Here is a 57,445-nt window from a genome sequence, read left to right on the forward strand (position 1 = left end):
CTCGCCCTGCACGGCGCGATCTGCAATCTCGCGCTCAACGGCTACGGCGCGCTCACCGTGGTCTTCCTGGTCCGCGACGTCGGCGTCGGGTCCGGCACGGTGGGGCTCCTCCTCTCCGCCGCGGGGGTGGGCGGCCTGGCTGCCGCCGCTTCCGCTCCTTTTCTGGTACGCCGTTGCGGCGCCGCCCGCACCATGGTCTGGTGCAAGATCGCCGCGGGGATCTCGGCCCTGCTGCTTCCTCTCACGACCCGTGGCCCCGGCCTGATCCTCTTCGTCACCGGTTACCTCCTGGTCAGCTTCTTCGTGGTGATCGGCAACGTGATCGCCGGCAGTTTCCGGCAGTCCTACGTCCCCGCCGAGCTGCTCGGCCGGGTGCTCACCGCGATGCAGTTCGTCAACTTCGGGGCGATCCCGGTCGGCGCGTTGCTCGGCGGAGTGCTCGCCGGGGCGTACGGGAACAGAACCGCGATAGCGGCAATGACCGTGACCTATGCGCTCGCCGGCCTGATCATGGTTTTCGGGCCGTTTCGCGCTTGCCGTGACCTACCGGCACTTTCCACCGTTCGGTAATAGTCTGGGCGCCATGCGCATGGTGGCCGTTCTCGCCGTCGCCGCGTTGCTGACCGTTTCGGCCTGCGGGTCGGGCGACGAGCGACGTCCGGCCGCCCCCGACACCGTCGAGGTCTTCACCTGGTGGGCCGAGGGCGGTGAGAAGGCGGGCCTGGACGCCCTGATCGACCGGTTCGGGCAGGACTGCGCCGGTCAGCGCTTCGAGAACGGCGCGGTGGCCGGCGGCGCGGGCGTCAACGCCAAGCAGGAGCTCACCGGCCGGATGACCCGCAAGGACCCGCCGGACACGTTCCAGGCACACGCCGGCGCCGAACTGCTCGACTACATCGACGCCGGTCAGGTCCAGGATCTGACGTCCGCATACGATTCCTGGGGCCTGCGGCAGGCGTTCCCCACCGGCCTGATCGACGATCTCACGGTCAACGGCAAGATCTATTCGGTGCCGGCGAACGTGCACCGGGCCAACGTGGTCTGGGCCAACCCGGCGGTGCTGAAACGGGCCGGGGTGAGCGGCGTGCCCCGCGACCTCCCGGCCTTCCTGGCCGACCTGGCGACGCTGAAGGCCGCCGGGGTCGAGGCGCCGCTCGCGCTCGGCCGGGACTGGACCCAGCTGATGGTCCTGGAGGCGGTGCTGATCAGCGATCTCGGCGCGCAGCGGTTCGCCGGCCTGTTCACCGGCGCCACGCCGTGGTCCGGCGCCGACGTCGCCGCGGCGATCGCGGACTTCGGCAGGCTGGTCGCCTACGGCAACGCCGACCGGGACGCGCTGGACTGGCCGCAGGCCGAGCGCCTGCTGATCGACGGCAAGGCCGGCTACCAGGTGATGGGCGACTGGGAGGCCGCCGACCTGACCGCGAAGGGCTTCACCGGCTACTCGTGGTTCACCTTCCCCGGCAACGGCGCGACGTTCCAGTGGCTGGCCGACTCGTTCACGCTGGCGACCGGCGCCCCGAACCCGGACGGCACCCGGTGCTGGCTCCGCACGGTCGCCTCACCGGAGGGCCAGCGCGCCTTCAACGCGGCGAAGGGCTCCATCCCGGCGCGCACCGACGTCTCGGCCGCGGGCCTCTCCCTCTACCAGCAGTCCGCGATGGCCGACTGGAAGTCCGCGACCCAGGTCCCGTCCTGCGCACACGGTTCCGCCTGCTCCCAGGGCTGGCAGTCCGCGGTCAACCAGGCGCTCACCGCGTGGTCGGCCGCCCGCGACGACACCGCCCTGCAGGCCGCCCTGGTCACCGCGGCGTCGCGGTTCGTGCGCTGACCGCCTCACGCAGACCCTGGGCGGCCAGCCGGTCGGCACGCTCGTTCTCCGGGTGGCCGGCGTGCCCCTTCACCCAGTGCCACCGCACCTCGTGCCGGCGGACCGCCTCGTCGAGACGCGTCCAGAGGTCGACGTTCTTGACCGGCTGCCGGGACGAGGTCTGCCACCCGTTGGCCCGCCAGCGCGGCATCCACTTGGTGATCCCGTCCCGCACATAGACGCTGTCCGTGTAGAGATCGACGACCAGCGGCGCCCGGTTCAGCGTCTCCAGCGCCCGGATCGGCGCCATCAGCTCCATCCGGTTGTTCGTGGTCGTGCCGGCCTCGCCACCGCAGAGATCCTTCTCCCGGCTGCCGTAGCGCAGCACCGCGCCCCAGCCGCCCGGCCCGGGGTTGGGCGCGCACGACCCATCCGTGTAGATCTCCACGACGCCGGCCATGACGGAACCCTATCCGGGGTGAGCGAAGCCATCGAGGCGACCGCCGCGACCGCCGCGCCGGGACGCCGCCGTATGGTGGCCGGAGGCGCGGATCGGATGGGCGGATCTCATGGTGGGTGGCGACGTGGCCGCGGTCGAGGTGGAAGACGTCGTGGTGCGCTACGGCGACACGACGGCCGTCGAGGGGGTGTCCCTCACGGCGCCGCGCGGGCGGGTGCTCGCCCTGCTCGGCCACAACGGCGCCGGTAAGACCAGCCTGCTGCAGGTCTGCGAGGGTTTCCGTAAACCGGACGGTGGCTCCGTGCGGATCCTCGGGCTGGACCCGGTCGCCGACCACGACGCGCTGATGCCCCGGCTGGGGATCATGCTGCAGTCCGGCGGCGTCTACCCGTGGGCCGCCGCGGGGGAGATCCTCCGGCTCTTCGCCTCGTTCGCGGCGAACCCGCTCGACACCGAGATGCTGCTGGACCGGCTCGGCCTGCGGAAGGTGGAGCGGACCCGGTTCCGGCGGCTCTCCGGCGGCGAGCAGCAGCGGCTGAGCCTGGCGGTGGCCCTGGTCGGCCGCCCCGAGCTGGTCTTCCTGGACGAGCCGACCGCCGGGATGGACACCGAGGCCCGGCACACCACCTGGCAGCTGATCGAGGAGCTGCGCGCCGACGGCGTCTCGGTGCTGCTCACCACGCACCTGCTGGACGAGGCCGAGCGCCTCGCCGACGACGTGGTGATCATGCGGAGCGGGCGGGTCGCCGCGACCGGCACCCCGGCCGAGCTGACCGCCGCGGCCGGCATCGAATCCCTGGAGGTCCGCGCCGATCCCGGCCTCGACCTCGCCTTCTTCAAGGACCACCGGGTCGTCGAGACCTCCCCGGGGGAGTACGCGGTCACCGGCTCCCTGGACACCCGGTCGCTCGCCGACGTCCTCGCCTGCTTCGCGAGCGCGGACGCGCACGTCACCGCGGTGAGCAGCCGCCGGCGCACGCTGGAAGACGTCTACCTCTCCCTGACCACGCAGAACACCACGGTTGGAGCCGCGCAGTGAGCGCCGGAACCTTCGCCCCGGCGCCCGGCCGGGCCCCGATGCGCACCATCATCGGCAAGCAGATCCGGATGGAGCTGCTGCTGACCGCCCGCCGCGGTGAGGCCGTGGTGCTGGCGATGGGTGTCCCGCTGCTGGTGCTGCTCGGCGCGGGCCTGACGGAGGTCACCAACCTGCCCACCGACGACCGCCTCGGCTTCGTGGTCCCCGGTGTCCTCGCGCTCACCGTGATGTCGTCGGCCTTCACCGGCCAGGCGATCACCACCGGCTATGAACGCAGCTACGGCGTCCTCAAGCGCCTCGGCGCCTCCCCGCTGACCCGCCCCGGCCTGCTGCTCGCCAAGACCGCCGCGGTGCTGGCCCAGATCGTCGTGCAGATCCTGGTGCTCGCCGCGGTCGGCGTCGCGGTCGGCTGGCGCCCGCACCTGGACATGCTGCTCCCCGCCGCCGGGGTGACCGTGCTCGCCGCGGCCGGCTACAGCGGCCTGGCCCTGCTGCTGGCCAGCGTGCTCAAGCCGGAGACCACGACCGGCGCCGCGACGCTGATCTACGTGCTGATGCTCTCGGTCGGCGGGATCATGTTCGCCGCGCCGGACCTGGGCACGGCCGGCTGGTTCCTGCTGCCGCTCGCCGCGCACGCCGAGGCGCTGCGCGACACGCTCCTCTACGGACAGCACGTCCCGTTCTCGATCTGGCTGAGCCTGGCGCTCTGGGCGGTGGTCTGGCTGACCGCGGCCGCCCGTAACTTCCGCTGGGAATGATCTTTTTAAAAAACATCCACCGATCGGTGGACAGAGGTTGACGGCCGCACGGTCGTCCCGGTTTTCTCCGGAACTCGGCACGATCGACGGTATGCAAGCCATCGAGGTGACCGGACTTCGCAAGACATACCAAGGGCGCGAGGCCGTCCGCGGTGTCGACCTCAGCGTCGCCCGCGGCGAGATCTTCGCGCTGCTCGGGCCGAACGGCGCGGGCAAGACCACCACGGTCGAGATCCTGGAGGGCCACCGGCGCCGGGACGCCGGGGACGTCCGGGTGCTCGGCGAGGACCCGGGGAAGGCCGGGCGGGAGTGGCGCACCCGGATCGGCATCGTGCTGCAGGACGCCGCGGACGCCGCCGACCTGACCGTCGCCGAGATGGTCCGGCACGTCGCCGGCTTCTACCCGGCGCCGCGGCCCGCCGGCGAGGTGATCGAGCTGGTCGGCCTCGCGGCCAAGAAGGACAGCAGGATTCGTACGCTCTCCGGCGGCCAGCGGCGCCGCGTCGACGTGGCGCTCGGCATCGTCGGCCGTCCCGAGCTGCTCTTCCTCGACGAGCCGACCACCGGCTTCGACCCGGAGGCGCGCCGGCAGTTCTGGGACCTGATCCGCACCCTGGCCGGCGAGGGCACCACGATCCTGCTGACCACCCACTACCTGGACGAGGCCGAGGCCCTCGCGGACCGGCTCGCGGTGCTGGCCGGCGGCGAGATCGTCGCCGAGGGCACCCCGGCCACGCTCGGCGGGCGGGCCGCGGCGGGCGCGAAGGTCAGCTGGCGGGAGGAGGGCGGGTACCGCACCGAGCGGGTCGAGGACCCGAGCGACCTGGTCCGCAAGCTGGTCGCCGACGGGGCGGACCTGAGCACCCTGACGATCACCCGGCCGACCCTGGAGGACACCTACCTGACCCTGATCGGAGCACAGCGATGACCGCCCTGAGCCTGAGCCGTGGCCGCGTCGAGGTCCTGCAGTTCTTCCGGGACCGTACCGCGGTGATCTTCACGTTCCTCTTCCCGGCGATCCTCCTGCTGCTCTTCGGGACCATCTTCGGCGACTCCTACGACCAGGCCGGGGTGAGCGCCAGCCAGGTCTACGCGGCCAGCATGCTCGCGTACGGCATCCTCACCACCGGCTTCGTGACGATGGGCGCGGGCCTCGCGACCGACCGGGAGGACGGCACCCTGAAGCGGCTGCGCGGGACTCCGCTGCCCGCCGCGGCGTACCTGGGTGGGAAGGTCCTTCTGGTCCTGGTGTTGAGCCTCGCCGAGGCGGCCGTGCTGATCCTGGTCGGCGTGCTGCTCTTCGACATGCCGGTGCCGGACGCGACCCACTGGCTCACCTTCGCCTGGCTCTTCGCGCTCGCGGTGGTCGCCTGCTCGCTGCTCGGCGTGGCGGTCAGCGGCCTGGTCCGGCACGCGGCCAGCGCGGGCACCATCCTGAACGTGCCGGTGGTGGTCCTCCAGTTCATCTCCGGCGTCTTCATCCACCCGATCACCCAGCTGCCCTCCTGGCTGGTCACCGTCGCGTCGTGCTTCCCGGTCAAGTGGATGGCCCAGGGCTTCCGGTACGTCTTCCTGCCGGACTCGATGAAGTCCCTGGAGGCGGCCGGCCAGTGGGAGCTCGGCAGGGTGGCCTTGGTGCTCGGCGCGTGGTGTGTGATCGGATTGGTCCTGTGCCTGACGACCTTCCGGTGGAGCGACCGGGACCGATGACCGATCCCACCGAGGTCCACAGTCCGCTCGCCCGGTTCTGGGACGTCTACTTCGCGGTGATCGCGGCCGCCATCGCGGTCGCGGTCCTCATCTCCGGCGACACCGTGCCCCGCCGCTGGACGGCGCTGGGCGCGATCGCCGGGATGGTGCTCCTGCACGGGGTGATCGGGCGCTCGCTGATCCGGCGCAACACCGAGGACGCCGTGTCGGTGAGCGTGCTGATCGTGCACATGGTGCTCTTCGCTGTCGCGCTCACCGCCGAGCCGCTGACGAACTGGCTGCTCTTCGCGCTGATCCCGATCATCTTCCAGATGGCGCCGGTACGGGTCGCGATCGGCCTGGTGATCCTGATCAACCTGGTGCCGTCGGCGGTCGACCTGCTCACCGGCCGCCCGGTCGCCGGCGACCTGATCATCTCCGGCATCTCCGCGGCTGCCGGCGTCTGGTTCGGCCTCTGGATCATCCGGGTGATCGAGCAGAGCAACGAGCGGGCCCGGCTGATCGAGGAGCTCTCGGCGAGCCGTGCCGAGGTGGCCCGGCTCTCCCACGAGGCGGGCGTCGCGGCCGAGCGGACCCGGCTGGCCGGCGAGATCCACGACACCCTCGCCCAGGGCTTCACCAGCATCATCACGCTGGTCCAGGCCGCCGATCCGGAGTTGCGCGACGAGCGCCTGGCGCTCGCGGTCCGCACCGCGAAGGAGAATCTGGCCGAGAGCCGCGCGATCGTGGCGGCCCTCTCACCCGCCGCGCTCGCCTCCGGATTGCTTGATTCGGTACGGCGGCAAGCCTCCCGCTTCGCCGAGGAGACCGGTGTCCCCGCGTCCTTCCGCACCACCGGCGCCCCGCGTGACCTGCCGACCGCGGTCGAGGTGGTGCTGTTGCGCGCCACCCAGGAGGCCCTGACGAACGTCCGCCGGCACGCGGCGGCGAACGAGGTCGCGGTGCTGCTCGCGTACGCGCCGGAGTCGGTCCGGATCGTGGTCCGCGACGACGGCCGTGGCTTCGACGCAGGCCTGACCGGCGGTTTCGGCCTGCCCGGCATGCGGTCCCGGGCCGAGCAGGTGGGCGGCGCCCTGACCGTGCACAGCGACCCGGACACCGGGACCACGATCGAGCTGGAGGTACCCCTGTGATCCGGATCCTGCTGGTCGACGACCACCCGGTGGTCCGGATGGGCCTCAAGGGCATGCTCGACGCCGAGCCCGACCTGACCGTGGTCGGCGAGGCCTCCTCCGGCGCCGAGGGCGTCGAGGTCGCGCTCGCCGAGCGCCCCGACATCGTCCTGATGGACCTCCGGATGCCCGGCGGCGACGGCGTCGAGGCGACCGGCCGGATCCTCGCGGCCGACCCCGGCATCCGGGTGATGGTGCTGACCACGTACGAGTCCGACCGGGACATCCTGCGCGCCATCGAGGCCGGGGCCAGCGGCTACCTGCTCAAGGACGCCACCCCGGCCGAGCTTGCCGACGCGGTGCGCGCCGCCGCCCGGGGCGAGACCGTGCTCGCCCCGAGCGTCGCCTCGACCCTGGTCCGGCAGGTGCGGGCGCCCGCACCGCCGTCGCTCTCGGCCCGCGAGACCGAGGTCCTCACGCTGGTCGCGTCCGGCCTGACCAACGCCGACATCGGCAAGCGCCTCTTCATCTCGGAGGCCACCGTGAAGACGCACCTGCTCCGGGTCTTCAACAAGCTGGACGTCGCCGACCGCACCGCCGCGGTGACCACGGCGATGCGGCACGGCATCCTGTAGGGCTACCTGATCGCCAGGGCGCGCTTCATGGTGTAGAAGAGGTCGGTCTGGTTGGTGACGCCGAGGACGTTGGCGGCCTGCGGGCCGCCCGCGGCGATCCGGACCTCGGTGCCGGTGTGCTGCTGGGAGCCGGTGATGTCGGCGGTCGCGTAGCTGATGGTCATCTCCGCGTCGTCGGCGGTGATCAGCGTGGCGGTGTAGCCGAGCGTGGTGGTCTCCACGATCTGGCTGGTGTGGCCGTGGTCGGCGGTGACCACCACCAGGGTGTCCGGGTGCGACTTCTGGTAGGCGAGCGCCTTCTTCACGGCGGCGTCGAACGCGACGGTCTCACCGATCTGGCCGCACGGGTTGGCCGCGTGGTCCTGCTTGTCGATCGACGCGCCCTCGATCTGCAGGAAGAAGCCCTTCTTGGAGTGCTTCGTCTGCTTGTCCAGCACGTCGAGCGCCTTGGTCGCCATCTCCACCAGGTGCGGCTGGGTGGCGGTCCGCGCGGCATTGGTGGCGCACTTCGCCGCGGTGGTGCCGGTCTTCGCCGGGGTCGGGCCGACCCACTCCAGATCCATGTTGTTCTTGGCGAACACGCCCAGGATCGGCTTGCTCGCCGACGCCGCGCCGAGACCAGCGGCGTCGGTGACGACCTGGTAGCCGGCCGCCTTCGCCTGGTCGGTCACGGTCTTCCCGGCGTACGCGCCGGCCTGCACGGTCTGGTCGAAGTACTGCGCACCGCCGCCGAGCAGCACGTCCGGCCTCGTCTGCACGAGCTGCTCGGCGATCGAGCCGGCGCCGCCGTTCACCTTGTCGTTCACGGCGCAGTCGGTCATCGACTGCGGGCCCTTGCAGTTGCGCGAGACCACGTGCGAGCCGAGCACGGCCGGCGTGGCGTCCTGCAGTTCGGCGGTGGTGACGTCGCCGGTCCGGTAGCCGGCCTTCTTCGCCAGCTCCAGGATGGTCGGCACGGACTTCCCGCTGGGCAGTACCGAGATCGCGCCGTTGTAGGTCTTGTTGCCGGTCGCCCAGCCGGTCCCGGAGGCGGCCGAGTCGGTCACGTACTCCGGCTTCGATGGGTCGTCCTGCTGGACCGCGTACGTGGTGTACGCGCCGGTCAGTGGCAGGGTGTCCATCGCCAGGCGGCCGTTCGCGCCGACCTGGTAGTTGCGGGCGATGGTGATCTCGCTGTCGCCCATGCCGTCCCCGATCAGCAGGATGACGTTGCGGGCCGATCCGCCCTTGATCGCCTGCGCGGCGGCCCGGGTCCGGTCCTGGTGCGCGTCACCGGCTACGGCGACCGACGGTACGGCGACGACCGCGACGGCGGCGGCAGCCAGGGCCACCCGCCGGCGCGTGGAACGCAATGCATTCATGGATGCGCACTCCGATATGTGTCCGACGTGAAGCCCCAGGCCATCAGTCCCGGACGTCCGGAAGGTTGCCGTCCGGTGCCCGCTGGGCGAACTCGTCAGTGAAGACCTTCACTGTCTGGGTTTCGCGGGGGATTTAGCCTGAAAAACGCATTCCGCCGGTAAGCGTGCAGTACGCCGGTTAGATTACGGAAGGCGCGGCCTCACGACGGATCTTCACATCCGGCGTTGGCGCAGCTGAGGGGCCGTTTTCCGGCACCCCCCGACCGCCCAGATGCGGTACCCGAACAGGCAAACCCGTCGCGAGGCGGGGACGCAAAGCCAGGGGCCTCCCCGCCGGAGGTTGCCCAGCCGCCGAAGGAGACAGAAGGAATGCACTATCACAATCGTCGCGCAGATTCAGGCGGTCTGGTGCCGTTTGCCCTGCGCGGCCCGAAATCGGTGCGAACGATCCTGTCGGCGGCGGTCGCCGGCGCGATCGGCCTCGCGCCCGTGGTGCTGGTCAGCTCACCGGCCTACGCCCTGGTCGATCCGACGTACGCGATCACCACGAGCTCGACCCCGATCGTCGAGACCCAGGTCACCACCGGCACCGGCAACACCCAGACGGTCACGCGGGCCTCGGCCACGGTCACGGTCACCCTGACGTCGCCGGCGACCGCGGACGTCCTCGTCACCCTGGCCAACAACGGCACCGCGGACACCGCGAAGGGTGCTCTGATCACCAGTGGTGACGAGACCCGCGACTACGACTCGCTGATCACCTCGACGGATGCCACCACGGACAACCCCGAGAGCGACCAGATCACCATCAAATCGGGCCAGTCCAGCGCGACCAAGACGATCCTCATCTACGACGACAAACTCGACGAGGACCCGTCACAGTTCTTCACGGTCGGCGTCGCCAGTGCGGTTCTCGACCCGACTGGCGCGGCCACCGCCCTCATGCCGGTGTCGACCAGCGCGGCGAGCACCAAGGTCTACATCGCGGACGACGAGCCCACCCCTAAGGTGACGGTCGGCGACGCGGGAACCGTGACCGAGGGCGACGACCTGGTCTTCCCGCTGACCCTCTCCGGGGCGTCGGAGAAGATCGTCACGGTCGAGGCGAGCACCGCGAACGGTGCCACTCAGGGTGACGATTACGGTGCGACCGCGGGTTCCGACTACACCGCGCTGACCAAGTCGAAGGTGTCCATCCCGGCGGGTTCTGAGGCCGGCATCGTCCTGGTCAACACGACCGACGACACGGATGTCGAGGCCAGCCCCGAGAAGATGTGGCTGAGCATCGCCGCCCCGGTCAACGCCGACCTCGGCGACCCGGCCAAGGGCCTCGGCAAGATCAAGGACAACGAGACCGCGCCGGGCGTGAAGCTCTCGGTCGACGCGATCGCCGACGACAACACCACGTCGAACTACATCTTCGACCCCGAGGGCGACGTCGGGGAGAAGAAGTTCACCATCAACGTCCGGCTCACCGGGACCAACACGTCGACGATCCCGGTCCGGCTGAACTACGACTTCCTGCCGGGTGACAACCACCCGACGGACGGCGAGAACTACCTGGCCACCAATGGCAAGGACTACAAGGGGGTCGCCGGCAGCCTCACCATCCCGGCCGGTACCCGTACCGCCACGATCCCGGTGCCGATCATCGGTGACACGCTGTACGAGCCCGGTGAGATGGGCCAGGCGAACCCGCCGAACAGCGCGGTCAACGGCGAGTACTTCAAGCTGGTGCTGACCAGCCCGAACGGCTCGGTGGCGGAGAGCGCGCTCGGCGAGGACAACGCCACGTACTTCCGCATCAAGGACGACGAAGACAGCAGCGACATGCCCACCTTCTCGGTCTCCAACGTGAGCGTGATGGAGGGCAACACCGGGTCCAAGATGGTCAAGTTCCCGGTCACCCTGAGCGCGCCGGTCGACCAGGACACCACGTTCACCGCGACCGTGGACACGCAGAACGCGACGCTGGACTCGGCCGGCACCAACTCGGCCGACACCCCGGGCATGGGTGACGTCAGCACGGTCGGGAACAGCGGCACCGTCACCGTTCCGGCCGGCCACACCGTGGGCTACGCCGAGATCATGGTCAACGGGGACTCTGTCTTCGAGAAGGACGAGTTCGAGGACATCACCGTCGCGCTCTCCGGTACCAACCCGCTGATCAACAGCACCCCGGCGAGCGGTGAGACGCACACGGCCCGGCTGACCGTCACCAACGACGACACCCCGCCGTGGATGAAGTTCAACGAGTCCAGCGTGGCCGAGGGCGGCTCGATCCGCGTCGGCGGCACGATCGTCGGCGTAGCACAGGACCCGTACACGCTCGGCTTCTCCGTCGGCCCGCAGACCGGCAGCCAGGCCACCGATTCGGCGCCGGCCACGCCCGGTGTCGACTTCGAGACGCCGGAGATCGCGAACTTCACCGTCCCGGCGGGCAAGACCGGCACGGTGGTGGACGCCAACAGCGTCAGCAGCACCAACCTGGCGAACGTCTACCTGAACGCGGACGACGTGGACGAGCCGCTCGAGTGGTTCACCATCACGGCCACCGAGACCACCAAGATCGGCTTCAAGTCGTCGACCGGTACCTTCAAGATCATCGACGACGCGGACGACATGCCGCCGGCGCTGGCGATCCAGGACGGGTCGATCAACGAGGACGAGGGCTCCATCGAGGTCCCGATCGACGAGAAGTGGTTGCCGGCCAACGCAGCCACCTCCACCACCCAGACCCTGATGATCCCGTGGTGGACCGTCGACGGCACGGCCAAGGCCGGTCAGGACTACATCGCGGCCAAGGGCACCCTGGAGGTCAAGCCGGGCGAGAAGCCGATGGCAAGCGTCAAGATCATTGACGACAAGCTGAAGGAGTCCGCGGAGACCTTCTGGATCAAGCTGGGCGTGCCCGGACCGTCCGGGACCACGGTCGAGCGGGACACCGGCAAGGTCACCATCGAGTCGGACGACACCGAGAACGGCCCCGCGCCGACCATCTCGTCGTCGGCCTCGATCGACGGGCCCGGCACCGCGACGATCAGCGGCAAGGTGCCGCCGAACGGTGAGGTCCAGCTCTGGGGTGCCCCGATCGCGTCCACCAAGAAGGCCCTGGTCTGGCTGGCCACGGCCAAGGCCGGCAGCAGCGGCGCCTACTCGTTCAAGCGCTCGCTGACCACGGCGGGTTACCGCTTCCAGACCTCTCTCGACGGTGTGCCCTCGAAGGAGATCACCGTCAAGATCACCCAGGACCCGGCCTTCAAGGCGGAGTCCAACGCCAAGGGCAAGGTGACCCTCACGGTCACGTCCGACCCGAAGCTGTCCGGCTCGGACGTGGTGATCTACAAGCTGAGCGGCAAGAAGTGGGTCAAGACCACCTGGAAGGGCACCACGAACAGCAGCGGTGTCTGGAAGGCCACCGCGTCGGCCGCGGCCGGCTCCACGTGGACCCTGAAGGCCTGGGTCGAGGGCAAGTCGGCCGTCGGGATCAACGACGGCTGGAGCGACAGCAAGAAGGTCACCGTCGACAAGAAGTGACGATCGGCTGAGGTAAGCGAGACGGGGGCGGCCGGATGGCCGCCCCCGTTCTTTGTGACCGAAAAAGCCCAGGTCAGTCGACCTCGGCCACCGCCTGCGCGAACTGGGCCGAGTAGAGCCGCGCGTACGCCCCGTCCGCCGCGATCAGCTCGTCGTGGGTGCCCTGCTCGACGATCGAGCCGTTCTCCATCACCAGGATCACGTCGGCGTCCCGGATGGTGGAGAGCCGGTGCGCGATCACGAAGCTGGTCCGGCCGGTGCGCAGCGTGTTCATCGCCCGCTGGATCAGCACCTCGGTACGGGTGTCCACCGAGCTGGTCGCCTCGTCGAGGATCAGGATGCTCGGCTCGGCGAGGAACGCCCGGGCGATGGTGATCAGCTGCTTCTGCCCGGCGCTGACGTTCGAGCCCTCCTCGTCGATCGTCGTCTCGTACCCGTCCGGCAGCATCCGGACGAAGCCGTCGACGTGCGCCGCCTCGGAGGCCCGCAGGATCGCCGCCTGATCGTGGTCGTCGGCCCCGTACGCCAGGTTCTCCGCGATGGTGCCGCCGAAGAGCCAGGTGTCCTGGAGCACCATGCCGATCTCCTCGCGCAGCTGCTCACGCGGCATGGTGGCGATGTCCACCCCGTCCAGGGTGATCCGCCCGCCGGTCACGTCGTAGAACCGCATCAGCAGGTTGACCAGGGTGGTCTTGCCGGCCCCGGTCGGCCCGACGATGGCCACGGTCTGTCCCGGCTCGACGCTGAGCGACAGGTTCTCGATCAGCGGCTTCTCCGGGGCGTACCGGAAGGAGACGTCTTCGAAGGCGATCCGCCCGCGGACCTCCGGCATGGTGACCGGCGCCGGGTCCGGGGTCTGCTCCTCCGCGTCGAGCAGGGCGAAGACCCGCTCGGCCGAGGCCACCCCGGACTGGACCAGGTTCGCCATGCTGGCCACCTGGGTGAGCGGCTGGCTGAACTGGCGCGAGTACTGGATGAACGCCTGCACCTCGCCGAGGGTCAGCGAGCCGGACGCCACCCGCAGGCCGCCGACCACCGCCACCAGCACGTAGTTGACGTTGCTGATGAACATCATGGCCGGCTGGATCAGGCCGGAGATGAACTGGGCGCGGAAGCTGGAGGCGTAGAGCTTCTCGTTGTGGGTGTGGAAGGTCGCCTCCGCCTCGTGCTGCCGCCCGAAGACCTTGACCAGCGTGTGCCCGGTGAACATCTCCTCGATGTGCCCGTTGAGCTGGCCGGTGGTCTTCCACTGTGCGACGAACTGCGGCTGCGCCCGCTTGCCGATCCGGGTGGTGAGCAGGAACGACACCGGGATGGTGACCAGCGCGATCAGCGCCAGCAGCGGAGAGATCCAGAACATCATCCCGAGTACGCCGACGACCGTCAGCAGTGCCGTGATGAGCTGCGCGAACGTCTGCTGCAGGGTCTGCGCGATGTTGTCGGTGTCGTTGGTGGCGCGGCTGAGCACCTCACCGCGCGGCTGCTTGTCGAAGTACGACAGCGGCAGCCGGGAGAGCTTCGCCTCGACCTGGGCGCGCAGGTCGAAGACGGCGCTCTGCACCACGCGGGCGGTGAGCCGGCCCTGGAAGACGCCGAAGATCCAGGCGAAGACGTAGACCACGACCACCCAGGCCAGCACGTGCATCAGGCTGTCGAAGTCGATGCCCTGCCCGACGACCACGTCGTTCATCCCGGCGACCAGGTCGGCCTGCGCGGTCTCCCCCTGGGCACGCAGCGCCTCGACGGCCTGCGCCTTGCTGGTCCCGGCGGGCAGGTACTGGCCGAGCATCCGGCCCACCACGCCGTTGAAGATCACGTCGGTGGCGTGGCCGAGCAGTCGCGGCCCGAGCACCGAGAGGGCGACGCTCGCCACGCCGAAGGCGAGGATCACGCCGACCAGGATCCGGTACGGCTTGAGCAGCCCGAGCAGCCGCTTGAGCGACCCCTTGAAGTCCTCCAGCTTCTCCGGCGGCCCACCGGCTCCCATCATCATTCTCGCGGCCGGCGGTCCACCCATCGGCGGTCCGCCCGGCCGGCCTCCGGCTGCGCCGGGCCCGCCGGGCCCTCTTCCAGCAGGGCCTCTTCCAGGCGCGGTCATGCGGCGGCCTCCTGCTCCGTCAATTGCGACAGTACGATTTCCCGGTACGTCTCGTTGGAGTCCATAAGTTCGTCGTGCGTGCCGGTGCCGACGACCTTCCCGTCATCCAGGACCACGATCCGGTCCGCGTCGCGGATGGTGCTGACGCGCTGGGCCACGATGACCACCGTGGCGTCCGCGACGTGCTCGGTCAGGGCCGCCCGCAGCGCCGCGTCGGTGGCGTAGTCGAGGGCCGAGAACGAGTCGTCGAAGAGGTAGATCTCCGGCCGGTGCACCAGCGTGCGGGCGATCGCCAGCCGCTGCCGCTGTCCACCGGAGACGTTCGTGCCGCCCTGCGCGATCGGGGCGTCCAACTGCCCCTCCATCCGCTCGACGAACTCCTTCGCCTGGGCGATCTCCAGCGCCTCCCAGAGCTCCTCGTCGGTGGCGTCCGGGTTGCCGTACTTCAGGTTGGACGCGATCGTGCCGCTGAACAGGTACGGCCGCTGCGGCACGATCCCGATGATCCGGGAGAGCAGGTCCGGGTCGAGGTCGCGGACGTTCACGCCGTCGACCAGCACGGTGCCCTCGCTCGCGTCGAAGAGCCGGGGGATCAGGTTGAGCAGCGTGGTCTTGCCGCTGCCGGTGGACCCGATGATCGCCGTGATCTGCCTCGGGTGCGCGACGAGGCGTACGTCGGAGAGCACCGCGGCCTCGGCACCCGGATAGCGGAAGCTGACGTCCCGGAGCTCGAGTTCGCCGTGCACGGTCACGTCGGTGACCGGCGACGCGGGCGGCACCACGCTGGACTCGGTGTCGACGATCTCCTGGATCCGCTCGGCGCAGACCTCGGCCCGCGGAATCATGATGAACATGAAGGTGGCCATCATGATCGACATCAGGATCTGCATCAGGTAGCTGAGGAACGCGGTGAGCGCGCCGACCTCCATGTGGCCGGCGTCGATCCGGTGCCCGCCGAACCAGAGCACCGCGATGCTGGAGAGGTTCACCAGCATCATCACGGTCGGGAACATGAACGCCATGATCTTGCCGGCCCGCAGCGCGACGTCGGCGAGATCCTGGCTGGCGGCGCCGTAGCGGGCCCGCTCGCGCTCGTCCCGGACGAAGGCCCGGATCACCCGGATGCCGGTGATCTGCTCGCGCATCACCTGGTTGACCCGGTCGATCTTGACCTGCATCTGGCGGAAGAGCGGCCGCATCCGGGTGATGATCAGGGCGACCACGGCGATCAGCACCGGGATGACCACCAGCAGCAGTGAGCTGAGCGGCACGTCCTGGCGCAGCGCCAGCACGATGCCGCCGACGCACATGATCGGCGCCGAGACCATCAGCGTGAACGTGAGCAGCACCAGCATCTGGACCTGCTGCACGTCGTTGGTGGTCCGGGTGATCAGCGAGGGCGCGCCGAACTGGCCCACCTCCCGGGCGGAGAAGGTCTGCACCCGGGAGAAGATCGCGGTACGGACGTCGCGCCCGACCGCCATGGCCGTCCTCGCGCCGAAGTAGACCGCCACGATCTGCGCCGCGATCTGCAGCACGGTGATGCCGAGCATCCCGCCGCCGACCTGGAGCACGTAGCCGGTGTCGCCCTTGATCACGCCGTTGTCGATGATGTCGGCGTTCAACGTCGGCAGATAGAGCGTCGCGAGCGTCTGCAGGAACTGGAAGAGCACCACGAGAGAGATGTCTTTCCAGTACGGGCGCAGATGCACGCGAAGCAGTTTGATCAACACTTCGCTTGCTCCCCCGAATCAGGAATGAGGATGCCGTCGAGTAGGAGTGTGGCCAGGAAGGCGCCGTTGAAGGTCTCGTCGCCCCACGGGCCGTAGGTGTTGGCGCCGCAGTAGAGCAGCAGCACCTGAGCCGCCTTGTCCGGCGGGATCCGGAGCCGCGCGGCGTCCGGGGCGATCACCGCGGTGACCGCCTCCAGCAGCCGCCCCCGGGTCGCGTGCATCTGTTCCCGCGCTTCCGGGGTGGATTCGTTGGTGAAGATCAGGCGCCGGGCCGCGTGCATCAACTGGGCGCCCTCGGCCATCCGCGCGTAGACGAACTCGGCCGCGGCCACCACCCGTTCCCGCAGTGGGAGGCCCGGGTCGATGGCGGCGAGCGCGTCCAGCGTGGGCTGCGGGTCGAGCGCCTTGACCACCGAGCAGACGACCAGCTCGCTCTTGCTCTCGAAGACGCCGAAGATGGTGCCCTCGGCGACCCCGGCGGCGTGGGCGATCTGCCGGGTGCTCACCTCGGTGCCGTGCTCGTGCAGCAGCGGGATGGTCGCCGCGATGAGGGCGGCCCGCCGCTCGTCCGGCGCCATGGCCGGCACTCGTCTGCGTCTGGGTTCCACACCGCACACCCTAAATGAGCGAGCACTCACTCATCCACTGACTTTTGTCATGCCCCCGTGGTCGAACCCCCGGCGTCGCCCTGGCGTATGAAGATGACGTGAGCCCACGCAAGCTGATACGCCGGTCCGTCCGTCATCTGACCACGGGATTCGCCGCGATTCTGGTCTTCCTCGCCCTCGTCGTTCCCGACCAGATCACCCGGCTGCCGCCCGGCAACAGTTGGCACACCGCTCTCGTCCGTCTCCCGATCGAGGGACTGATCGCCGGGGCCGTCCTGCTGCTCCTGCCGCGCCGGCGCCGGATCCGCTCGATCGCCGCCGCGAGCCTCGGGATGATCCTCGGACTGCTCACCGTGATCAAGCTGGTCGACATCGGGTTCTTCGCGGTGCTGGCCCGGCGCTTCGACCCGGTGCTCGACTGGGTGCTCTTCGACGACGGATTCAACTTCCTGATCGACTCGATCGGCAAGCCCTCGGCCATCGGCGTCGCGGCCGGCGCGATCCTCCTCGCGGTCGGCCTGATCGCCGGGATGACCTGGGCCTTCCTCCGGCTGACCACGGTGGCGAACGGTCACCGCCGGTGGGCCTGGGGTGGGCTCGGCGCGGCCGGTGCCGCCTGGATCGCCCTGTTCGCGATGAGCTACCAGCTGATCGGTGGCATCCCGGTCGCCGCGCACAGCGCCGCCGACCTGGCCCGGGACACCGCGCTCGCGTTGCCCAAGGACCTCGCCGACAAGCGGAAGTTCGCCGCCGAGGTGCAGGTCGACGCGTTCCGGGACCGGCCCGCCGACCAGGTGCTCACCGCGCTGCGCGGCAACGACGTGCTGGTCTCGTTCGTGGAGAGCTACGGCCGGGACGCGATCGAGAACCCGGCCTTCAACTCCCAGGTGGTCACCGCGCTCGCCGCCGGCGACAAGAAGCTCACCGCCGCCGGGTTCTCCGCCCGCAGCGGCTGGCTCACCTCGTCGACCGCGGGCGGCGGCAGCTGGCTCGCCCACTCGACGTTCCTCTCCGGCCTCTGGATCAACAACGAGCAGCGGTACCGGAGTCTCATGGCCACCGACCGGATGACCCTGACAAAAGCATTTAAAAGCGCAGGTTTCCGTACGGTCGGCGTCGAGCCCGGCGTCACCTACGCCTGGCCCGAGGCCGAGTTCTACGGCTACGACCAGGTCTACGACTCGCACACGCTGGACTACCACGGCCCGTCGTTCAGCTGGTCGACCATGCCGGACCAGTACGTGATGTCGCAGTTCCAGAAGTTCGAGTACGCCCGGACCGGCCGCGGCTCCCTGCTCGCCGAGATCACCCTGACCTCCAGCCACACCCCGTGGGCCCCGGTCCCCACCATGATCGACTGGGACCAGCTCGGCGACGGCAGCGTGTACGGCCCGATGGTGGCGAGCGCCGAGAAGTCCACCAAGATCTGGCAGGACGACGCCCGGATCCAGCACGAGTACGCCCGCTCGATCGCGTACTCGGTGGACAGCCTGGTCGACTACGTCGCCAAGTACGGTGACGACAACCTGGTGATGGTCTTCCTCGGTGACCACCAGCCCGCCTCGGTCGTGGTCGGCCAGAACGCCAGCCACGACGTGCCGATCACCATCGTCGCCAAGGACCCGAAGGTGCTGGACCGGATCACGTCCTGGGGCTGGACCAGCAGCATCCAGCCGGCCGCGGCCGCCCCGGTCTGGCGGATGGACACCTTCCGCGACAAGTTCCTGACCGCTTTCGGTCCCGACGGCGAGGCCCACTGACGCCTTCGCCCGCCGCGCTCCCGCCCTTGCCTGCCGGGCTCCGCTCGCCACGCTCTGATTCCGCCGCCTGAAGAACCGGCCGGTTGTCGTGTTGCCGCACGCCAACCGGCCGGTCAGGTTCGGTCAGGCTAGCGGTACGTGAGCTCCCCGGCCCGCAGCGGCACGCCCAGCCTGTTCTCCGGCGGCGCGAGCGGGCACGCCCAGCGGTCGTCGTACGCGCAACTGGGGTTGTAGAGGTAGTTGAAGTCGAGCCTCACCCGGTCCCCGCCGAGCCATTCCAGACCCCGCCCGTGGGTGCCCTTGACGGTGTCGGTGAGATAGCGCCCGCCGCCGTAGGACTCGTCCCCGCAGGTCGTGTCCTGCACCGGCAGGAAGAGCCCACCCCCGTAGGCCGCGATCCACCAGAGCGTGAGCTCCCCGAACGGCGTCTCCAGGATCCCGGTACGCCGGTACGCGATCACCCCGTCCGGCCCGCCGGTGTCGATCGAGAGCTCCCCCTCCGCCGCCCTGACCCGCGCCTCCACGATCGCGTCCGGGTTCTCCGGGAAGTACCGCAGCCCGCCCTTGACCGGCGCCTGCGGATGCCGCGCGAACAGCTCATCCCGCCGCTTGCGGAAGTCCTCCAGGTCCGTCGCGTCCTGATACATCCGCGCGACGCGGGCCCGGTAATCGGCCAGTTCGAGTGCTTCCATGCCTCGAACGCTAGACAAGCGTCCCCCTCGCTCGCGCATGAGTGAAACGTTGCGCACGTCACACCCCCGGCGGCATCCTGATGGGCGTGCCGGAACGCATCACCGAAGTGACCGCCCTGCTCGCCGAGGTCCTGGCGCCACGCGCCCCCCTCACGGTGATCGTCGACGGCGGCGACCCGGGTGCCGCCGCGGCCTTCGCCTCCCGCCTGGCCGCCGCCTTCCCGGCCTCGTCCCGCGCGTGGAGCATCGACGCCGTGCTCGGCCTGACCGGTCCGGGCCCCGGCGGTTTCGACTCCGCACTCAACGTCCTGGAGCCCGCCACCGACCAGGTCCTGGTCTACCTCCGCGGCGGCCCCCGTCACCGTTTCGCCGAGGGCGACGGCGAGCGCCGGGCCCAGATCGTGATCGACACCCGCGACCCCGACTGGCCGGTGATCCGCCACATCCACCCGTCCCTGGCCCCCGCCGACTGGTGGTACCTCTCCGAGAGCCGCGCCTTCTTCGCCGCCAAGGCCGCCACCTGGGACACGAAGTTCGGCGACGACCTCCCGGCCTACACCGAGGCGGTGCGCCTGGCCGGTGTCCGCCCCGGCGACATCGCCGTCGACGTCGGCTGCGGCACCGGCCGCGCCCTCCCGGCCCTGTCCGCCGCCGTCGGCCCGTCCGGCCGCGCCCTGGGCCTGGACTTCACCCCGGCGATGCTGACCGAGGCCCACCGCGCCGGCCGCGGCACCTGCGCCACCCTCCTGCTGGCCGACGCCCGCCGCCTGCCGCTCGCCACCGCCGCGGCCGACGTCATCTTCGCCGCGGGCCTGGTCCACCACCTCCCGGACCCTCTCGCGGGCCTGACCGAGCTGGCCCGCGTGACCCGTCCCGGCGGCCGCCTGGCCATCTTCCACCCGATCGGCCGCGCCCAGCTGGCGGCCCGGCACGGCCGCGCCCTGCGCCCCGGCGAGCCCTTGGACGAGGACCAGCTCACCGTTTCACTGTCCGCTTCCGGCTGGAAGCTGGACGGCTACGAGGACACCCCGGCCCGCTTCCTGGCCCTCGCCACCCGTATCTAGGCAGTTAACTAGCGGGAGGGGCATGAAAGAGTCGTCCCAACCGCAAGGGGAGGTGGGTTCTCCGATGAGCGTCGCCGTAACCGGCCACATCGGCCCGTGGACCGAGTCCGACTACCTTGCACTCGGCGAGACGGGCGACCGTGTCGAACTCGTTGATGGGACGTTGTGGGTGAGCCCGGCAGCGAGCAAACGGCACCAACGGATCTCCTATCGTCTGATGCAGGCGATCGAGCCGGCCGCCGACGCAGTCGGCCTATCCGCCTTCGAGGCGATCAACATCCGGCTGCAGGCCGGCCGCATCGTCATCCCTGACCTGGTGGTTGCCGATACCGACGACGAGGGCTCTGTCACCGATGCCGGCGAGGTCGTCCTGGTCGCCGAGATCGTCTCCCCGTCCAACGCCGGCACCGACCGCGTCACCACGATGCACCTCTACGCCGCCGCCCGCATCGGTTGGTACCTCCTCGTCGAGCCCGGCGGCCCGTCTTCCGTCACCCTGCGCCTGTACGGTCTTGAGGGCACCCACTATGTCGAGAAGGCCGTGGCCGCCGACGGCGAGATCCTTTCCGCCGACGTTCCGTTCCCCTTTGCCGTCGACACCACACCTCTGGTCCGTCGGCCCCGGAGCTGAGCGATACCGTGAGTCCATTGCCGGAATTCGAGGCGAAAACCGGGTTTCTCCCGCCCGGGCGGTATGCGGCTTCGCTTGACGAACTGCACGAACGGTTCGTGGAGTCCGCGGGCTCGAATGTCCGACGCGAGATCTGGGACGAGTGGGCGATCCATCGGACGCTGGTCGAATGTCTCGCAGGTGCCATCGCGCGGATGTGGGTCGGAGGTAGCTTCGTCAGCGAGAAGACGGAACCGGGCGACGTCGATGTGACGTACCTGCTGCCTGCGCAGAATCATGACCGTCTTGACCGTGACACGCTTGCCGGCCTCGATGACCTTGCCGAGCGCGGGTGGTGCGTGGCGCGCGGCATGCGTGTGGACGCCTACCTGATCCGGCTTCCCGAGGCGATGCCGGTCTCGCAGATGCTTCCGAGGTTGTTGACCCCGCACGCCAGCGGGTCGTTCCGGGACATCGGGCTCTACGATGAATTCTGGCAGTGCATCAAGCCGGCGGCCGTGAACGACACTCCGGGCGACAAGCGTCGAGGATACGTGGAGGTGTTGCTGTGACACCGAACGTTCCTATGCCTGATCCGTCGGACAGGGATGCCGTTCTGCGGTGGATGAAACAGATCAGAGATTCCCACCCGCACGAAATGCGTGAATACCCGGCTACCCCCGAAGAGTTCGCGGCGGTTCAGCGCCGTCGGTTGTTGCAGGCAGCCGGGGCGGACGTGAGGGAGGACGACAGGCGGCGGATCGACGTCGCCCTGACCGGATCGGTGACGGTGGATCACGTCGTCGGCCTGGCGACGCTGGGTCCGTTTCTTACCAACTTTCAGGAGTCGGTGTCCGCGGTGGCGCAGGCCCTCTCGGGGCGGCCCACCAATTCCGCGGCGATTCCGCGTGAGATTCGTGACGCCACGGTTCTCAGTGCGGCGGCCATTTTCCCGTCGTCGTTCGGGCTGACCATTTTTGGTCCGCCGGTGGAACCGGAAACGGAGTCGGCGGGGGTCAGCCGGGTGATCCTGGACGAAGCCGTGGAGAAGTTGCTCGCGATCATCGACATCTCCGAGGGCGGCGACTTGACCGACGAGTTGCTGACGGAGCAGTTGGTGCCGCTCGGGCCCCGGTCGATAAAACACATCAGGGCGTTGACCGCCGGCCTCGACGGCGCTGGTGTCGGTGTGCGGGTCTCGTGGCACGTGCCCGGCACGCGGGTACGACGAAGCGTCTGGACCGGTCCGGGTGTGCAAAGAGTTCGTTTTCTGTGCGAGCACAGCGAATTCGACGAGGTGGAGACGATCCCCGTGACGGGACTGCTGGTATCTGCCAGCTCCCTCCGGGGAAGGATCGAGATCAGAACCGACAGCGGCGACGTCATCCAGGCCGTCACCGGCGACGAGCTGACGGCGCAACTCGGCAGGTATTTCGACAAGCGTGTCACCGCCGATGTCGAGGTCACGAGCGTCACGTTCGCCGGTGGCCGGGAGCACAGAATCCATTCCGTCCAGGAGCTGCGCCTCGCTTGACCCGGGGATGAGCCGACGTGTGCTCTGCCACGGTCGTGGCGGTCGTCGATTGTCATGTCGGCGTGGGAGGCTGCGTAGCGGAGTTGCGGCCGGAGGGGGAGCGTCGTGGGCATGGTCAAAGTGGTCGGGCTCGTGCTGCATCCGCGGCGGGACTGCGGGTCGGCCGTCGACACCATCGTGAGCTGGGCGGCGGCGCGGGGCGTCACCGTTCTCGGGCTGCCGGAGGAGATCACCCGGATCGACTGCAGCGCGGTGCCGGTCGGGCCGCAGGAGATGGTCGAGCGCGCCGGGCTGCTGGTCAGCCTGGGCGGCGACGGCACCATGCTGCGGACGATGCGCCTGGTCGAGGGGCACAAGACGCCCGTGCTGGGGGTGAACGTCGGGCGGCTGGGCTTCCTCGCCGAGGTCGACCTGCCCGATCTGAAGGAGTCGCTCTCCGCGATCGACGAGCACCGCTACACCATCGAGCCGCGGACGGCGGTGCGGACCACGCTGCCGGACGGGCGGCAGGTGACCGCGTTCAACGACATCGCGCTGGTGCGGGTGCCGGGGCACGGGCTGGCCGCGGTCGGGATCCGGGTCGAGGGGAAGCGGTTCGTCAACTATGCGGCCGACGCCGTGCTGGTCGCCACGCCGACCGGGTCGACGGCGTACAGCTTCTCGGCGGGCGGGCCGATCGTCTCGCCGAACGTGCAGGGGCTGATCGTCAGCGCGGCCGCGGCGCACTCGTCGTTCAACCGGTCGCTGGTGCTGGACACCTCCGAGCACCTCTGCCTGGAGGTGCTGCCGACGAGCGGACGGCTGGCGATCGAGGTGGACGGGATCATCGAGGGGTACGCCGAGCCGGGCGCGGCCCTGGAGATCGAGTCGCTGACCGACGCGGCCCAGGTGATCCGGTTCGGGCGGACGACGTTCTACGAGCGCGCCCGCCGCAAGCTGCGGGTCGAGGGGAGCGCCCAGGCCGGCGACCACGACGCGTCGGCCGCCGTGGTGGTCGACAGCTTCGAGCACCAGCGGTACGAGATCCTGCTCGGCGGCGAGGTGGCCGGGATGCTGCACTACCGGCGCCACGACGACCGGGTCGAACTGCTGCACACCGAGGTCGACCAGGCGTTCTCCGGTCGCGGGCTGGCCGGCCGGCTGGCCTCCGCGGCGCTCGCCGACGCGCGGTCCCGGAAGACGCCGGTCGTCGCCGAGTGCCCGTTCGTGGCCGGCTATCTGGAACGCCACCCCGAGTTCACCGACCTTTCGAGCTGAGGAGCCGAGACCATGGGCCAACCCGCGATCCTCACCGTCGACGACGACCCCTCGGTCTCCCGTGCCATCGCGCGTGACCTGCGCCGCCGGTACGGCGACCGGTACCGGATCATCCGGGCCTCCGGCGCCGCCGAGGCGCTCGACGTGCTCCGCGAGCTCAAGCTGCGCGGCGGCCGGGTCGCCGTGATGCTGGCCGACTACCGGATGCCCCAGATGAACGGCATCGAGTTCCTGGAGCAGGCGATGGACCTGTTCCCGCACGCCCGCCGGGCCCTGCTCACCGCGTACGCGGACACCGACGCCGCGATCCAGGCGATCAACGTGGTCGACGTCGACCACTACCTGCTCAAGCCCTGGGACCCGCCGGAGGAGAAGCTCTACCCGGTGCTCGACGCGCTGCTCGACGCGTGGCAGGCGACCGGCGACACCGAGCTGCCGGACATCCGGGTGGTCGGCCACCGGTGGAGCGAGCCGTCGTTCCAGATCCGGGACTTCCTGGCGCGCAACCTCGTACCGTACAAATATTTCGGCGCCGATGAGCCGGAGGGGCGCCGCCTGATGGAGGCGGCAGACGCCGGGCCCGAATCGATCCCGCTGGTGGTGACCGCGGACGGGCGTGCGATGACCCGGCCGAGCGTGCAGCAGGTGGCGGAGGCCGCCGGTCTCTCCACCAGCCCGGGGCGCGACTTCTACGACCTGGTCATCGTGGGCGGCGGCCCGGCCGGTCTGGGCGCGGCGGTCTACGGCGGCTCGGAGGGCCTCAAGACGCTGCTGATCGAGCGGCAGGCGGTCGGTGGCCAGGCGGGCCAGAGCTCCCGGATCGAGAACTACCTGGGTTTCCCGGACGGTATCTCCGGCGCCCAGCTCACCGACCGGGCCCGGCGCCAGTCGGAGAAGTTCGCCGCCGAGACGCTGAACACCCGCGCGGTGGTGGGCCTGCGCACCGACGGCTCGGCCCGGACGCTGGTCCTCGACGACGGCCGGGAGATCTCCTCGCACGCGATCCTGCTGGCCACCGGGGTGTCGTACCGCCCGCTGGTCGCCGACGGCGTGGACGGCCTGACCGGGTCGGGGGTCTTCTACGGCTCGGCGAGCACCGAGGGCCCGGCCTGTTCCGGCAGCGACGTCTACATCGTCGGCGGGGCGAACTCGGCCGGGCAGGCGGCGCTCTTCTTCGCGAAGTACGCCCGCCGGGTCACGCTGCTGGTCCGCGGCGACTCGCTGGAGTCGTCGATGTCGTACTACCTGATCCAGCAGCTGGCCCAGGTCGCCAACATCGAGGTGCGGACCCGGTGCGAGGTGATCGGCGCGCACGGCGAAGGCCACCTGCAGGCGATCACCATCTGTGACAGCAAGGACGGCACCCGGGCGAAGGTCGAGTGCGGCTACCTCTTCGTCTTCATCGGGGCCGAGCCGCGCACCGACTGGCTCGGCGACGCGGTGGACCGGGACGAGAAGGGCTTCGTGCGGACCGGTTCGGATCTGCTGACGAACGGGGCGCGCCCGCGGGGATGGGATCGCGAGCGGGATCCGTTCTACCTGGAGAGCAGTGTTCCCGGCATCTTCGCCGCCGGCGACGTCCGGGCCAACTCGATCAAGCGGGTGGCCTCGGCGGTCGGCGAAGGGGCGATGGCCGTCGCACTGGTGCATCGTTACCTGGAGGCGCAGTAGCCATGACCGTCGAATCCGAAGAGATCCGCCTGGAGCCCTGTGAGCCGGGCCGGCTCACCATCGGCGAGCTGCGGACGCTGTTCCTCTTCGAGAAGCTCAGCGACGACCAGCTGACCTGGATCGCCGAGCACGGCTGCACGATGCGGGTGCCCGGCGGCGGCCTGGTGCTCCGCGAGGGCGATCCGGCCGACTCGTTCTTCATCCTGCTCACCGGCACGATCGCGCTCACCCGCCGGGTCGGCGACGACGACGTCCAGACGGTCCGCACCGAGCAGCGCGGCGTGTACATGGGCGCGACCAACGCGTACCTGCGCGACGACGGCGTACCGCGGAAGTACATGGGCTCGATGCGCGCCCTCTCCGACTCCGAGTTCTTCGTGCTCTCCGCCGCCGACTTCGGGTGGCTGATGCGCGAGTGGTTCCCGATGGCGATCCACCTGCTGGAGGGCCTGGCGCTGGGGATGCGCAACTCGCAGGCGGCGATCGGCGAGCGGCAGCGGCTGCAGGCGCTCGGCGCGCTCTCGGCCGGCCTGATGCACGAGCTGAACAACCCGGCCGCGGCCGCCTCCCGGGCCACCGGGGCGCTGCGCGAGCGGGTCGCCGGGATGCGGATGAAGCTCGGCAAGCTGGCCAAGGGGAAGGTGCCGCCGGACCGCCTGATCGCCCTGCTCAACCTCCAGGAGGAGGTGATCGAGCGGGCCGCGAAGGCGCCGGTGCGCACCGCGATGCAGATCGCCGACCTGGAGGACGAGCTCGGCGACTGGATGGACGAGCACGACGTCACCGGCGGCTGGGACGTCGCCCCGGTCTTCGCCCAGGGCGGCATCGACACCGACTGCCTCACCGAGATCGAGTCCCGGCTGGAGTCGCCGGAGCTGCTCGACCAGGCCATCCACTGGATCGGGTACGCGCTCGAGACCGAGCAGCTGATGAGCGACATCGAGGACGCCACCGGCCGGGTGTCGTCGCTGGTCAACGCCGCGAAGCAGTATTCGCACCTGGACCGGGCCGCGCACCAGTGGATCGACGTGCACGGCGGCCTGGACAGCACGCTGGTGATGCTCTCCCACAAGATCGGCGACGGGGTCCGGGTGGTCAAGGAGTACGACCGCTCGCTGCCCCAGGTCCCGGTCCACCCGGCCGAGCTCAACCAGGTCTGGACCAACCTGATCGACAACGCGGTCCAGGCGATGTCCGGCGCGGGCACGCTGACCATCCGCACGTACCGCGAGGACGACCGGGTGGTCGTCTCGGTCGGCGACACCGGTCCGGGCATGTCCGAGGAGATCAGGAAGCGCGTCTTCGAGCCGTTCTTCACCACCAAGCCGGTCGGCGAGGGCACCGGCCTGGGCCTGGACATCTCCTACCGGATCGTGGTCAACGGTCACGGCGGCGACATCTCGGTGCAGTCCCGGCCGGGCGACACCCGCTTCCTGGTGCGGCTTCCGCTGAGCGAGCCCGCTTCCGCTTAGATCCTTCTCCCGTACGCCGTGAGCAGCGCGGTCACACGGCGCGGTCGGCGACCACCACGCGACCCGAGGTCAGGGACGTGACGTTGGCCGGGGGCAGGTCCAGGCTCCCGGCCAGCTCCAGCAGGCTGGCGTCCCGGGCCACGGCGAAGCCCTCGGCGCCGAGCAGCCGGGCCATCGCTGCCGGCTTCCACATCGAGCGCCACGGCTCCTGCGCCCACGGGTTGGCCCGCCCGGTGGTGGACGCCATCGCCCGGACGACCCACCGCCCGAGCGTCCCGCGCAGCGAGGGCGCCTGGTAGTTCACCACCAGCCGGCTGCCGCCCGCCGAGCGGGCCGCGACCGCGCGGACCGTGGCGCGGACCTGCGCCGGGGTCAGGTAGGGGACCACGCCCTCCCAGATCCAGGTGGTGGGGAGGTCGGCGCGGTGCCCGGCCTTCTCCAGCGCCTCGCCGAGGTCGTCCCGCCCGAAGTCGACCGGGACGTAGACCGGCGGCGTGCCGTCGAGTCCGGCCGCGCGGGAGATCTTGTCCTGCTGGGAGGCGGGCTGATCGACCTCGAAGACCGGGACGTCGCCCAGCTCCGGCATCCGCCAGGCTCGCGAGTCCAGCCCGGCCCCGAGCACCACGACCTGGTGACCGGGGCGCTCCCGGACCGCGTCGTCGATCGCCACGGTGCGGGGCACCATCATCTCGGCGCAGCCCCGGGCGGACTCGTACTCGACCCGGTCGGCCCACTCGGTGGGTGGGGTCTCGTCGCGGGCCCAGCGCACCGGCCGTTGCTCGTCGGGGAGCAGCAGATCGATGGCGACGGGGTCGGAGAACCGGCCCGGCGCGATGCGTTCGTCCGCTGTCGCCCGTCCTTGACAGACGATGACCGCCGTCCGGCTGGCCCTGTACCCGGTCATCCCCCGACCTTCGGCCTATCCGGGCGACGGCTCGCCGCCCCACTTGCGCTCGATGCTAGTGCCGGTTCACGCCGGGCACCGCTGACACATGTCACCCCTCATCGATCGATTCCCGCATCAGAGCAGGCCCCTGAGGTACGCCGCCTGCGCCGCGTGCTGGGCGTCGTCGTCGTAGATGCTGACCAGCCGGACGCCGGCGGTGACCGGGGGATCCCAGTTCCGGTCCACCACCCGGTCCAGCTCGTCCTCGGTGATCCCGGCCAGGTACTCCAGCGTCTTCGCGTGCACCGCGTGGTAGTACTCGATCAGCGCCTCCCGGCTCTCCGGGACGACGGCGGCCACGTCGGCGGGGCTGTGGCCGTACCCGTGGTCGGCCGGGTCGGGCTTGCGGCCGAACCGGCCCGCCCAGTCCCCGGTCAGGTAGACCTGCTCGCCGCCGGTGATGCCGGCGATCTGGGCGTCCTGCACCCGGGCCAGGTGCCAGACCAGCCAGCCGATCGTGTTCGCCCCGGGCTTCGGTGCCCAGAGTAGTTGCTCGGGCGTGAGGTCGCGGACGGCGTCGGCGACCAGTTCGGGCAGCCGGCCGTACGCGTCGATGAGGATGTCCTTGGCGTCCATGCCCCTACTCTGCCGTGCTCTGGCCGGTCACGCCGTCCTGATCCGTGCCCTGTTCACCGGTCTCGCCGGTCTCGGCGCCGCCCCCGGTGTCCCCGGTGGCGGTGGGCTCCGGCTCGGGATCCGTGGCGGTGCCCTCGTCGGCGGGTGCGGTGGTCGCCGTCCCCGTCGTTCCGGTGGTCGCCGTCTCCGCGGGCTCGGTGGCGCCGTCCGTCGCGGTGGCGTCCGGCGTGGGGGAGACGGTCGCGGTGCCCGGCGTCTCGTCCGGGGACGACGACCCGTCGCCGGACCAGTCGAAGATCGTCGGGCTGCCGCCGTGCCGTCCGCTCGTGGCGTCCGCCGCCGAGCGCCCGGCGAGCAGCTCCGCCGTGGTCAGCGTCCCCATCGCCAGCACGAAGAGCGCACCGGCGACCATCGCGATCCGCTTCCACCGGAACCGCTCGACGGGGCCGTGGCGGTCGGCGTCGCGGGACTCACCCGACGGCGGCTCCTGCGCGGCCGCCACCTCGGGCGTGCCGACCGCCGCCGGCGCCGCCATGAACGTCGCCTGCAGCCGTTTGGTGCCCCGGTCCAGGTACCGGTGGTAGATCTCGGTGCCCACCGAGCTGATCAGGCTGGCCACCGCCGCGCCGATCACCGTGCCGGCGACGCCGAGGAACGAGCCGACGACCGCGGCGGAGACCGCGGCCAGGGTGCCGGCGATGGTCTTCGGGACGTCGATGCCGCCCCAGATCCGGGCTTGCGCGTGCTCGGTCATGTGCCCCCTCTCAGTCGCGCCAGCCTTCCCCCTTTACCGTTCGGCTCAGCGCTAAACCGCGTCGCTGTGCGAGCAGCTCCCGCAGCGGGCGTACGACGATGCCTTCTTCCTCCTCCAGACGGCGGCGTGCCAGTCTGCGGCTGCGCAGGATGCCTGCCAGGCCGACCGCCCCGATCAGGAACTGCACCGACATGGCGACCCGGAAGTCGTCGATGTGATAGTCGGCACTGCCGCCGGTTCGGGCGTCCAGGATCAGCCCGATCAGCTCGATGGTCAGCAGCGAGGCGACGAACCCGCCGACGTTGACCACGCCGGTCGCGGCGCCGAGCCGGTGCGGCGGGTTGTTCGTCCGGGCGTAGTCGAACCCGATCATCGAGCCCGGCCCGCCGGTGCCGAGCGCGACCACCAGGAGCACCAGCAGCGGCATCGGCGCCCGCCCCGGCCAGGAGATCACCAGTGCCCAGGCGCCCAGGTTCACCGCGACGACGCCGAGCACCAGCCACGAGCGGCGCAGCGGGAAGCGCTGCACCAGCGTGCCGAGCACCGGGCCGGTGATCATGCCGACCAGCACGAAGAGGGTGAGCAGCGAGCCGGCCCGGGTGCGGGACAGGCCCTCGCCGGCGACCAGGAACGGGATGCCCCACATCAGCGCGAAGGCGGTGCCCGCGAAGGGGGTGCTGAAGTGTGCCCAGAAGCCGAGCCGGGTGCCCGGGTGCCCCCACGCCTCGCGCAGGTCGGTGCCGAGCTTCCGCAGGTTGACCGCGGTGCCGCTGTTGATCCGGCGCTCCGGTGTGTCCCGCAGCGTCGCGAGCGTCACCAGGGCGATGAACACCCCCGAGCCCGCGGCGCTGAGGAACGCGGTGGTCCAGCCGGGTCCCTCCAGCAGGGCGGCGAGGGGTACGGCGGAGATGATCTGGCCGAGCTGCCCGACGAGCCCGGTCAGCTGGGTCAGCACCGGCACCCGGCGCGGGGGGAACCAGTGCGGCACCAGCCGGAGCACGCTGATGAAGGTCATCGCGTCGCCCGCGCCGACCAGCACCCGGGCCAGCGCCGCCCCGGTGATGCCGTCCGCGAACGCCATCAGGGTCTGCCCGGCCGCCATGATCAGCCCACCGCAGACCACCAGCCGCACTGATCCGAACCGGTCGAGCAGCAGTCCGACGGGAATCTGCAGCGCGGCGTAGACGAGCAGCTGAAGCACCGCGAAGCTGGCCAGGGCGCTCGCACCGACGTGGAACCGGTGCTGTGCGTCGAGCCCGGCCACCCCGAGCGAGGTGCGGTGCAGGATCGCGATCGTGTACGCGGCGAGGCCGGCGGCCCACACCGCCCAGGCCCGGGCTCCGGGTCGCAGGGGCATGGTCCGCCTTTCCGTTTTGGGGTTTTTCGCTCAGCCGTTTCCCAGCTTTCTCCGCACGTCGCCGCCCTGCAACGTGCGGATCCTCACTGAGGGATTGGCCACATAACCCCCTTGGGGGTATATGGTGATAACCCCATGTCGAGAGGAGTGGCTCATGCCCAAGATCAACGTCTACCTCCCGGACGATCTGTCCGAGGCGGTCCGCGCCACCGGGGTGCCGGTCTCGGCGATCTGCCAGCGCGCCCTGGAGCAGGCGGTCCGCCGGGTCACCGCGATCCGGGAGACCTCGCTGACCGAGCTCTCCGGTGCCGACCTGGAGGCCGCGTTCCCGCAGATGACCGGCCGTGCCCGCGCGGTGCTGAGCCTCGCCGTCGAACGGGCGGCCGCCGCCGGCTCCGCCTCGGTCGGCACCGCCCACCTGCTCGCCGGGATGATCGCCGAGGGCGGCAATCTGGCCCTGCACGTGCTCCGTGCCATCGAGATCGATTCCGGTCAGCTGATGAGGGAGCTGGACCGCCAGCGCGGCACCGAACCGGCCGATCCCGCCGAGGACGGCGCCGTGCACTTCAGCTTCTCGGCCGCCGCCGCACTGGAGCTCTCGGTCACCGAGGCGACGGGTCTGGGCCACAACTACGTCGGCTGCGAACACCTGCTCCTCGGCCTGGTCGCCGAGCCCGACGGTGCGGCCGGCCACATCCTGCGCGGCGCCGGCGCCGACCCGCGCCTCACCCGTCGCTCGGTCGCCTCCGCCCTGGCCGGCTACGTCCACCTGCGCGCCAACACCGCCGCGGCGCTGACCGTCCCGTCCGCTGCCGGGGGCACCCCGCTCGCCGGCGGCGCACCGGCCGGCGCGCTCTCCGCCGGGGCCGCCCCGGCCGGAGCGGCGCCGGCCGACCCGGCCCGGCTGCTGGCCGCCGCGCTGCAGCCGCTGATCGCCCGGATCGAGCGCCTGGAGCAGCGTCTCCCCGCAGCCCCGGACTCGGAGTGAGATGCGCGCCCGGATCGCCGCCCTCGCGTTCCTGACGCTCCTGGCCACCCTGCTCCCGTTGATCACCTAGGCCCGGCCCCGTGGACCACGTGAATGCGGGGCGGTCCACGAGGCGGGGCCCGGCCCGGCCGGGAGTCTCAGTGCAGGTGGGCGGTCAGCCAGTCGACCGTCTCGCGCAGGTAGGTGGCGCGCGCGGTGCGGTGCAGCAGTTCGTGACCCTCGCCGGGGAAGAGCAGGTACCGGTGCGGCGCCCCGCGCTCCCGCAGCGCCGCCACCACCTGCTCCGCCTCGATCACCGGGACGTTGGTGTCGTTCTCGCCGTGCACCACCATCAGCGGCGCCGCGATCCGGTCGATCCGGTGGATCGGCGACAGGTCGCGCAGCAGTGCGGCGTCGGCCACCGGATCGCCGTACTTGCTGACCGCCGCGGCCGCGATCCACGGCTCGGTGTGCTCGTAGAACGTCGCGAAGTCCGCCATCCCGCAGACGTCGATCCCGACCGCGAACAGCTCCGGGAAGCCGGTCATCGCCGCCAGGGTGAGGTAGCCGCCGTACGAGCGTCCCATCACCCCGACCGCCCCGGCGATCCGCGAGTCCCGCAGGTAGCGGACGCAGGACCGGACGTCCTCGATCGCCCCGTACCGGAGAGCCAGGTTGTCCGCGTCCACGTAGGCGCGCCCGAACCCCGACGACCCGCGGACGTTCGGTGCGAAGACCGCGATGCCGCGCTGGACCAGCGACTGGAAGAGCGGACCGTGCCCGGGGCGTTCCTGTGCCTCGGGGCCGCCGTGCAGCCAGATCACCGTCGGGTGCGGCCCGGGCCCGGACGGGGCGAAGAGCCACCCGGTCAGGGCGAGCCCGTCGTGCGCCGTGACCTTCTCCAGCGTGGGCCGGACCGCGCCGGGCGCGGGTGCCTCGGCCGCGATCGCCCGCAGGTTCCCGCCGTCCCGGTCGCAGGCCCAGACCCCGTGCGGCCGCCCCGGTCCCTCCACGGTGAACGCCAGCACCGACCCGTCGAAACTCCAGGACAGCCCGGCGGCGACGGCATCCGGCAGCGCGACGGGTACCGCCTCCAGGGAGGTGAGGTCGATCAGCTCCAGGGCGGACTCGCCGCCGTTCACGTTCCAGAGCACCGCGGCGGTCTGCCCGTCCGCGGTCACCGCGAACGCCTCCACCTCCGCCGGCCCGGCCGCGATCCGCTCGACCACCCCGTCGGCGATCCGGACCAGGGCCGGGAACTCCTCGTCCTCGCTGCGGGCGTACACGCACCCGCCGCCCGGGCTGAAGACCGCCTCCTGCCCGGGGACGAGGTCGACGGGCTCGGAGGCGGCGGGCTCGGGCGAGTGGAGCACGATCCGGCGGGCGCCCCGGGGCCCGTGCCGCAGCAGGGCGCACTCCCCGGTCGGGTCCACGTCGCAGAGCGAGATCAGGGGACCCGAGGCGATGACCGATCGCTCCCCGGTCACCACGTCGATCAGGATCGCCGTGGTCAGGTTCTCGGTCAGCGCCAGCACCGGCCGCCCCGGCAGCCAGCGCATGTTGTCCGCGGTGTCCGTCCCGAACCCGGCCACCTGGTGCGGATCCGACCCGTCCGGCCGGACCAGCCAGACCTCCTGCCGGGGTGCGCCGCCGGGGGCCGCCTGGCAGGCCAGCCAGCCCCCGCCCGACGACCAGGCCACCGCGTTCACCGGGTGCGGCAGCGCGACCTGGAAGGTCAGCTCGCTGCCGACCGGCTGCACCCAGACGGCGGGCGCGCCACCTCGGTCCGAGACGTACGCCACGTGCCGCCCGTCCGGCGACAGCGCCGGCGACCAGTTCCCGGCGATCTCCGAGGTGAGCCGGGCGAATCCGGCGGGCAGGACGGCCACGTCGTCGCGGTGAAGCACACAACCCCCTAGGACCTAGATCTTGTGCGTCTGCAGCCACATCTCCAGGAGCGCGAGCTGCCACAACTGGTTCGCCCCGAGCGTGGTGCGCGGGGTGTTCGGGTCGGCGAGCAGCGCGTCGACGTACTCGGTCCGGAACAGCCCGCGGGCACGGGCCTCCGGCGCCAGCAGCGCGTCGCGCACCTTCGCCAGCATCGGGCCCTCCAGGTGCCGGATGCCGGGCACCGGGAAGTAGCCCTTGGTCCGGTCGATCACCTCGTCCGGCACCAGGCCACGGGCGGCGTCCTTGAGCACCCCCTTGCCGCCGTGGGCGAGTTTCACCCCCGGCGGGCAGGCCGCCGCGAGCTCCACCAGCTCGTGATCGAGGAAGGGTACGCGCGCCTCCAGCCCCCACGCCATAGTCATGTTGTCGACCCGTTTGACCGGATCGTCGACCAGCATCACCTGCGAGTCCAGCCGCAGCGCCGCGTCGACGGCGGTCTCGGCTCCGGGCCGCGCGAAGTTCGCCTCCACGAATGACCGCGCGTGATCATCATCGAGCATCCAGGCCGGGTTGAGCTGTTCTTTCAGCGAGGTGAAAGGCCGATCGAAGAACTCTTTCCGGTACGCCGTCGCGGCCCGATCGCGGGGCACCCCGGCGAGCGGCGGGTACCAGCTGTAACCGGCGAGGATCTCGTCCGCACCCTGCCCCGACTGGACGACCGTGACGTGTTTCGCCACCTCCTCGCTGAGGAGGTGGAAGGCGACGCAGTCGTGGCTCACCATCGGCTCGCTCATCGCCGCCACGGTCGCGTCCACGGCGGGCAGGAAACGATCCCGTCCGATTCTGATCTGGTGGTGCTCGGTGTCGAACTCCTTGGCGATCAGGTCCGAGTAGACGAATTCGTCCCCGCTCTCGCCGCCGCCCGACTCGAACCCGATGCTGAACGTGCTCAGCCCCCGCTGCCCCCGCTCGGCCAGTAGCGCCACGATGAAGCTGGAGTCCAGGCCGCCGGAGAGCAGCACGCCGACCGGCACGTCCGCGACCATCCGCCGTTCCACCGCGACCCGGAGCCCGTCCCGCACCCGTTCCGCCCACACGTCAGGAGCGTCTTCCCCGGTACGCCCGAAACCCGCCTCCCAATAGGTCCGCTCGGTCGACGCGCCGTCCGCCGTGACCACCCGTACCGTGGCCGGCGGCAGTTTCCGGATCCCGGCCACGATGGTGCGCGGCGCCGGCACCACCGAGTGGAAGGTCATGTAGTACTGCAGCGCCACCGGGTCGATCGAGGTGTCCACCCCGCCGGCCGCGAGCAGGGCGGGCAGCGTCGAGGCGAACCGCAGCCGCCCCGGCGTCTCGGCCAGGTAGAGCGGTTTGATCCCGAGCCGGTCCCGGGCGAGCGTGACGGTCCCGGTGTCGTGCTCGGCGATCGCGAAGGCGAACATCCCGTGGAACCGGGTGACGCAGTCCGCACCCCAGCGGTGGTACGCCTTCAGGATCACCTCGGTGTCCGATGCGGAGGCGAACGTGTAGCCGTACCCGGAGAGCTCTTCTCGCAGTTGCCGGTAGTTGTAGATGCAGCCGTTGAAGACCACGGTCAGCCCGAGCACGGCGTCGGTCATCGGCTGCCGGCCGTTCTCGCTCAGGTCGATGATCTTCAAGCGGCGGTGGCCGAACGCGATCCGGCCGTGCTCCCAGACGCCCTCGCCGTCCGGGCCGCGCGTCTCCAGGCAGGGCAGCATCCGCCGGAGCGCCTCGGTGTCTGCGGGTCGGTCGCCGTACCCCCGGTTGAGGTAATTGAGTTCTCCGGCGATTCCGCACATGAAGAAACCTCCTAGTGATCGAGCAGCCAGGTGTCCTTGGAGCCACCGCCGCGTGAGGAATTGACGATCATGCTTCCGGCCGGGGCGACCCGGGTGAGCGCGGCGGGCGCGACCACCGAGCGGGTGCCGGTGAAGACGAACGCGCGCAGGTCGACGTGCCGGGGCGCGAGCTGGTGCCCGTCGAAGACCGGGTGGGTGGAGAGCTGGACCAGCTCCTGGGCCACCCAGCGGTGCGGCGCGGTCCGGATCTGCCGGCGCAGCGCGTCCAGCTCGTCGGCGGTGGCGTGCGGGCCGATCACGATCCGGTCCCCGCCGTACCCGTCCACCGGCTTGCAGACCAGCTCGTCCAGGCGGGCGAGCACCTCGGCCCGCTGCTCCGGCAGTCCGCAGAGGTAGGTCGGCACGTCGGCGAGGAGCGGCTTCTCGTTCAGGTAGTACTCGATCAGCCGCGGGACGTACGCGTACACGGCCTTGTCGTCGCCGATCCCGTTGCCGAGCGCGTTGGCCAGCGTGACGGTGTCCGCGTGCAGCGCCGCGACCAGGCTCGGGCCCAGCGGCATGCCGTCCGCGCCGGGGGAGTGGACCAGGCTGTCCTCGCCCATCCGCAGGTAGATCACGTCGACCGGGTGCCGTTTGCCGCCGGTGAGCCGGTACACGCGCCCGTCGTCGACGAAGAGGTCGACGCTGCGTACCACCGGCACGCCCATCGCCTCGGCCAGCATCCGGTGCTCGAACCAGGCCGAGTCGTCCGGTCCCTGGCTGAGCACCACCACCGCCGGATCGTCCCCGGCGGCCGGTCCGGCGGCGGCCAGCAGCGCCTCCTTGAGCAGCGCCGGCGTGCCGGTCACCGGGATCAGGCCCCGCGGTTGCGGCAGCTCGGGGAGGACGGTCTCGGTGAGGCGGCGGTTCTGCATGGCGTACGCGATACCGGACGGCACCCGCAGGTTGTCCTCCAGCACGCACCAGTTCCCGTCGCCGTCCCGGACCAGGTCCACCCCGGCCACCTGGGCGCGGACGCCCGGACGGCGGACCAGGGCGCCGCTGGCCCGCAGCTCCGGCGAGCCGTCGATCACCCACTCCGGGACGATCCCGTCGGCGACCACCCGCCGCTCGTCGTAGACGTCGTTGACGAACGCGTCGAGCGCCCGGACCCGTTGGATCAGCCCGGCATCGAGTCTCCGCCAGTCCTCGGCCGGGACGATCCGGGGCACCAGGTCGAACGGGAAGAGCCGGGTGGCCGCCTCGCCGGCGACGCTGAACGTGACGCCGTTGGCCCGCTGCTCCTCGTCCCTGGCGTCCTCCCGCTGCCGCAGGCCCGGAGCGCCGAGCGCGGAGAGGACGGGCAGGATGCCGGTGTACTCCGGGGCGACCGTGCAGCCGGGGAAGGCCTCGTCGCCGTCGGCGGCGTACGGGAGAAGCCGGGAGGGAGCGGAAGTCCCCGCCGGGCCCACCGCCGCCGCGCCACCGCGGGTCTCCGCGATCAGCTGGTCCACGACGTCGGAGAGGCGGCCACGGCGTGCCAGCGCACGCCGCTGACGGGAGGCCGCGCTGCCCCGGCTGAGCGCGCGGGCCGAGAGATCGAAGACCTGCTCCCAGTCGCCGAGTTCTTCCAGGTACGGCCGCAGCTCACCGACCAGGTGCTCGACGGCGGTCGTGGCCGGCACCGGGATCGGCGCGCGGGGCAGGTCGAGCAGGTCGCCCTCCAGCCCGGACCGGGCGGCCCGCCACATCGCGGCCCGGTGCAGCGGCGGCCGGGGATCGGGCAGCGGGAGCCCGGCGCGGTGCTCCTCGCGGGCGCGCAGCACCAGGGCACGGAAGAGCCCGGCGAGCAGCACCACGGTGTCCACGTCCGGGCAGGCGTCGGTGACCCGCAGCTCCACCGTCGGCACGTGTGCCGAGGGCCGGACGTCGAAGTAGACCATCTTCGGGTCGCTGATCGTGCCGGACGCGATCAGGTCGCTGACCAGCGCGTCGTGCTCGGCGGCGCTGCGCAGTACCCCGCTGTCCCCGGCGGTCGGCCAGCGCAGCCAGACCAGCGAGCGGACACTGGCGTACCCGGAGTCCTCGCCCATCCAGAACGGCGAGCTGGCCGAGAGCGCGAGCAGCACCGGTAGCGCGGGCGTCACCCGCTGGGCCACCGCGACCGCCTCGTCCCGGTCCGGCACGCCGACGTGCACCTGGGCGCCGCAGATCAGCTGCTCCCGGACCAGCATCTGGTACTCCTGCAGCATCCGCCGGTACCGCGAGGTCGGGGTGACGTGCAGCGCGTCCGCGTCGACCAGCGGCACCGTGCCGGCCGCGACCAGGCCGAGCCCGAGGCCCTCCGCCACGCCGACCGCGGTCCGGCGGCGGGACACGATGCCCGCGCGCAGGTCGTCCAGGGTGGTGGCGACCGGGGTGTTCGTCTCGACCACCGAGCGGTGCAGTTCGGCCGAGAAGTGTTGCGGATCGAGCCGGTCCAGTACGTCCGGCGCGTTCGGTACGAGCTCCCGGGTGGCGAGGTCGACCACGTGCAGCTCCTCCTCGACACCGAGGGTGAGGCCGTCATGTCCGGGGATGTGGGGATTCGGGGCCTGGAGGGACTCCGTCATCGAGACCGCCTCTGCGTGTAGTCCGGCAAGTCCGTGTCCGCCGGACTCTTCCCACCTGATGTGGCGAACCCGTGACGTGCCCGTTTCACGCTCCGGTCAAGCATGACGATCACTACACTCCGACCGGCCCGAGGGGGCGGTGTCCCGTACCGGTAACCTCGGGCACTGGCGCCCACACCCCCGCGGAGGTCCTGATGAGCAGCGTCGTCGTCATCACCGGCTCGGCCGGCCTGATCGGATCCGAGTCGGTCCGGCACTTCGCCGGGCTCGGCATGGACGTGATCGGCATCGACAACGACATGCGTGGCTACTTCTTCGGGGCCGACGGTTCCACGAAGTGGAACCTGGAGCGGCTGACCACCGAGATCGGCCCGAAGTACACGCACTACTCCCTGGACATCCGCGACCGGGAGGGTCTCGGCCGGCTCTTCGCCGAGTACGGGAAGAACATCGGGCTGGTGATCCACGCCGCCGCGCAGCCGAGCCACGACTGGGCCGCGCGCGAGCCGTTCACCGACTTCGACGTCAACGCGGTCGGCACGCTGAACATGCTGGAGGCGGCCCGCCGGCACGCGAGCGAGGCCCCGTTCATCTTCACCTCGACCAACAAGGTGTACGGCGACACGCCGAACTCCCTGCCGCTGATCGAGAAGGAGACGCGGTGGGAGCTGCCGGAGGACCACCGGTGGTTCGACGGTATCGACGAGACCATGTCGATCGACAACAGCCTGCACTCGATCTTCGGTGCCAGCAAGGTGGCCGCCGACGTGATGGTCCAGGAGTACGGCCGGTACTTCGACATGCCCACCGCGGTCTTCCGGGGCGGCACGCTGACCGGTCCGGGTCACTCCGCGGCGGAACTGCACGGCTTCCTGGCGTACGTGATGCGCTGCGTGATGGAGGGCCGGCTCTACAAGATCTACGGATATAAGGGCAAGCAGATCCGGGACGCGATCCACTCGCACGACCTGGTCTCCGCTTTCGAGGCGTTCCAGAAAGCGCCGCGGGTCGCCGAGATCTACAACATGGGCGGCGGCCGTCATTCGCACTGCAGCGTGCTGGAGGCGTTCAGCATCGCCTCCGAGATCACCGGCATCGAGGCGCGTACCGAATACGTCGACGAGAACCGGGTGGGCGACCACCAGTGGTGGGTCAGCAGCACCGCGCGGTTCGAGGAGCACTACCCCGAGTGGAAGCTCACCTACGACGTGCCGGCCATCCTTCGCGAGATGTACGAGGCGAACCAGGACGTCTGGAAGGCGTAACCCCGGTATTTCATCGAAGAAAAGGGCCGCGAGGCCCTTTTCTCGTTTCTGAAGCAGTTTTTCCGCGACGACGCACACGGTGTGCGTTTTTCTCCCATTTCCTGGGAAATCGGCGGCATATTGCTGTGTTTTACCTGGAAGTGCGCGTCTCCTAATACGTGGTTAACGGAAATTGGGTATTTTTACCTAATGTCCGACTTGACGCAGTTGTTGCGCCGGGACTTGCCGGCGTCCATCGTCGTGTTTCTGATCGCCATCCCGTTGTCGCTCGGCATCGCCGCGGCGTCCGGGGCCCCGCTCTTGGCGGGGTTGGTCGCCGCGGTTGTCGGCGGCATCGTCGCGGGCGCGCTAGGTGGCGCTCCGCTCCAGGTCAGCGGCCCGGCCGCCGGTCTGACCGTGATCGTGGCCGGTGCCGTGGCGGACTTCGGTTTCGCCGGTACCGCCGCGATCGTGGCCGTCGCCGGAATCGTCCAGATCCTGCTCGGCGTCTCCCGTCTGGGACGCGCCGCCCTGGCCCTCTCGCCCGCCGTCGTGCACGGCATGCTGGCGGGCATCGGAGTGGTCATCGCGCTGAGCCAGGTTCACGTCCTGCTCGGCGGGAGACCGCAGAGCTCCGCCTGGGAGAACCTCAGGGAACTCCCCGGACAGATCGTGCACAACCACGGTCTCTCCGCGATGCTCGGCCTGCTCACCGTGGGGATACTCCTGCTCTGGCCGCGGGTCGTGAAGATCTCGGTGCTGCCCGCGGCACTGGTGGCGGTGGTCGGCGTGACCGCGCTGGCCTGGGTGACCGGTGCCGAGGTGGTCCGGGTGGACCTGCCCGCCGAGCCGCTCGCCGACCTGGTCACCCCGGTCTGGCCGGACGCGCCGATCCACAAGATCACCGTCGCGGTGCTCACCATCGCGCTGGTCGCCAGCGTGGAGTCGCTGCTCTCGGCCGTCGCCGTGGACCGGATGCACGACGGGCCGCGGGCCCAGCTCAACAAGGAGCTGGTCGCGCAGGGCGCCGCGAACACCGTCTCCGGCCTGCTCGGCGGCCTGCCGGTGACCGGCGTGATCGTCCGCAGCTCGACCAACGTGGCGGCCGGCGCGAAAACGCGGTGGTCGGCGATCCTGCACGGCGTGTGGGTGGCGGCGTTCGTGCTGCTCTGCGCCGGCCTCCTGGAGACCATTCCGATGGCGGTGCTCGCCGCGGTACTGATCGTGGTCGGGTTGAAGCTGGTCAGCCTCGCCCAGATCAAGACGTACCTCCGGCACGGCGAGTTCCCCACCTACCTGGTCACCGCGGTCGGCGTGGTCGCCGTGGACCTGCTCACCGGCGTGGCCCTCGGCATGGTCACCGCCGCGGTGCTGATCCTCTGGCGGCTCACCCGGTGCGAGATCCGTACCGTGCAGCGGGCGCCCGGCGACTGGCTGGTCACCATCAGCGGGACGCTCGCGTTCATCGAGTCGGCCCGGCTCACCAAGGAGTTCGGCGCGCTGCCGCCGAACGTCGACGTCGACGTCGAGCTGCACCTGGACTACCTGGACCACGGCGCCTTCGAGACCATCAAGGCCTGGGAGACCGCGTACACCAAGGCGGGTGGCCGGGTCCGGATCCGCGAGGTGCACGACTCGTGGTTCAGCCGGGCCACCTCGGGCCGGCTCGGCGGCGGGAAGAGCACCCCGCGGCTGCTCGGCTCCTGGTCCCGCTGGCAGGACATGGACCATCAGCGCCGGGACGCGATGGCCGCGGGCATCGCGGAGTTCGAGCGTACGGTCGCGCCGCTGGTCCGGCCGCACCTGGCCGACCTGGCCCGGGACGGTCAGTTCCCGCAGCAGCTCTTCATCACCTGCGCGGACTCCCGCCTGGTGCCGAACCTGATCACCGGCAGCGGGCCGGGTGACCTCTTCTGCGTGCGCAACGTCGGCAACATCGTGCCACCGTACGGTGCCGGTGACGCCTCGGTCGGCGCGTCGATCGAGTACGCGGTCGAGGTGCTCGGGGTCAACACCATCACCGTCTGCGGCCACTCCGGCTGCGGCGCGGTGCGGGCGCTGATCAGCGACGCCGCCTCGCCGGGTTCGAGCCTGGGTGACTGGCTGACGCTCTCCGGCGTACGGTTCACCGACCCCTCCGACGAGGAGAAGTGCTGTGCCGACAACGTGGTGCGGCAGCTGGCGAATCTGCGGACGTACCCGTCCGTCCGGGCCGCCGAGTCGGAGGGCCGTCTCCGGCTGACCGGCATGTACTTCGACCTCTCCGAGGCCCGCATGTACGAGGTGGACCCGGAGGTCGGGGCCCCGCGCCCGGTGATCATCCCAGCGGCCTGACCGCCCGTACCCGCTTCGTCCGTCCTGCCCGTCCGGCACCCGTCGCGTCCGCGCGGCGGGTGCCTTTCTCCATCCCCTGTTGATCTCGGTGGACGGGTCGAAAGGGGGATCGTCCACTGCGGACGTTAGCGTTAACATCCGATCGTGGACGTCGAGGTGTCGTGGCTGACCGCGGGGATGACCGGCGGGACCAGCCGGGTGAGTGGGGCCGTGCTGGCGGGACTGGCGCGGGGCTACGACGGTGAGGCGGCGGCCGGGCTGCGGGACTTCCTCACGCCGAAGGAGCAGGCCAGCTTCTCGGTGAGCTGGTCGCCGGCCGGCGAGATCATGTCCTCCTACCACTGCCGGTACCAGGGTCCCCGCGAGGTGCGCGACACCATCGCCGGGTGGAACCTCTTCCTGCGGGCGCTCGCGGTGGCCGGCGACGAGCAGGTCGGGCTGGTGCACGGCCTCGGTGACACGCGGGGCCGCTTCTATCTGCCGATACTCTCCCCCGACGACGGCCACGTGCTGGCCTGCCTCGGCAAGCGCTGAGCTCTCCCCGCCGCGACCCGCGTGCCCGGCCGGGGCCGCGGCGCGTCTCGCTGTTCTGCCTGGCGATCCGGGGTGCCTCGGCCGGTCGGCTGGCGATCCGGGGTGTCTCGGGCCGGTCGGCTGGCGATCCGGGGTGTCTCGGGCGCTCCGAGTGACCCGTGAACGCCAGCCGCGCCGGGAAAGCTGGCGCTCACGGGTCACTCCAGCCCGCCGACACACCCCTGAGCACCAGCCACCAAGATCATCCCCGTAGTTGATCATTAAATGTTGATCAAGTCCGGCCAGCCGGGGCCCACCCCGACCGGGGGAAACCCCCATCCCTAACGGAACAGTGGCACATAACAGTGATCTTGGCCCGGGGCCCTGTGGACAAACCCCGGCTGTGGATAACCCCCAACCCGGACCGTGACCGAGAACGCTCACCCCGCTACCCCGCTGGCGACGACGATCCCGCCGGAATCGACCAGCGGGGTCAGGGGTGCCGGGCTCCGACCGGGGCACCGATGAGCACCCGCCAGAACCGGGACCGGAGGGCGTGGATCGGGCGAAAACCGCCCGGTGCCGGTATGCGGGATGGGATGTTGGGGCTACCGGTGAGAAAGGGAACGCCACGACATGACCGACTGGGAGCAGAACGACAGCTGGTCGTCCGGGGAGGACCAGGACTGGTCACAGCAGGAGAGCGGGCAGTCCGGACGGGGCGCGCAGGACCGCCAGCGGGACTCCGTGCACCGGTTGGCGAACGTCAGCAACGACATGGCGACGGCTACCCAGGCCGCCGTGCACGCGGCGGAGACCGCGGTACAGGTGATCCAGCGCCTGGAGGCGAAGGGCACCGAGATCGGCAAGGTGGTCCAGCTGATCGCGACCATCGCCAAGCAGACCAACCTGCTCGCGCTGAACGCCACCATCGAGGCGGCCCGGGCCGGCGAGGCGGGACGGGGCTTCGCCGTGGTGGCGAGCGAGGTCAAGGACCTGGCGAACGAGACCGCGACCGCGACCAACGAGATCGGCACCCAGGTCGGCGGGATCCGCGCGGACACCCAGAACGCGGTCTCCTCCATCGAGGAGATGCAGAGCCTGATCGAAGAGCTGGACCGGTGCCAGAAGGTGATCAGTGGGATCGTCGTGGAGCAACAGGCGGGGTAGTCCAGGATGGGCACATGGCTTCCCGCAGGCGTGTGTCACCGTCCGCCTCTTCCGCGTGCCCCTGTGCCCGTGACGCGTACGAGAAATGCTGTAAGGACCTGCACGACGGGAAGCCGGCGGCGGACCCGGAAGCCCTGATGCGGTCGCGCTTCAGCGCGTTCGCCCTGAACAGGGCCGACTACGTGCTGGCCACCTGGCATCCGCAGACGCGGCCCGCCCGGATCGACGATGACCCCGGACTGCGCTGGACCCGCCTCGAGGTGCTGGAGTCGAGCGGCGGCGGCCTCTTCGACGCGGAGGGCACCGTGACGTTCCGTGCCCACTACCGCGAGGGCGGCACCCCCGGCGTGATGGAGGAGAAGAGCCGTTTCGTCCGTCACGACGGCCGCTGGTCGTACTGGGGGCCGATCTAGGCTGGGCCGCAGGAGGTGGGACCCATGTCGGCAACGCGGCCGCTGGAAGAGGGCATCGTCCAGGATTTCAAGGTCAATCTCTCCTACGGTGAGTACCTGCACCTGGACGAGATCCTGAGCGCGCAGCACCCGGTGAGTGCCCCGGAGCACCACGACGAGCTGCTCTTCATCCTGCAGCACCAGACGTCCGAGCTCTGGCTGAAACTGATCCTGCACGAGCTGGTCGCCGTGCAGGCGCACCTGGCCAAGGACGAGCTGAGACCGGCGCTCAAGGGACTCGCCCGGGTCAAGCACATCCAGCGCACCCTGACCGAGCAGTGGTCGGTGCTGGCCACCCTGACCCCGACCGAGTACGCCCAGTTCCGCAGCTTCCTCGGCACTTCCTCGGGCTTTCAGAGTTATCAGTACCGGGCGATCGAGTTCCGCCTCGGCAACAAGGACCGGCGGATGCTGGCGATCTTCGACGACCAGCCGGCGGCGCGGGACCTGCTGGAGGACGCGCTGCGCACGCCGAGCGTCTACGACGAGTTCCTGCAGTGGCTGGCCCGCAACGGTCACGACGTCCCGGTGGAGATCCTGCAGCGCGACGTGACCGAGCCGTACGCGTACCACCCTGACCTCGTGCCGGTCTTCCAGCGCGTCTACGAGAACGCGGAGCAGCACTGGGAGGCGTACGAGGCCTGCGAGGAGCTCGTCGACCTGGAGGAGAACTTCCAGCTCTGGCGGTTCCGGCACCTCAAGACGGTGGAGCGGACCATCGGGTTCAAGCGGGGCACCGGTGGCTCCAGCGGGGTGGCGTTCCTGAGGGCCGCTCTCGATCTGACATTCTTCCCGGAGCTCTACGCCGTCCGTACCGAGATCGGAGTCCCTCGTTGAGCGACGATCTGCTCGCCCGCGCCCATGACCTGGACGCGGCCGACCCGCTCGGCGGACACCGGGACGAGTTCCTCACCGCGCCCGGCGGCGACCTGCTCTCCTACCTGGACGGCAACTCGCTGGGCCGCCCGCTCGCGGCCACCGCCCGGCTGATCGAGGAGTTCGTCCGCGACCAGTGGGGCGGCCGGCTGATCCGCGGCTGGACCGACGGCTGGCTGGACTGGCCCACCACCCTCGGCGACCGGCTCGGCGCGGTGGCGCTCGGCGCGGCGGCCGGCCAGACCGTGGTGGCGGACTCGACGACGGTGCTGCTCTACAAGCTGGCCCGGGCCGCGGTGGACGCCCGCCCGGAGCGCCGCCGCGTGGTGCTGGACACCGACAACTTCCCCACCGACCGGTACGTCCTGGAGGGGATCGCGGCCGAGCGCGGGATCGAGCTGGTCTGGATCGAGACCGACCCGGCGACCGGGATCCGCCCCGACCAGGTCGCCGCGGCGGTGGACGGGGACACCGCACTGGTGCTCTTCTCGCATGTCGCGTACCGGTCGGGCTGGCTCGCCGACGTACCGGAGATCAACCGGATCGCCCATGCGGCGGGGGCGCTGACGTTCTGGGACCTGTGCCATTCGGTGGGCTCGGTGCCGGTCCGGCTCGACGAGTGGGGTGTGGACCTCGCGGTCGGGTGCACGTACAAGTACCTCAACGGCGGGCCGGGGGCGCCGGCGTTCGCGTACCTGCGGAGCGGCCTGCAGGGTGAGCTGCGGCAGCCGATCTGGGGGTGGATGGGGCACCGGGCGTCGTTCGAGATGGGCCCGGGGTACGAGCCGGCGCCGGGATCGCGGGCGCTGCTGAGCGGAACGCCGCCGATCCTGGGGATGGTCCCGCTCCACGCCAACCTGGACATGCTCGCGTCGGCCGGGATCGACGCGGTCCGGGCGAAGTCGCTGCTGCTCACCGGGTACGTGCTGGAGCTCGCCGACGCGTGGCTGGCGCCGCTCGGGGTCCAGGTCGTGTCGCCGCGCGACCCGGAGCGGCGGGGTGGGCACGTGACGCTGCGCCGGGCCGGGTTCGAGGGGCTGCTGGAGCCGCTCTGGGAGAACGGGGTGATCCCGGACTACCGGCGGCCGGACGGGCTGCGGATCGGCCCGGCGCCGTTGAGCACGAGCTTCACCGAGGTGTACGAGGGCCTCGCGGTGCTGCGTGACCTCGCGGAGAAGCAGACTCTCCCGGAGAGGCGGCCATGAGCGACGAGGCCGGGTGCGCCGGCGTCTGTGGCGGCGCGGGCTGTTTCGCGAAGAGCCGGGGCACGGCCGCCGCCGACGGATGTGCGCCGACGGTCACCCGGCGGCCGGATCCGCGGGAGGACCGGCGGGTCGAGTGGCTGGCGGCGGAGACCGTCTGGTGGGGCGGCCGGATGCGCGGCGGTGTGGCGCTGCGGGCCGGTGCCGACGGCGTGGTCAAGCCGGTTCCGGCCGAGCTGGCGCCCGCCGGTGGGGTGCGGCGGTTCCCCGGGACGCTGCTGCCGGGGCTGGTCGACGCCCACGTGCACTCGGGTCTCGTGGACCTGGCCACGGTGCGAGCCGGGGGGATCGCTGCCGTGTGGGACCTCGGCGGCGTACCGGAGAAGGTGGAAGAACTTGCGGCCCGGGCCCGGAAGCCCGGGTCTGAGCTGCCGGCGATCCGCTATGCCGGTCCGTTTCTGATCGCGCCGGGCGGCTATCCGAGCGACCGCTCCTGGGCGGCTGCGGGCAGTTGGCGCGAGGTGCGGTCGGCGGCGGACGCGGGCGCCGCGGTGGCCGAGGCGTGGTCCGGCGGGGCGACGCTGATCAAGGTGACCGCGCACGCCGGCGGCCCGATGCTGCCGCAGCCGACGCTGCGCGCGCTGGTCGACGCGGCGCACGCCTCCGGGCTGCCGGTGGTCGTGCACGCGGAGGGGCCCGGCACCGTGGCGGCCGCCCTGGAATCCGGGGCCGACCTGCTCGCGCACACGCCCTGGACGGAGCGGCTCGACGACCGCCTGCTGCGGGCCTGCGCGGCGCGGATGCGCTGGATCAGCACCCTCGACATCCATGGCCGGGATGGGGGGAACCCGGCCATGGAGATCGCGGTGAGCAACCTGCGGCGCTTCGTCGAGTACGGCGGTGGCGTCCGCTACGGCACCGATCTCGGCAACGGCCCGCTGCCGGCCGGTGTCAACACGGGGGAGCTGCGAGCGCTGCGGTCCGCCCGGCTGACCCCCGACGAGATCCTGATCGCCATGACCGAATCCGATAGCCAGGAGATCTCCTGGATCCCGGGTGGCCTGGACCTCTCGCCGGAGGGCTTCGCCGACTCGCTCGCCACGGCGCGGGTCGTTGACGAGGCTATCCGCCCGGGCTCAGCGAGTGGCTGAGGGGCTCGCGGTCACCACGGTGGCCGCCGGGAGGTCGTCGATCGCCTGAATAGCCGCGCCGTCCACCGCGCCGCAGACGTCCCGGGGGAGACCGGGGCGGATCCAGCGCCCGTCGGAGTAGTCGGCGGCCTTGACCGTGACGGTACCGAACCGCTGAGCATCGTCAACAGCCTCCTGCACCTTCATCTCGGACTCGATCGCCGGGTCGATCTCCGGTTCGTCGTCGGTCGCAACGGTGAACTCGCACCAGCCGGAGTAGTCCGCAGTGCGCATGCCGGCGGTGTCGCGGGCACGTACCCGCCACCGATACGACGAGTCGAGATCCAGGATGTCCTTGGGAATCGAGGCGATCACGGGCTCGCCGATCGGTGCATCGGTGACTGACTCCGTTCCCAACAGGGTTCCGTCGAGGGTGGCGTACTGGAAGTCGGCGTTCACCGTGGTGTCACTGGCATGGGTGCATGTCGCCCAGAGTTGTGGACTCGGGTTGTTCACCGTCGGCCGGTTCGCCCCGGTGTAGCACGGCGCAACAGGCCACGATCCGGCGTATGGAATCCGGTCGCCTCGGGCGGCGATGAATACCGATAGGACCCCGTGGAAAGCCGTTCCCGCCAAGGGAACTTCGCACACAAACTTCACCTGGATAGAAAGTGACCTCGAACGAACGTCTGTGAACTTCGTTTGAGGTAGGAGGGAGGCTCTCACGTGCAGGATCACAGGATCAAGTGGGAATGATTAAGGTCTGGAGCGCTCGTCCATATTGGCGGTATTTGTTCGACTGAATGGATTCCGTGGTGTCGGTCACGGCGATACTGGGAAGGTTCGGCCGATTCGGCTTGAACGCACCGTGTTCCGGGCAGGGCGCGTGGCGCGAGAAATATGAAGGCCGGTCCACAAGGGGACCGGCCTTCGGCGGTAACGGGTTCGGTCTATCGGTCCGCCGTCAGAGGCTGACCGAGCGGCCCGTCGTCGCGGAGACGCGGGCCGCGTCGAGGACCTCCAGGGCGCGGACCGAGTCCGCCGGGTTGACCGGGACCCTGCCCTGGCCGAGGACCGCCGCCGCGAAGGCCGGGTAGAACTCGTCCCAGCGGCCGCGCTCGCTCTCCACCGGGGCGCCGGTCGCGCCGCGGAACAGGTGGCCCCAGCGGTGCTCCGGCTCGACGCCCCAGCGGTCGCCCAGCTTGGCCGGGGTCTTGCCGGCCTTGAGCATCTCCTCCTGGACGTCCAGCTCGCGGGAGATGAACGTGCCGGCGGTGCCGCTGACCCGGAAGCGCGGGCCCGGACCGGCCTGGCGCCAGCTGCCCCAGAGGTGCGACTCGACGCCGCTGAGGTGGTGCAGGGCCACGAAGAAGTCGTCGTCGAACTCGGTCTCGCCGCGCATCTCGGCGTAGACCCGCTGGACCGGCCCGAAGAGCTGCAGCGCCTGGTCGACCAGGTGCGAGCCGAAGTCGCGCAGGCTGCCACCGCCGGCCGCGGGCGGCAGCCGGTCCGGCGCCCACCGCTCGACCCGCGACTCGAAGCGGCGGACCGTGCCGAGCCGACCGCTCTCGATCAGCTTCTTGATGGTCCGGAAGTCGGAGTCCCAGCGGCGGTTCTGATACACACTGAGCAGGACGCCGGCCTCGTCGGCGGCGCGCACGACCTCGCGGGCGCTCTCCGCGTCCATCGCGAACGGCTTGTCCACCACCACGGAGAGGCCGAGAGCGATCGCCTCCAGCGCCAGGTCGGCGTGGGTGGTCACGGGCGTGGAGATCGCCACCGCCTGCACGCCCTCGGCGGCCAGCGCGGCGATCGTGTCGAAGGTGCCGACGCCCGGCAGCTGCTCGGCGACCTGCTTGCGCCGCTCCTCGGATCCGGTGACCACGCCGACGAACTCGACGTTCTCCGCCGAGGCGATCAGCGGCGCGTGGAAGATCCGTCCACCGCTGCCATACCCCACCAGCCCCAGTTTCGCCCGCTCGATCATGCCGGAAGTTTTTCACATCGGTTGCCGTGCTGTTGCACACGATCCCGGCCGTTACTTGTGATAACGACCGCACTACCGTACGTCGCGAAAATGCGCTAGTCCGGGTTCCGGAACACGGGTCAGCTGCTGGGCGGCAGACCCAACGCGGCACGCACGGTCCGGCCCGCCGGGCGCAGGACCTCGGCGCGGACCCAGCGTCCCGCCGCGCCGACCGCCTCGAACACCGGTCCCAGCGTGTGCCGCCAGGTCCAGCGCAGGGCGATCCCGGTGACCCGCGCGCTCCCGGCGATCGCGAGGCCGGCCGGCCGGAGCACCCGGCGGTACGTCAGGCGTCCCACCCAGCGGAGCCCGTGTCCGATCGGGGTCAGTATCCGGCGGTAGCTGAACCACCACGCCCAGGCGATGCCCTGCCCGATCGGGACGAGTACCCGGCGGTACACCACCCGGATCGCCGCGACCACCCGGACCCGGACGGCCCGGAGCACCACGGCGAGGGCGACGCCGATCGGCCGGAGCACCCAGCGGTAGAGCGGATGCAGGAGATAGCTCCAGAGACCGACCCCGACCAGGGCCAGCAGGGCGATCACCCCGCCCAGGATCCCGCGGACCACCCACCAGAGCTTGCCGCCGATCCAGCGCAGCACCCGCCAGACCGGGAAGATCAGCCAGCGCAGCACCTGCCGGGCCAGCCAGAGCGCCGGCACGACCAGCAGGGTGCGCAGCAGCCAGCCGGTCGCCCGGCCCAGCGGCACGAGAACGTGCCGGTAGACGGCCGTGACGCAACGGTCCAGCAGCTCCCAGACGAACCGCACGGGCAGCACGATGATCAGCGCCAGGACGCGGATCGGCCACAGTAGCCACTCGGGGGTGTCGGGCTCCCGGTGCTCCGGGTCGGTCATGGGCGCTCCTTCTCGTCCGCGCGCTCAGGGTAGGTCATCCTCCCAACGTGGAACGGATCAAAAGAACGGCAGGTGAGAAGCGTCTCGATGTGGCCTGGTGCCCTGTCGGATGGATGACGGGTGCCGTCGGAAAGGTCGTTGACGGAGAAAGAATCGCGACATGGAACCCGCGCAGAAGGAACGTACGCCGTTCTCCGACATCGACGGACTGACCGCCGAGATGTCCGAGATCGTGCTGGCCGCGTTGACCGAAATGGGTCAGCACCCCGAGATCCGGCGGGTACGCCGTACCGGACTCGACGCCCTGCGCCCCGCGCTCGGGCAGCGGCTGCTGGACGCGGGTTCCGGGAACGGCGAGGTGGCCCGCCGTCTGGCCGCCGAGGCCGGCCCGCGCGGCGAGGTGATCGCGCTGGACTACTCGGCGGCGCTGACCACGGTCGCCAGGGCCGGGCACGACCAGACGAACGTGCGGTACGTGACCGGCGACGTCTGCGCGCTCGACCTGCCGGACGACGCGGTCGACGGCGTCTGGTGCGAACGGGTCCTCCAGCACGTCGACGACGCGGACCGGGCGATCGCCGAGCTGATCCGGGTGACCCGCCCCGGCGGCCGGATCTGCCTGATCGACACCGACTGGGACTCGCTCGCCTTCGACGGGGTGCCGGCAGCGCTCGGCGCCACGGTGATCGAGCAGGTCAGTGGCCACTTCACCCCGAAACAGCGGGACATGGGCCGTACGCTGCGGCGCCGGCTGGTCGCGGCCGGCCTGACCGGCCTGACCGCGACCCCGGTGACCTGCCTGTTCGGCAGCCCGGACTCCGCCGCCGTGGTGCTGCCGATGGTCAACCCGCGGGTGCCCGAGGAGACCTGGGCGACCCCACCCGGCCTCCGTGACGAGTGGCTGGGCCGGGTCGAGGCGGCCGGCGCCCGCGGCGACTTCCTCGCCGTCCTGACCATCTGGGTCGTCGCGGCCAACGTCCCGGAGTAGGGCTCAGCGTTCGATCGGTTGCATGCGGTGGAGCAATCGGTCGAGGGGCATGCTGGCGAACGCGATCCGGACGTCGCTCGAGGCGTACGGCATCCAGAAACGGCCGTCGTGGACCAGGCCGCCGCAGGAGTACAGGACGTTCGGGACGTAGCCCTCGCGCTCGGTCTCGTCCGGGTCGATCAGGCCCTGCGGCAGGTCGGCGATCACCCGCTCCGGGTGGTCCAGGTCGAGCAGCATGGCGCCGATCGCGTACCGGCGCATGGGACCGACGCCGTGGGTGAGGACCAGCCAGCCGGCCTCGGTCTCGATCGGCGAGCCGCAGTTGCCGACCTGGATCAGATCCCAGCCGCGGTGCGGGACCAGCAGCGGCCCGGCCGGCTGCCAGCGGTGCTGATCGTCGCGGACGGCGAGGCCGAGCGTCTCGCCGTCGGACCGGCAGAGCGCCAGCTTCTTCCCGTTGACGTACCTCGGGAAGAGCGCCATGCCCTTGTTCCGTGCCGCCGGCCCGTGCAGTGCGGTCACCTCGAAGTGCCGCAGGTCCCGGCTGTAGATCACCCGGCCGGAGATGTTGAACCCGTCGTACGCCGTGTAGGTCGCCTGGTACGCCGGCCGTCCGTCCGGGTCGATGACCTGCACGAACCGGGCATCCTCCATGCCCCGGCTCTCGCTCGGGGTGGCCGGCCACATCACCCGCTGGTGCAGCGGCATGGTCGCCGGGTAGGTGATCGCGTAGTCGTCCATCACGATGCGCCGGATCAGGTCCAGCGTCATCGGCGTGGTCGGCCGGGCCAGCAACTCGGCCGGCAGGTGGCTCATGATGTCCTCGAACTCGTGGTCGTCATAGCGCTCCGGGAGCGCGTTGAGGACGTACGCCGAGGCCTCGTTGTCGATGTCCTCGTCGCCGAGGGCCGCGAAGAGCTGGTGCTTCATGTGCTTGGCGCCGACCCGCTGACCGATCGCGAGCGGGCCGTCCCGCTCCTCCAGCCGGATCGCGGCGCCGGGGCCGAGGATCACGCTGCAGAACCCGATCGACGAGATGTGCCCCTCGCCGATCTGCCGCAGGCTCAGCGCCGCCCGTAGCTCACCGGGGGCCAGGTCGCTCTGGTCCGGGTGCGGGACGATCGACGGGTTGCAGAGCGCCGCCGCCTCGATCGAGAACTCGTGACTGAAGTACGCCCCGATCAGCGTCCGCGCCGACGGTGACAGCTCGATCTCCGGCGGCACCCGGTGCTGGACCACCTCGTAGTGGTGCTGGAACGTGGAGAGGATGTCGTGGTGCCGGCCGGCGAACCGGGTCAGCACGTCCTCCAGCAGCGCGGCGATGTCGTTCTCGTCCAGCTGCAGCACCCGCTCGATCATGCAGGCGGTGCGGTTGTGCGTGGCGTGCGCGTCCTCACCGGGGACGAACAGCTTGATCACGACGCGGCGGCCGTCCGGCGCCATGGTGATGTTGTGACGGGTGATGTCGGTGGTGTTCACGGTTGCTGTCAACCTAGGCCGCCTGACGGTCTGGTCGCGCTGCGGTGCGCGAGGGTCCGGGCATGCTGCAAGGTGGAGAGGAGGGCGAGAGTGGATTCGGCCCCCTGGTTCAGATTAGGACCATCGACCTTCAATCCGTCATAACATCCGCCAGTCTCGGCATCACACATCACCGTTCCGGTGTCGTTGTCGCCGAGGAACCACGCGATGGCCTGGAAGAGCGGCGCGTCCCAGCGTTCGTCGCCGGTGACCGCGGCGGCCGTCGCGCAGGCGTCCGCGGTGGCCGCGGCCTCGATCGGCTGCTGGTCGTGGCGGTGCCGGGGCGCGCCGGGCTGCCAGCCGCCGACCGGGACGGTGGAGAGGTGCCCGTCGTGACCCTGCATGTCGCAGAGCCAGGCGAGCATCCGCAGCCCGTCGCCGAGCAGCGCCTCGTCGCCGAGCAGGTCACCGGCGGCGATCACCACCTCGGCGAGGGCCGGGTTCGCGTACGTCAGCTCCCGCTCCGGCCAGACCCAGAGCGGGTCCGAGCCGGGCAGGCCGATCACCGTGGCCGCGTCGCCGAGCAGTTCGGCGGCCTGCCGGTCGCGGGGATCGGCGCGCAGCACCTCGGCCGCGCCCAGCCCCGCGAACGCCATCGCCCGCGGGTAGGGTGAGCGCCGCCGTGCGCTGATCCGGAACGCCTCCAGCGCCTCGCGCCGCAGGTATCCGGCGGCGGCGCGGGCGGCGGCGGTGCCGAGCCCCCACAGGGCCCGGCCCCACCAGTCGCCCAGCGACGGCTCGTCCAGCCAGCGACGGTCGTAGCTCATCCGATTCCGGTACGCCCCGTCCGGCGCCTGCGCGTGGGTGAGGAAGGCGAGGTAGCGCTCGGCGGCGCGGAGCACCTCGGGCGCCGGCCGGGGCTCGCGGCTCGCCAGCAGCAGGCCCCGGGAGACGTCGTCCACGCAGTACCCGTGCTCGCGCCGGACGATCGCGTTGCGGGCGTGCTCCAGCAACCCGGTGTCGTCCGAGAGGCGGAGCACGTGATCCCAGCGGGGTTCCGGCACGTCGGTCAGCTGAATCGGCGGCGGAAGCAGCCGCAACGCCTGGCTCATGCCACCACTCCGCTTCGCTCCATGGCGTCATGAGCCTTTCTGGGCGCTGAGTTCGATGATGAGCTCCCTGCCGTCGCTCATGCCTGCATTCTGCTTCGGCTTACGGCCTCGCGAGTCGTGATTGGCCTGATCACGCGGTCAGGGGAGCCGCCGCGGCCAATCGAACGGGCGCGGCCTCGGCGAGCAGCCGGCCGGCCAGGGCCTGGTAGCGCGCGGCGACCGCGGGCCAGCGCAGGGTGGGCCCGCCGGCCAGCCCGGTGAGGCGGCCGGGCAGTCCCGGTTCGGCCAGCACATGCCGGATCGCGACGGCCATCGCCTCCGGATCCTGGTGCGGTACGAGCAGTCCCGGCCCGTCCGCCAGCAGCTCGACGGCGTGCGGGAACTCGGTCGCCACCACGGGCACCCCGGCGCCGACCGCCTCGATCAGCACGCCGGAGGTGACCTGCTCCGTGGAGTCGTACGGCAGCACCACCGCGTCGGCGGAGCGGATCAGCCGGGACAGCTCGGCCGGCTCCAGGTACAGATCGGACCAGCGCACCTGCCCGGTCACGCCCAGCTCCGCGGCGAGCGCCTTGAGCCCGTCCCGGTAGACGTCCCCCTGCTGCTCCAGAACCTTCGGATGGGTACGCCCGGCGACCGTGTAGAACGGGGCGGGGTCGAGGTCGTCCAGGTCGGCGAGCGCACGGATCGCCCACTCGATGCCCTTGCCCGGCCCGAGCAGCCCCCAGGTGAGCAGGTGCGGCCGGTCGTGGCCGGTCCGTGGCACCCCGGCGTGACTGCCGGCGCCGTGCGGGATCACGGTGATCTTGCGAGGGTCGACGCAGTAGTTGCCGGTCAGGCGCCGGCGGGCGGTGTCGGTCATGGTCACCACGGCGTCGGCCTCGGTGGCGATCTGTTCCAGGACCGCGCGCTGCAGGTCGTCGGGCTGGGTCAGGACGGTGTGCAGGACCACGACGGCCGGGACGGTGAGGGCGCGCAGCAGCGGCAGCACCTCGGCGCCGGCGTCGCCCGGGTAGATCCCGTACTCGTGCTGGATAATGGCCACGTCGAACCGGTTGAGCGCCTCGGCGGCGTCGCTCCAGCCACCGGCCCGGTCGGTGTGCCAGGTATGCACGACGCGCGGCGCGGCCCGGTCGAGCGCGATCCCCCCGCTGGTGTTGTCCAGGGCGAGCAGGCGGACCACCCCGGAACCCGCGGCGCCGCCGGTCAGGTGGGTCGCCAGTGCGGCATTGAATGTCGCCAAACCGCATTGAGTGGGGGGATAAGTGCTCAAAAACCCGAATGTCGCGGGCATGCCAGGGCCTTTCTCTCTCGGCCGGCTGCCTCCCCGCAGCGCGGACTGCGCGCGCGGGCCTCGTCGTACGCTCCGCGCGTGAACGGCGCAAAGGCGTTCCGGGAATAAGTCCCGATTAACGCGCAATTCACATTGCGACGTTAACAAGATCTACGTATTCAGCTGATGATTTTTCGGTAAATCGCCAGGTACTCGTCGACCATCCGTTCCGCCGAGAAGCGTTCCCGGGCACGCGCCGAGCAAACCGCGCGATCGAGTTCCCCGATCCCGTCGACGGCCGCCACCGCCGCGTCGACCGACCCGACCAGGCGCCCGGTCACGCCCTCGTCGATCACTTCCGGCATCGAGCCTTTCGCGTACGCCACCACGGGCGTCCCGCAGGCCATCGACTCCACCACGGAGAGCCCGAACGGCTCGGCGAACCGGATCGGATGCAGCAGCGCGGCGCCCGAGCCGAGGACGGCGCCCCGTTCCCCGGGCCCGACCGAACCGAGGTAGACGACGCGTTCCCCGTCGATGCGCGGTTCGATCCGTTCCTCGAAATAGGCGCGATCCTGCACGATGCCGCACATCACCAACCGCCGCCCGGCCCGTTCGGCGATCTCGATGGCGATGTCGGTCCCTTTGTCCGGATGAATCCGGCCGAAGAGGATCAGGTCGTCCCCGCCGTCCGGATGGAATGGCAACCCGCTCAGGTCCACGCCGTGGTGAATAGTCGCCAGATAGTCCAGTTCCGGCGAGCGGTCGCTGTCGGAGATGGAGACGAAGTGCGAGTCCGAACGCCGGTACGCCGGCACGATGTGCGGCCCGGAGAAACCGTGCACGGTGGTCAGCATCGGTGCGCGGCAGTGCGCGGAGAAGGCGAGCGGCAGCCAGTCCAGGTGGTTGTGCACCAGGTCGAATTCGTGCGAGCGGGCCAGTGCGTGGCTGACGTGCAGGGCCTCCCAGACCCGGCCGTCGATCGCGTCGGTCTCCTCGTACCCGGTCGCCGCGACGCCTTCCAGGGTGGCCGCGGTGACCGAGTCCAGGGTGGCGAAGAGCGTGACGTCGACGCCGCGCGCGACCAGCCCCTCGGCGAGCAGGCCGGTGATCAGCTCCCACGGCCCGTAGTGCCGGGGTGGCGTGCGCCAGGCGATCGGCCCCAGCAGCGCCACCCTCATGACAAAAGCCATATAAAGGTAATAACCACGTGGATAGTATGCCCGCCGGTTACCGGACGCGTTCTCGTGTTAGAGAAGACCAGTGACGGATTCATGGTGGAAGAAAGCGGTCGTCTACCAGATCTACCCGCGCAGCTTCGCGGACTCCGACGGCGACGGCATGGGCGACCTGCGCGGTGTCATCGACCATCTGGACCATCTCGCCGAACTCGGCGTCGACGTCCTCTGGTTCTCGCCGATCTATCCGTCCCCGCAGGACGACAACGGCTACGACATCAGTGACTACCAGGACATCGAGCCGATGTTCGGCAGCCTCGAGGTCTTCGACGAACTGCTCGCCGGGGTGCACGCCCGGGGCATGAAGCTGATCATGGACCTGGTGGTGAACCACAGCTCCGACGAGCACCCGTGGTTCGCCGAGAGCCGGTCCTCGAAGGACAACCCGAAGCGCGACTGGTACTGGTGGCGCCCGGCCCGCGCGGGGATGGCGCCGGGCACCCCGGGCGCCGAGCCGAACAACTGGGGCTCCGTCTTCGGCGGGCCGTCCTGGGAGTACGACGAGAAGACCGGCGAGTACTACCTGCACCTGTTCTCGACGAAGCAGCCCGACCTCAACTGGGAGAACCCGGAGGTCCGCGAGGCGGTCTACGCCATGATGCGCTGGTGGCTGGACCGGGGCGTGGACGGCTTCCGGATGGACGTCATCAACATGATCTCCAAGGACGTCACGCTGCCCGACGGCCGTCTCCCCGTCGGGGCGGCGTACGCGGACGGCTCGGCGAGCTTCGTCGGCGGCCCGCGCCTGCACGAGTTCCTCCGCGAGATGCACGCGGCCGTCTTCGCGGGGCGCGAGGGGCTGCTGACCGTCGGCGAGATGCCCGGCGTCACCATCGACGAGGCCAAGGTCCACACCGACCCGGCCAACCACGAGGTCGACATGGTCTTCCAGTTCGACCACGTCTGGGTCGACCGGGGGCCCGACCCGTGGCTGCTCGTCCCGCTGAAGCTGACCGACCTCAAGGCGATCCTCGGCCGCTGGCAGGCCGGCCTCGCCACCGAGGGCTGGAACAGCCTGTACTGGAACAACCACGACCAGCCGCGCGTCGTCTCCCGCTACGGCGACGACAGCCCCGAACACCGGGTCGCCTCGGCCACCATGCTCGGCACCGTGCTCCACCTGCACCGCGGTACGCCCTACGTCTACCAGGGCGAAGAGCTCGGGATGACCAACTACCCGTTCCGCGGCATCGAGGACTTCCGCGACATCGAGGCGCTCGGTCAGTACCACCAGGCGCTCTCCCTCGAGGGCCGCAACCCCGAGGAGGTCCTCACCGTCCTGCGGGCCCGGGGCCGCGACAACGCCCGCACCCCGATGCAGTGGGACGACTCCCCGCAGGCCGGCTTCACCACCGGCACCCCGTGGCTGGCCGTCAACCCCAACTACCCGCAGATCAACGCCGCATCCCAGCGCGCCGACCCCACCTCGGTCTTCCACTACTACCGCCGCCTGATCGAGCTCCGCCACTGCGAGCCCACCGTCGTCACCGGCGACTTCACCATGCTGCTCCCCACCGACGAGCGCATCTACGCCTTCACCCGCCGCCTGAACAAGACCGAGCTCCTGGTCCTCGCCAACTTCACCCCCCACCCGGTCCGCGCCGAGATCCCCGACGCCCCTTCCTGGTCCAACGCCGACCTCCTGCTGACCAACCTCCCCACCCCTTCCCCCTCCCCCGACCCCCTGCTACTGGCCCCTTGGCAAGCGGTGGTCTACCGCCGCCAAGAGTGACCGGCCCGGTCTACA

General features: G+C 70.6%; 48 protein-coding genes and 1 riboswitch (1 of these 49 cut by a window edge). Of the genes, 28 read left to right on the forward strand and 20 right to left on the reverse strand.

Annotated elements, in window-relative coordinates; genetic code table 11:
• Both AB0M08_RS03715 and AB0M08_RS03720 read left to right on the forward strand, forming a co-directional pair.
• On the forward strand, nucleotides 1-570 hold the 3' end of the coding sequence (locus AB0M08_RS03715; protein ID WP_364487812.1) for an MFS transporter. 654 nt of this gene lie to the left of the window's left edge; the window shows 570 of its 1,224 coding nt (coding positions 655-1,224); the start codon falls outside the window, past its left edge; the stop codon is at nucleotides 568-570.
• 13 nt (nucleotides 571-583) lie between these two features.
• Nucleotides 584-1,831, forward strand: coding sequence for an ABC transporter substrate-binding protein (locus AB0M08_RS03720; protein ID WP_364487815.1), 1,248 nt, complete (start codon nucleotides 584-586; stop codon nucleotides 1,829-1,831).
• Here AB0M08_RS03720 and rnhA read toward each other — a convergent pair.
• Nucleotides 1,803-2,270, reverse strand: a complete 468-nt coding sequence (rnhA, locus tag AB0M08_RS03725; protein WP_364487818.1) for a ribonuclease HI — start codon at nucleotides 2,268-2,270, stop codon at nucleotides 1,803-1,805. The genes AB0M08_RS03720 and rnhA overlap by 29 nt on opposite strands.
• 124 nt (nucleotides 2,271-2,394) lie before the next feature.
• Here rnhA and AB0M08_RS03730 point away from each other — a divergent pair, with 124 nt between their 5' ends.
• The 6 genes from AB0M08_RS03730 to AB0M08_RS03755 all read left to right on the forward strand — a co-directional run bounded on the left by AB0M08_RS03730 (nucleotide 2,395) and on the right by AB0M08_RS03755 (nucleotide 7,524).
• Nucleotides 2,395-3,309 (forward strand): ABC transporter ATP-binding protein, encoded by a 915-nt coding sequence (locus AB0M08_RS03730; protein ID WP_364487821.1) that lies wholly within the window; start codon nucleotides 2,395-2,397, stop codon nucleotides 3,307-3,309.
• Nucleotides 3,306-4,067 carry an ABC transporter permease gene (locus AB0M08_RS03735; protein WP_364487824.1) on the forward strand — a complete coding sequence of 254 codons (762 nt, stop codon included), beginning with the start codon at nucleotides 3,306-3,308 and terminating at the stop codon, nucleotides 4,065-4,067. Before AB0M08_RS03730 ends, AB0M08_RS03735 begins: the two co-directional genes overlap by 4 nt.
• A 91-nt stretch (nucleotides 4,068-4,158) precedes the next feature.
• Nucleotides 4,159-4,995, forward strand: a complete 837-nt coding sequence (locus tag AB0M08_RS03740) for an ABC transporter ATP-binding protein (RefSeq protein ID WP_364487827.1) — start codon at nucleotides 4,159-4,161, stop codon at nucleotides 4,993-4,995.
• Nucleotides 4,992-5,777 carry an ABC transporter permease gene (locus tag AB0M08_RS03745; RefSeq protein ID WP_364487830.1) on the forward strand — a complete coding sequence of 262 codons (786 nt, stop codon included), beginning with the start codon at nucleotides 4,992-4,994 and terminating at the stop codon, nucleotides 5,775-5,777. Before AB0M08_RS03740 ends, AB0M08_RS03745 begins: the two co-directional genes overlap by 4 nt.
• Nucleotides 5,774-6,910 (forward strand): sensor histidine kinase, encoded by a 1,137-nt coding sequence (locus tag AB0M08_RS03750; protein ID WP_364487833.1) that lies wholly within the window; start codon nucleotides 5,774-5,776, stop codon nucleotides 6,908-6,910. The genes AB0M08_RS03745 and AB0M08_RS03750 overlap by 4 nt, the downstream gene beginning before the upstream one ends.
• Nucleotides 6,907-7,524 carry a response regulator transcription factor gene (locus tag AB0M08_RS03755; RefSeq protein ID WP_364487836.1) on the forward strand — a complete coding sequence of 206 codons (618 nt, stop codon included), beginning with the start codon at nucleotides 6,907-6,909 and terminating at the stop codon, nucleotides 7,522-7,524. Before AB0M08_RS03750 ends, AB0M08_RS03755 begins: the two co-directional genes overlap by 4 nt.
• 2 nt (nucleotides 7,525-7,526) lie before the next feature.
• Here the strand turns inward: AB0M08_RS03755 and phoA are convergent, their stop codons facing one another.
• A complete protein-coding gene (phoA, locus tag AB0M08_RS03760; protein WP_364487839.1) occupies nucleotides 7,527-8,885 on the reverse strand; it encodes an alkaline phosphatase in 1,359 nt (452 codons plus the stop codon).
• 277 nt (nucleotides 8,886-9,162) lie between these two features.
• A riboswitch (cyclic di-GMP riboswitch) is annotated at nucleotides 9,163-9,241 on the forward strand.
• Between the two features lie 82 nt (nucleotides 9,242-9,323).
• On the opposite strand from phoA, the gene AB0M08_RS03765 reads away from it, so the two are divergent.
• Nucleotides 9,324-12,422, forward strand: coding sequence for a Calx-beta domain-containing protein (locus tag AB0M08_RS03765; protein ID WP_364487842.1), 3,099 nt, complete (start codon nucleotides 9,324-9,326; stop codon nucleotides 12,420-12,422).
• Between the two features lie 73 nt (nucleotides 12,423-12,495).
• On the opposite strand, the gene AB0M08_RS03770 is transcribed toward AB0M08_RS03765, so the two are convergent.
• From AB0M08_RS03770 to AB0M08_RS03780, 3 genes are all read right to left on the reverse strand, one after another.
• Complete coding sequence (locus tag AB0M08_RS03770; protein WP_364488036.1) at nucleotides 12,496-14,415, reverse strand: ABC transporter ATP-binding protein; 1,920 nt, start codon at nucleotides 14,413-14,415, stop codon at nucleotides 12,496-12,498.
• A gap of 101 nt (nucleotides 14,416-14,516) precedes the next feature.
• Nucleotides 14,517-16,253 carry an ABC transporter ATP-binding protein gene (locus AB0M08_RS03775; RefSeq protein ID WP_364487845.1) on the reverse strand — a complete coding sequence of 579 codons (1,737 nt, stop codon included), beginning with the start codon at nucleotides 16,251-16,253 and terminating at the stop codon, nucleotides 14,517-14,519.
• Nucleotides 16,247-16,861, reverse strand: a complete 615-nt coding sequence (locus tag AB0M08_RS03780; protein ID WP_364487848.1) for a TetR/AcrR family transcriptional regulator — start codon at nucleotides 16,859-16,861, stop codon at nucleotides 16,247-16,249. The genes AB0M08_RS03775 and AB0M08_RS03780 overlap by 7 nt, the downstream gene beginning before the upstream one ends.
• A 98-nt stretch (nucleotides 16,862-16,959) precedes the next feature.
• Between AB0M08_RS03780 and AB0M08_RS03785 the strand changes: the two genes are divergently transcribed.
• Nucleotides 16,960-18,621: a sulfatase-like hydrolase/transferase gene (locus tag AB0M08_RS03785; RefSeq protein ID WP_364487851.1), complete on the forward strand. Its 1,662-nt coding sequence runs from the start codon at nucleotides 16,960-16,962 to the stop codon at nucleotides 18,619-18,621.
• Nucleotides 18,622-18,749: 128 nt separating this feature from the next.
• Here the strand turns inward: AB0M08_RS03785 and AB0M08_RS03790 are convergent, their stop codons facing one another.
• Nucleotides 18,750-19,313: a DUF1684 domain-containing protein gene (locus AB0M08_RS03790; protein WP_364487854.1), complete on the reverse strand. Its 564-nt coding sequence runs from the start codon at nucleotides 19,311-19,313 to the stop codon at nucleotides 18,750-18,752.
• Nucleotides 19,314-19,393: 80 nt separating this feature from the next.
• Here AB0M08_RS03790 and AB0M08_RS03795 point away from each other — a divergent pair, with 80 nt between their 5' ends.
• The 7 genes from AB0M08_RS03795 to AB0M08_RS03825 all read left to right on the forward strand — a co-directional run bounded on the left by AB0M08_RS03795 (nucleotide 19,394) and on the right by AB0M08_RS03825 (nucleotide 26,921).
• Entirely contained in the window at nucleotides 19,394-20,377 is a 984-nt protein-coding gene (locus tag AB0M08_RS03795; protein WP_364487857.1) for a methyltransferase domain-containing protein, read from the forward strand.
• A gap of 64 nt (nucleotides 20,378-20,441) precedes the next feature.
• Nucleotides 20,442-21,008 carry a Uma2 family endonuclease gene (locus AB0M08_RS03800; protein WP_364487860.1) on the forward strand — a complete coding sequence of 189 codons (567 nt, stop codon included), beginning with the start codon at nucleotides 20,442-20,444 and terminating at the stop codon, nucleotides 21,006-21,008.
• 17 nt (nucleotides 21,009-21,025) lie between these two features.
• Nucleotides 21,026-21,559 carry a hypothetical protein gene (locus AB0M08_RS03805; RefSeq protein WP_364487863.1) on the forward strand — a complete coding sequence of 178 codons (534 nt, stop codon included), beginning with the start codon at nucleotides 21,026-21,028 and terminating at the stop codon, nucleotides 21,557-21,559.
• 53 nt (nucleotides 21,560-21,612) lie between these two features.
• Entirely contained in the window at nucleotides 21,613-22,521 is a 909-nt protein-coding gene (locus AB0M08_RS03810) for a hypothetical protein (protein WP_364487866.1), read from the forward strand.
• A 111-nt stretch (nucleotides 22,522-22,632) separates the two neighbouring features.
• Nucleotides 22,633-23,778 carry an NAD(+)/NADH kinase gene (locus AB0M08_RS03815; protein WP_364487869.1) on the forward strand — a complete coding sequence of 382 codons (1,146 nt, stop codon included), beginning with the start codon at nucleotides 22,633-22,635 and terminating at the stop codon, nucleotides 23,776-23,778.
• Nucleotides 23,779-23,790: 12 nt separating this feature from the next.
• On the forward strand, nucleotides 23,791-25,449 hold the full coding sequence (locus AB0M08_RS03820) for an FAD-dependent oxidoreductase (RefSeq protein WP_364487872.1): 1,659 nt from the start codon (nucleotides 23,791-23,793) through the stop codon (nucleotides 25,447-25,449).
• A 2-nt stretch (nucleotides 25,450-25,451) separates the two neighbouring features.
• On the forward strand, nucleotides 25,452-26,921 hold the full coding sequence (locus tag AB0M08_RS03825; RefSeq protein WP_364487874.1) for an ATP-binding protein: 1,470 nt from the start codon (nucleotides 25,452-25,454) through the stop codon (nucleotides 26,919-26,921).
• Between the two features lie 31 nt (nucleotides 26,922-26,952).
• On the opposite strand, the gene AB0M08_RS03830 is transcribed toward AB0M08_RS03825, so the two are convergent.
• The 4 genes from AB0M08_RS03830 to AB0M08_RS03845 all read right to left on the reverse strand — a co-directional run bounded on the left by AB0M08_RS03830 (nucleotide 26,953) and on the right by AB0M08_RS03845 (nucleotide 30,554).
• Complete coding sequence (locus AB0M08_RS03830) at nucleotides 26,953-27,825, reverse strand: class I SAM-dependent methyltransferase (protein WP_364487877.1); 873 nt, start codon at nucleotides 27,823-27,825, stop codon at nucleotides 26,953-26,955.
• Nucleotides 27,826-27,942: 117 nt separating this feature from the next.
• On the reverse strand, nucleotides 27,943-28,443 hold the full coding sequence (locus tag AB0M08_RS03835) for a DinB family protein (RefSeq protein ID WP_364487880.1): 501 nt from the start codon (nucleotides 28,441-28,443) through the stop codon (nucleotides 27,943-27,945).
• A gap of 4 nt (nucleotides 28,444-28,447) precedes the next feature.
• Nucleotides 28,448-29,197 (reverse strand): hypothetical protein, encoded by a 750-nt coding sequence (locus AB0M08_RS03840; protein WP_364487883.1) that lies wholly within the window; start codon nucleotides 29,195-29,197, stop codon nucleotides 28,448-28,450.
• A 10-nt stretch (nucleotides 29,198-29,207) separates the two neighbouring features.
• On the reverse strand, nucleotides 29,208-30,554 hold the full coding sequence (locus AB0M08_RS03845) for an MFS transporter (protein ID WP_364487886.1): 1,347 nt from the start codon (nucleotides 30,552-30,554) through the stop codon (nucleotides 29,208-29,210).
• A 154-nt stretch (nucleotides 30,555-30,708) separates the two neighbouring features.
• Here AB0M08_RS03845 and AB0M08_RS03850 point away from each other — a divergent pair, with 154 nt between their 5' ends.
• Nucleotides 30,709-31,542: a Clp protease N-terminal domain-containing protein gene (locus AB0M08_RS03850; protein WP_364487889.1), complete on the forward strand. Its 834-nt coding sequence runs from the start codon at nucleotides 30,709-30,711 to the stop codon at nucleotides 31,540-31,542.
• Between the two features lie 137 nt (nucleotides 31,543-31,679).
• Here the strand turns inward: AB0M08_RS03850 and AB0M08_RS03855 are convergent, their stop codons facing one another.
• The 3 genes from AB0M08_RS03855 to AB0M08_RS03865 are packed head-to-tail and all read right to left on the reverse strand — an operon-like array spanning nucleotide 31,680 to nucleotide 37,822.
• Nucleotides 31,680-33,428: a prolyl oligopeptidase family serine peptidase gene (locus tag AB0M08_RS03855; RefSeq protein WP_364487892.1), complete on the reverse strand. Its 1,749-nt coding sequence runs from the start codon at nucleotides 33,426-33,428 to the stop codon at nucleotides 31,680-31,682.
• A 15-nt stretch (nucleotides 33,429-33,443) separates the two neighbouring features.
• Entirely contained in the window at nucleotides 33,444-35,231 is a 1,788-nt protein-coding gene (locus tag AB0M08_RS03860; RefSeq protein ID WP_364487895.1) for an N-acetylglutaminylglutamine amidotransferase, read from the reverse strand.
• 11 nt (nucleotides 35,232-35,242) lie between these two features.
• A complete protein-coding gene (locus AB0M08_RS03865) occupies nucleotides 35,243-37,822 on the reverse strand; it encodes a carboxylate--amine ligase/circularly permuted type 2 ATP-grasp protein (RefSeq protein WP_364487898.1) in 2,580 nt (859 codons plus the stop codon).
• 194 nt (nucleotides 37,823-38,016) lie between these two features.
• Here AB0M08_RS03865 and AB0M08_RS03870 point away from each other — a divergent pair, with 194 nt between their 5' ends.
• From AB0M08_RS03870 to AB0M08_RS03905, 8 genes are all read left to right on the forward strand, one after another.
• Nucleotides 38,017-39,087 carry an NAD-dependent epimerase/dehydratase family protein gene (locus AB0M08_RS03870; RefSeq protein WP_364487901.1) on the forward strand — a complete coding sequence of 357 codons (1,071 nt, stop codon included), beginning with the start codon at nucleotides 38,017-38,019 and terminating at the stop codon, nucleotides 39,085-39,087.
• Between the two features lie 189 nt (nucleotides 39,088-39,276).
• Nucleotides 39,277-41,400, forward strand: a complete 2,124-nt coding sequence (locus tag AB0M08_RS03875; RefSeq protein WP_364487904.1) for a bifunctional SulP family inorganic anion transporter/carbonic anhydrase — start codon at nucleotides 39,277-39,279, stop codon at nucleotides 41,398-41,400.
• Between the two features lie 144 nt (nucleotides 41,401-41,544).
• On the forward strand, nucleotides 41,545-41,934 hold the full coding sequence (locus tag AB0M08_RS03880) for a hypothetical protein (RefSeq protein ID WP_364487906.1): 390 nt from the start codon (nucleotides 41,545-41,547) through the stop codon (nucleotides 41,932-41,934).
• Between the two features lie 615 nt (nucleotides 41,935-42,549).
• On the forward strand, nucleotides 42,550-43,083 hold the full coding sequence (locus AB0M08_RS03885; protein WP_364487909.1) for a methyl-accepting chemotaxis protein: 534 nt from the start codon (nucleotides 42,550-42,552) through the stop codon (nucleotides 43,081-43,083).
• Between the two features lie 98 nt (nucleotides 43,084-43,181).
• Nucleotides 43,182-43,496, forward strand: a complete 315-nt coding sequence (locus AB0M08_RS03890; protein ID WP_364488039.1) for a YchJ family metal-binding protein — start codon at nucleotides 43,182-43,184, stop codon at nucleotides 43,494-43,496.
• 24 nt (nucleotides 43,497-43,520) lie between these two features.
• Nucleotides 43,521-44,372 carry a tryptophan 2,3-dioxygenase gene (gene kynA / locus AB0M08_RS03895; RefSeq protein ID WP_364487912.1) on the forward strand — a complete coding sequence of 284 codons (852 nt, stop codon included), beginning with the start codon at nucleotides 43,521-43,523 and terminating at the stop codon, nucleotides 44,370-44,372.
• Complete coding sequence (gene kynU, locus AB0M08_RS03900; RefSeq protein WP_364487914.1) at nucleotides 44,369-45,616, forward strand: kynureninase; 1,248 nt, start codon at nucleotides 44,369-44,371, stop codon at nucleotides 45,614-45,616. Before kynA ends, kynU begins: the two co-directional genes overlap by 4 nt.
• Nucleotides 45,613-46,764 (forward strand): amidohydrolase, encoded by a 1,152-nt coding sequence (locus AB0M08_RS03905; protein WP_364487917.1) that lies wholly within the window; start codon nucleotides 45,613-45,615, stop codon nucleotides 46,762-46,764. Before kynU ends, AB0M08_RS03905 begins: the two co-directional genes overlap by 4 nt.
• Here the strand turns inward: AB0M08_RS03905 and AB0M08_RS03910 are convergent.
• The 3 genes from AB0M08_RS03910 to AB0M08_RS03920 form a co-directional block, all read right to left on the reverse strand.
• Nucleotides 46,750-47,202: a hypothetical protein gene (locus AB0M08_RS03910; RefSeq protein WP_364487920.1), complete on the reverse strand. Its 453-nt coding sequence runs from the start codon at nucleotides 47,200-47,202 to the stop codon at nucleotides 46,750-46,752. The genes AB0M08_RS03905 and AB0M08_RS03910 overlap by 15 nt on opposite strands.
• A 505-nt stretch (nucleotides 47,203-47,707) precedes the next feature.
• Nucleotides 47,708-48,730, reverse strand: coding sequence for a Gfo/Idh/MocA family oxidoreductase (locus AB0M08_RS03915; RefSeq protein WP_364487922.1), 1,023 nt, complete (start codon nucleotides 48,728-48,730; stop codon nucleotides 47,708-47,710).
• 119 nt (nucleotides 48,731-48,849) lie between these two features.
• Nucleotides 48,850-49,629, reverse strand: a complete 780-nt coding sequence (locus AB0M08_RS03920; RefSeq protein WP_364487925.1) for a hypothetical protein — start codon at nucleotides 49,627-49,629, stop codon at nucleotides 48,850-48,852.
• A 160-nt stretch (nucleotides 49,630-49,789) separates the two neighbouring features.
• Here AB0M08_RS03920 and AB0M08_RS03925 point away from each other — a divergent pair, with 160 nt between their 5' ends.
• Entirely contained in the window at nucleotides 49,790-50,617 is an 828-nt protein-coding gene (locus tag AB0M08_RS03925; protein WP_364487928.1) for a methyltransferase domain-containing protein, read from the forward strand.
• 3 nt (nucleotides 50,618-50,620) lie between these two features.
• Here AB0M08_RS03925 and AB0M08_RS03930 read toward each other — a convergent pair whose 3' ends face one another.
• The 4 genes from AB0M08_RS03930 to AB0M08_RS03945 form a co-directional block, all read right to left on the reverse strand.
• Entirely contained in the window at nucleotides 50,621-52,060 is a 1,440-nt protein-coding gene (locus AB0M08_RS03930; RefSeq protein WP_364488042.1) for a glycoside hydrolase family 130 protein, read from the reverse strand.
• A 44-nt stretch (nucleotides 52,061-52,104) separates the two neighbouring features.
• Nucleotides 52,105-53,187, reverse strand: a complete 1,083-nt coding sequence (locus tag AB0M08_RS03935) for a glycosyltransferase (RefSeq protein ID WP_364487931.1) — start codon at nucleotides 53,185-53,187, stop codon at nucleotides 52,105-52,107.
• 130 nt (nucleotides 53,188-53,317) lie between these two features.
• Nucleotides 53,318-54,481, reverse strand: a complete 1,164-nt coding sequence (locus AB0M08_RS03940) for a glycosyltransferase (RefSeq protein WP_364487934.1) — start codon at nucleotides 54,479-54,481, stop codon at nucleotides 53,318-53,320.
• A 158-nt stretch (nucleotides 54,482-54,639) separates the two neighbouring features.
• A complete protein-coding gene (locus AB0M08_RS03945) occupies nucleotides 54,640-55,641 on the reverse strand; it encodes a glycosyltransferase family 4 protein (protein WP_364487937.1) in 1,002 nt (333 codons plus the stop codon).
• Between the two features lie 82 nt (nucleotides 55,642-55,723).
• Between AB0M08_RS03945 and AB0M08_RS03950 the strand changes: the two genes are divergently transcribed.
• The gene (locus AB0M08_RS03950) at nucleotides 55,724-57,430 is read left to right on the forward strand and encodes an alpha-glucosidase (protein ID WP_364487940.1); all 1,707 of its coding nucleotides are present in this window, start codon (nucleotides 55,724-55,726) and stop codon (nucleotides 57,428-57,430) included.
• The last annotated feature ends 15 nt before the right edge of the window (nucleotides 57,431-57,445 follow it).

The sequence above is a fragment of the Actinoplanes sp. NPDC051851 genome, assembly GCF_040681165.1.
Classification (GTDB): Bacteria; Actinomycetota; Actinomycetes; order Mycobacteriales; family Micromonosporaceae; genus Actinoplanes.

Bases quoted from the DNA above. Each gene is read 5' to 3' on its own strand.
- AB0M08_RS03720 (WP_364487815.1), top strand. From the start codon at position 584: ATGCGCATGGTGGCCGTTCTCGCCGTCGCCGCGTTGCTGACCGTTTCG.
- rnhA (WP_364487818.1), bottom strand. From the start codon at position 2,270: ATGGCCGGCGTCGTGGAGATCTACACGGATGGGTCGTGCGCGCCCAAC.
- AB0M08_RS03740 (WP_364487827.1), top strand. From the start codon at position 4,159: ATGCAAGCCATCGAGGTGACCGGACTTCGCAAGACATACCAAGGGCGC.
- AB0M08_RS03745 (WP_364487830.1), top strand. From the start codon at position 4,992: ATGACCGCCCTGAGCCTGAGCCGTGGCCGCGTCGAGGTCCTGCAGTTC.
- AB0M08_RS03750 (WP_364487833.1), top strand. From the start codon at position 5,774: ATGACCGATCCCACCGAGGTCCACAGTCCGCTCGCCCGGTTCTGGGAC.
- phoA (WP_364487839.1), bottom strand. From the start codon at position 8,885: ATGAATGCATTGCGTTCCACGCGCCGGCGGGTGGCCCTGGCTGCCGCC.
- AB0M08_RS03770 (WP_364488036.1), bottom strand. From the start codon at position 14,415: ATGATGATGGGAGCCGGTGGGCCGCCGGAGAAGCTGGAGGACTTCAAG.
- AB0M08_RS03790 (WP_364487854.1), bottom strand. From the start codon at position 19,313: ATGGAAGCACTCGAACTGGCCGATTACCGGGCCCGCGTCGCGCGGATG.
- AB0M08_RS03795 (WP_364487857.1), top strand. From the start codon at position 19,394: ATGGGCGTGCCGGAACGCATCACCGAAGTGACCGCCCTGCTCGCCGAG.
- AB0M08_RS03800 (WP_364487860.1), top strand. From the start codon at position 20,442: ATGAGCGTCGCCGTAACCGGCCACATCGGCCCGTGGACCGAGTCCGAC.
- AB0M08_RS03810 (WP_364487866.1), top strand. From the start codon at position 21,613: ATGAAACAGATCAGAGATTCCCACCCGCACGAAATGCGTGAATACCCG.
- AB0M08_RS03815 (WP_364487869.1), top strand. From the start codon at position 22,633: ATGGTCAAAGTGGTCGGGCTCGTGCTGCATCCGCGGCGGGACTGCGGG.
- AB0M08_RS03820 (WP_364487872.1), top strand. From the start codon at position 23,791: ATGGGCCAACCCGCGATCCTCACCGTCGACGACGACCCCTCGGTCTCC.
- AB0M08_RS03825 (WP_364487874.1), top strand. From the start codon at position 25,452: ATGACCGTCGAATCCGAAGAGATCCGCCTGGAGCCCTGTGAGCCGGGC.
- AB0M08_RS03830 (WP_364487877.1), bottom strand. From the start codon at position 27,825: ATGACCGGGTACAGGGCCAGCCGGACGGCGGTCATCGTCTGTCAAGGA.
- AB0M08_RS03835 (WP_364487880.1), bottom strand. From the start codon at position 28,443: ATGGACGCCAAGGACATCCTCATCGACGCGTACGGCCGGCTGCCCGAA.
- AB0M08_RS03840 (WP_364487883.1), bottom strand. From the start codon at position 29,197: ATGACCGAGCACGCGCAAGCCCGGATCTGGGGCGGCATCGACGTCCCG.
- AB0M08_RS03845 (WP_364487886.1), bottom strand. From the start codon at position 30,554: ATGCCCCTGCGACCCGGAGCCCGGGCCTGGGCGGTGTGGGCCGCCGGC.
- AB0M08_RS03850 (WP_364487889.1), top strand. From the start codon at position 30,709: ATGCCCAAGATCAACGTCTACCTCCCGGACGATCTGTCCGAGGCGGTC.
- AB0M08_RS03860 (WP_364487895.1), bottom strand. From the start codon at position 35,231: ATGTGCGGAATCGCCGGAGAACTCAATTACCTCAACCGGGGGTACGGC.
- AB0M08_RS03865 (WP_364487898.1), bottom strand. From the start codon at position 37,822: ATGACGGAGTCCCTCCAGGCCCCGAATCCCCACATCCCCGGACATGAC.
- AB0M08_RS03870 (WP_364487901.1), top strand. From the start codon at position 38,017: ATGAGCAGCGTCGTCGTCATCACCGGCTCGGCCGGCCTGATCGGATCC.
- AB0M08_RS03875 (WP_364487904.1), top strand. From the start codon at position 39,277: ATGTCCGACTTGACGCAGTTGTTGCGCCGGGACTTGCCGGCGTCCATC.
- AB0M08_RS03885 (WP_364487909.1), top strand. From the start codon at position 42,550: ATGACCGACTGGGAGCAGAACGACAGCTGGTCGTCCGGGGAGGACCAG.
- kynA (WP_364487912.1), top strand. From the start codon at position 43,521: ATGTCGGCAACGCGGCCGCTGGAAGAGGGCATCGTCCAGGATTTCAAG.
- AB0M08_RS03905 (WP_364487917.1), top strand. From the start codon at position 45,613: ATGAGCGACGAGGCCGGGTGCGCCGGCGTCTGTGGCGGCGCGGGCTGT.
- AB0M08_RS03915 (WP_364487922.1), bottom strand. From the start codon at position 48,730: ATGATCGAGCGGGCGAAACTGGGGCTGGTGGGGTATGGCAGCGGTGGA.
- AB0M08_RS03920 (WP_364487925.1), bottom strand. From the start codon at position 49,629: ATGACCGACCCGGAGCACCGGGAGCCCGACACCCCCGAGTGGCTACTG.
- AB0M08_RS03925 (WP_364487928.1), top strand. From the start codon at position 49,790: ATGGAACCCGCGCAGAAGGAACGTACGCCGTTCTCCGACATCGACGGA.
- AB0M08_RS03930 (WP_364488042.1), bottom strand. From the start codon at position 52,060: ATGGCGCCGGACGGCCGCCGCGTCGTGATCAAGCTGTTCGTCCCCGGT.
- AB0M08_RS03935 (WP_364487931.1), bottom strand. From the start codon at position 53,187: ATGAGCCAGGCGTTGCGGCTGCTTCCGCCGCCGATTCAGCTGACCGAC.
- AB0M08_RS03940 (WP_364487934.1), bottom strand. From the start codon at position 54,481: ATGCCCGCGACATTCGGGTTTTTGAGCACTTATCCCCCCACTCAATGC.
- AB0M08_RS03945 (WP_364487937.1), bottom strand. From the start codon at position 55,641: ATGAGGGTGGCGCTGCTGGGGCCGATCGCCTGGCGCACGCCACCCCGG.